The sequence below is a fragment of the Actinocorallia longicatena genome, from assembly GCF_039534125.1.
Lineage (GTDB): Bacteria > Actinomycetota > Actinomycetes > Streptosporangiales > Streptosporangiaceae > Actinocorallia > Actinocorallia longicatena.
Genome location: NZ_BAAAUV010000039.1, coordinates 1 through 56,222 on the forward strand (window position 1 = coordinate 1; position 56,222 = coordinate 56,222).

The 56,222-nt window shown below is 65.9% G+C and carries 43 protein-coding genes, 1 tRNA gene and 1 pseudogene; 28 read left to right on the top strand and 17 right to left on the bottom strand.

The window, feature by feature from the left end; translation table 11 throughout:
• Positions 1-77: 77 nt before the first annotated feature.
• From ABD785_RS37830 to ABD785_RS37840, 3 genes are all read left to right on the top strand, one after another.
• Positions 78-153: transfer RNA gene (locus tag ABD785_RS37830), tRNA-Glu, on the top strand.
• A 262-nt stretch (positions 154-415) separates the two neighbouring features.
• The gene (locus ABD785_RS37835; RefSeq protein ID WP_344838674.1) at positions 416-610 is read left to right on the top strand and encodes a hypothetical protein; all 195 of its coding nucleotides are present in this window, start codon (positions 416-418) and stop codon (positions 608-610) included.
• A gap of 259 nt (positions 611-869) precedes the next feature.
• A complete protein-coding gene (locus ABD785_RS37840; RefSeq protein ID WP_344838675.1) occupies positions 870-1,064 on the top strand; it encodes a hypothetical protein in 195 nt (64 codons plus the stop codon).
• On the opposite strand, the pseudogene ABD785_RS41410 reads toward ABD785_RS37840, so the two are convergent.
• The 3 genes and pseudogenes from ABD785_RS41410 to ABD785_RS37850 all read right to left on the bottom strand — a co-directional run.
• Positions 989-1,990, bottom strand: a pseudogene (locus tag ABD785_RS41410) (recombinase family protein); the annotation flags it as partial. The gene ABD785_RS37840 and the pseudogene ABD785_RS41410 overlap by 76 nt on opposite strands.
• A gap of 524 nt (positions 1,991-2,514) precedes the next feature.
• Entirely contained in the window at positions 2,515-3,387 is an 873-nt protein-coding gene (locus ABD785_RS37845; RefSeq protein ID WP_344838677.1) for a TRM11 family SAM-dependent methyltransferase, read from the bottom strand.
• Positions 3,384-4,283 (bottom strand): hypothetical protein, encoded by a 900-nt coding sequence (locus ABD785_RS37850; protein ID WP_344838678.1) that lies wholly within the window; start codon positions 4,281-4,283, stop codon positions 3,384-3,386. Before ABD785_RS37850 ends, ABD785_RS37845 begins: the two co-directional genes overlap by 4 nt.
• A gap of 581 nt (positions 4,284-4,864) precedes the next feature.
• Here ABD785_RS37850 and ABD785_RS37855 point away from each other — a divergent pair.
• The 8 genes from ABD785_RS37855 (at position 4,865) to ABD785_RS37890 (ending at position 15,691) form a co-directional block, all read left to right on the top strand.
• A complete protein-coding gene (locus tag ABD785_RS37855; RefSeq protein ID WP_344838680.1) occupies positions 4,865-5,683 on the top strand; it encodes a hypothetical protein in 819 nt (272 codons plus the stop codon).
• A gap of 225 nt (positions 5,684-5,908) precedes the next feature.
• Positions 5,909-6,385: a pilin gene (locus ABD785_RS37860; protein WP_344838681.1), complete on the top strand. Its 477-nt coding sequence runs from the start codon at positions 5,909-5,911 to the stop codon at positions 6,383-6,385.
• A 38-nt stretch (positions 6,386-6,423) separates the two neighbouring features.
• Entirely contained in the window at positions 6,424-8,352 is a 1,929-nt protein-coding gene (locus ABD785_RS37865) for a TrbL/VirB6 family protein (RefSeq protein ID WP_344838683.1), read from the top strand.
• Complete coding sequence (locus ABD785_RS37870) at positions 8,353-9,303, top strand: PrgI family protein (protein ID WP_344838684.1); 951 nt, start codon at positions 8,353-8,355, stop codon at positions 9,301-9,303. It begins immediately after the preceding gene.
• On the top strand, positions 9,300-11,057 hold the full coding sequence (locus ABD785_RS37875; protein ID WP_344838686.1) for a VirB4 family type IV secretion system protein: 1,758 nt from the start codon (positions 9,300-9,302) through the stop codon (positions 11,055-11,057). Before ABD785_RS37870 ends, ABD785_RS37875 begins: the two co-directional genes overlap by 4 nt.
• Positions 11,054-13,735 (top strand): DUF8128 domain-containing protein, encoded by a 2,682-nt coding sequence (locus tag ABD785_RS37880; RefSeq protein ID WP_344838687.1) that lies wholly within the window; start codon positions 11,054-11,056, stop codon positions 13,733-13,735. The genes ABD785_RS37875 and ABD785_RS37880 overlap by 4 nt, the downstream gene beginning before the upstream one ends.
• A gap of 71 nt (positions 13,736-13,806) precedes the next feature.
• The gene (locus ABD785_RS37885; RefSeq protein WP_344838689.1) at positions 13,807-14,667 is read left to right on the top strand and encodes a replication-relaxation family protein; all 861 of its coding nucleotides are present in this window, start codon (positions 13,807-13,809) and stop codon (positions 14,665-14,667) included.
• A 1-nt stretch (position 14,668) separates the two neighbouring features.
• Positions 14,669-15,691: a C40 family peptidase gene (locus ABD785_RS37890; protein WP_344838691.1), complete on the top strand. Its 1,023-nt coding sequence runs from the start codon at positions 14,669-14,671 to the stop codon at positions 15,689-15,691.
• Between the two features lie 252 nt (positions 15,692-15,943).
• Here ABD785_RS37890 and ABD785_RS37895 read toward each other — a convergent pair whose 3' ends face one another.
• The 5 genes from ABD785_RS37895 to ABD785_RS37915 form a co-directional block, all read right to left on the bottom strand.
• Positions 15,944-16,324 (bottom strand): hypothetical protein, encoded by a 381-nt coding sequence (locus ABD785_RS37895; RefSeq protein ID WP_344838692.1) that lies wholly within the window; start codon positions 16,322-16,324, stop codon positions 15,944-15,946.
• Between the two features lie 288 nt (positions 16,325-16,612).
• Positions 16,613-17,161, bottom strand: coding sequence for a hypothetical protein (locus ABD785_RS37900; protein WP_344838694.1), 549 nt, complete (start codon positions 17,159-17,161; stop codon positions 16,613-16,615).
• 93 nt (positions 17,162-17,254) lie between these two features.
• Complete coding sequence (locus tag ABD785_RS37905) at positions 17,255-17,755, bottom strand: hypothetical protein (RefSeq protein WP_344838696.1); 501 nt, start codon at positions 17,753-17,755, stop codon at positions 17,255-17,257.
• A 134-nt stretch (positions 17,756-17,889) separates the two neighbouring features.
• Positions 17,890-19,095, bottom strand: coding sequence for a hypothetical protein (locus ABD785_RS37910; RefSeq protein ID WP_344838699.1), 1,206 nt, complete (start codon positions 19,093-19,095; stop codon positions 17,890-17,892).
• Between the two features lie 762 nt (positions 19,096-19,857).
• Complete coding sequence (locus ABD785_RS37915; protein ID WP_344838702.1) at positions 19,858-21,333, bottom strand: AfsR/SARP family transcriptional regulator; 1,476 nt, start codon at positions 21,331-21,333, stop codon at positions 19,858-19,860.
• A 124-nt stretch (positions 21,334-21,457) separates the two neighbouring features.
• Here ABD785_RS37915 and ABD785_RS37920 point away from each other — a divergent pair, with 124 nt between their 5' ends.
• Positions 21,458-21,886 carry a hypothetical protein gene (locus tag ABD785_RS37920; protein WP_344838704.1) on the top strand — a complete coding sequence of 143 codons (429 nt, stop codon included), beginning with the start codon at positions 21,458-21,460 and terminating at the stop codon, positions 21,884-21,886.
• Positions 21,887-22,418: 532 nt separating this feature from the next.
• On the opposite strand, the gene ABD785_RS37925 is transcribed toward ABD785_RS37920, so the two are convergent.
• From ABD785_RS37925 to ABD785_RS37945, 5 genes are all read right to left on the bottom strand, one after another.
• A complete protein-coding gene (locus tag ABD785_RS37925; RefSeq protein ID WP_344838706.1) occupies positions 22,419-22,802 on the bottom strand; it encodes a hypothetical protein in 384 nt (127 codons plus the stop codon).
• Between the two features lie 224 nt (positions 22,803-23,026).
• The gene (locus tag ABD785_RS37930) at positions 23,027-23,554 is read right to left on the bottom strand and encodes an ATP-binding protein (protein WP_344838708.1); all 528 of its coding nucleotides are present in this window, start codon (positions 23,552-23,554) and stop codon (positions 23,027-23,029) included.
• A gap of 358 nt (positions 23,555-23,912) precedes the next feature.
• Positions 23,913-24,209: a hypothetical protein gene (locus ABD785_RS37935; protein ID WP_344838710.1), complete on the bottom strand. Its 297-nt coding sequence runs from the start codon at positions 24,207-24,209 to the stop codon at positions 23,913-23,915.
• Between the two features lie 390 nt (positions 24,210-24,599).
• Positions 24,600-25,922: an SAM-dependent methyltransferase gene (locus tag ABD785_RS37940; protein WP_344838712.1), complete on the bottom strand. Its 1,323-nt coding sequence runs from the start codon at positions 25,920-25,922 to the stop codon at positions 24,600-24,602.
• Between the two features lie 653 nt (positions 25,923-26,575).
• On the bottom strand, positions 26,576-26,938 hold the full coding sequence (locus tag ABD785_RS37945) for a hypothetical protein (RefSeq protein ID WP_344838714.1): 363 nt from the start codon (positions 26,936-26,938) through the stop codon (positions 26,576-26,578).
• Between the two features lie 139 nt (positions 26,939-27,077).
• Between ABD785_RS37945 and ABD785_RS37950 the strand changes: the two genes are divergently transcribed.
• The gene (locus tag ABD785_RS37950; protein ID WP_344838716.1) at positions 27,078-28,406 is read left to right on the top strand and encodes an NsdA family TPR-like regulatory protein; all 1,329 of its coding nucleotides are present in this window, start codon (positions 27,078-27,080) and stop codon (positions 28,404-28,406) included.
• On the opposite strand, the gene cutA is transcribed toward ABD785_RS37950, so the two are convergent.
• On the bottom strand, positions 28,369-28,704 hold the full coding sequence (gene cutA, locus ABD785_RS37955; protein WP_344838719.1) for a divalent-cation tolerance protein CutA: 336 nt from the start codon (positions 28,702-28,704) through the stop codon (positions 28,369-28,371). The two genes, ABD785_RS37950 and cutA, sit on opposite strands and share 38 nt — an antisense overlap.
• Positions 28,705-28,926: 222 nt before the next feature.
• On the opposite strand from cutA, the gene ABD785_RS37960 reads away from it, so the two are divergent.
• From ABD785_RS37960 to ABD785_RS38000, 9 genes are all read left to right on the top strand, one after another.
• Complete coding sequence (locus tag ABD785_RS37960; protein WP_486303555.1) at positions 28,927-30,180, top strand: NsdA family TPR-like regulatory protein; 1,254 nt, start codon at positions 28,927-28,929, stop codon at positions 30,178-30,180.
• Positions 30,177-30,896: a 2'-5' RNA ligase family protein gene (locus ABD785_RS37965; protein WP_344838723.1), complete on the top strand. Its 720-nt coding sequence runs from the start codon at positions 30,177-30,179 to the stop codon at positions 30,894-30,896. Before ABD785_RS37960 ends, ABD785_RS37965 begins: the two co-directional genes overlap by 4 nt.
• A gap of 224 nt (positions 30,897-31,120) precedes the next feature.
• Positions 31,121-32,341: a methyltransferase, FxLD system gene (gene fxlM, locus ABD785_RS37970; RefSeq protein WP_344838726.1), complete on the top strand. Its 1,221-nt coding sequence runs from the start codon at positions 31,121-31,123 to the stop codon at positions 32,339-32,341.
• Positions 32,338-32,496 carry a hypothetical protein gene (locus ABD785_RS37975; RefSeq protein ID WP_344838729.1) on the top strand — a complete coding sequence of 53 codons (159 nt, stop codon included), beginning with the start codon at positions 32,338-32,340 and terminating at the stop codon, positions 32,494-32,496. Before fxlM ends, ABD785_RS37975 begins: the two co-directional genes overlap by 4 nt.
• Positions 32,497-32,518: 22 nt before the next feature.
• On the top strand, positions 32,519-35,395 hold the full coding sequence (locus ABD785_RS37980; protein ID WP_344838732.1) for a lantibiotic dehydratase: 2,877 nt from the start codon (positions 32,519-32,521) through the stop codon (positions 35,393-35,395).
• The gene (locus tag ABD785_RS37985; RefSeq protein ID WP_344838735.1) at positions 35,392-36,600 is read left to right on the top strand and encodes a lanthionine synthetase LanC family protein; all 1,209 of its coding nucleotides are present in this window, start codon (positions 35,392-35,394) and stop codon (positions 36,598-36,600) included. The genes ABD785_RS37980 and ABD785_RS37985 overlap by 4 nt, the downstream gene beginning before the upstream one ends.
• 38 nt (positions 36,601-36,638) lie before the next feature.
• Complete coding sequence (locus tag ABD785_RS37990) at positions 36,639-37,364, top strand: RibD family protein (protein ID WP_344838737.1); 726 nt, start codon at positions 36,639-36,641, stop codon at positions 37,362-37,364.
• 292 nt (positions 37,365-37,656) lie between these two features.
• A complete protein-coding gene (locus ABD785_RS37995; RefSeq protein WP_344838740.1) occupies positions 37,657-38,157 on the top strand; it encodes an NUDIX hydrolase in 501 nt (166 codons plus the stop codon).
• 46 nt (positions 38,158-38,203) lie between these two features.
• Positions 38,204-39,046, top strand: a complete 843-nt coding sequence (locus ABD785_RS38000; RefSeq protein ID WP_344838743.1) for a restriction system modified-DNA reader domain-containing protein — start codon at positions 38,204-38,206, stop codon at positions 39,044-39,046.
• A 37-nt stretch (positions 39,047-39,083) separates the two neighbouring features.
• Here the strand turns inward: ABD785_RS38000 and ABD785_RS38005 are convergent, their stop codons facing one another.
• Both ABD785_RS38005 and ABD785_RS38010 read right to left on the bottom strand, forming a co-directional pair.
• Positions 39,084-40,529 carry a recombinase family protein gene (locus ABD785_RS38005; RefSeq protein ID WP_344838745.1) on the bottom strand — a complete coding sequence of 482 codons (1,446 nt, stop codon included), beginning with the start codon at positions 40,527-40,529 and terminating at the stop codon, positions 39,084-39,086.
• Between the two features lie 375 nt (positions 40,530-40,904).
• Positions 40,905-41,429, bottom strand: a complete 525-nt coding sequence (locus ABD785_RS38010; protein WP_344838748.1) for a hypothetical protein — start codon at positions 41,427-41,429, stop codon at positions 40,905-40,907.
• Between the two features lie 95 nt (positions 41,430-41,524).
• Here ABD785_RS38010 and ABD785_RS38015 point away from each other — a divergent pair, with 95 nt between their 5' ends.
• The 6 genes from ABD785_RS38015 (at position 41,525) to ABD785_RS38040 (ending at position 53,686) form a co-directional block, all read left to right on the top strand.
• The gene (locus ABD785_RS38015; RefSeq protein ID WP_344838751.1) at positions 41,525-42,118 is read left to right on the top strand and encodes a hypothetical protein; all 594 of its coding nucleotides are present in this window, start codon (positions 41,525-41,527) and stop codon (positions 42,116-42,118) included.
• 572 nt (positions 42,119-42,690) lie between these two features.
• Positions 42,691-44,271, top strand: a complete 1,581-nt coding sequence (locus ABD785_RS38020) for an N-6 DNA methylase (protein WP_344838754.1) — start codon at positions 42,691-42,693, stop codon at positions 44,269-44,271.
• Between the two features lie 85 nt (positions 44,272-44,356).
• The gene (locus tag ABD785_RS38025; protein ID WP_344838757.1) at positions 44,357-45,448 is read left to right on the top strand and encodes a restriction endonuclease subunit S; all 1,092 of its coding nucleotides are present in this window, start codon (positions 44,357-44,359) and stop codon (positions 45,446-45,448) included.
• Between the two features lie 502 nt (positions 45,449-45,950).
• The gene (locus ABD785_RS38030; protein ID WP_344838760.1) at positions 45,951-49,025 is read left to right on the top strand and encodes a type I restriction endonuclease subunit R; all 3,075 of its coding nucleotides are present in this window, start codon (positions 45,951-45,953) and stop codon (positions 49,023-49,025) included.
• 409 nt (positions 49,026-49,434) lie between these two features.
• Positions 49,435-49,830 carry a CU044_2847 family protein gene (locus tag ABD785_RS38035; protein ID WP_344838762.1) on the top strand — a complete coding sequence of 132 codons (396 nt, stop codon included), beginning with the start codon at positions 49,435-49,437 and terminating at the stop codon, positions 49,828-49,830.
• Positions 49,811-53,686, top strand: a complete 3,876-nt coding sequence (locus ABD785_RS38040; protein ID WP_344838764.1) for an nSTAND1 domain-containing NTPase — start codon at positions 49,811-49,813, stop codon at positions 53,684-53,686. The genes ABD785_RS38035 and ABD785_RS38040 overlap by 20 nt, the downstream gene beginning before the upstream one ends.
• Positions 53,687-53,950: 264 nt before the next feature.
• Here ABD785_RS38040 and ABD785_RS38045 read toward each other — a convergent pair whose 3' ends face one another.
• Positions 53,951-55,564, bottom strand: coding sequence for an endonuclease NucS domain-containing protein (locus ABD785_RS38045; RefSeq protein WP_344838767.1), 1,614 nt, complete (start codon positions 55,562-55,564; stop codon positions 53,951-53,953).
• Positions 55,565-56,222 lie beyond the last annotated feature (658 nt).

The window sequence follows — 56,222 nt, forward strand, 5'->3', positions numbered from 1 at the left end:
CCACCACCCCACCCCCCTGACCCGAAACCGATTACGCCCCACCCCCCGCCGTCCCCTACACTGGACCCGCAAGCCCAGCCCTCATCGTCTAGTGGCCTAGGACGCCGCCCTTTCAAGGCGGTAGCACGGGTTCGAATCCCGTTGGGGGTACCACACAGACCCGTGCATGATCGTGATCATGTGCGGGTTTTGGGGTTTCTAGGGCTGCTTGGGCCGCTTCCTGTTGAGTGGCGATGATCTCGGTTGTGCTGGTGATTTGGACCGTCACGAGGTTGGTGACGTGGTCGTAGCGCATCTCCAGCCGGAAAGCGTTGAACAGCTTCCGCAGCAGCTCTTCGGGCAGCTTCTCCAGGTCGATCCGGCCCAGAGGTAGCTGATCGAGGAGACCGGCGCACTGCACGGCTGGCGGGCCGCTGTGCTTCAGCTCGGCCAGACTGGTCGTCTTGGCGTCGATCTCGGCTTTGAGCTGGGCGGCGCGGGCCTTGACGTCGTTGGTGAACTCGGCGTCGGGGCTCGTCGTTTCGAGGCTGCCCAGGAGGTTCGTCCGGCGGGTCCTGAGTTCGGCCATCGCTTTCTCTGCGGCTTTGATCGCGGCATCCCTCTCGACTAGGGCGTTGGCTTCGGCGTCGCTGATGGTCTGCGCGAGCTCCAGCCGCCGGTGCCGTCCGAAGACCTGGTTGTTGAAGAAGTCAGTCAGCCCCGGAAAGACGTAGTCCTCACGCAGCCAGACGCTCTGGGGATGGCCGGGGTCGATGTACTCCTTGCCCGGCTTGCAGAGGTAGTAGGTCGTGCCTCGATTGTCCTTGCCCCACATCCGCCGGTCACAGGAGGCGTGGGTGATGTAGGACCGCAGCAGGTAGGAGCGCTTGGTGTCGGCGCATGCGGTGTTGGGTCCGGCCTTTCGCCTGACCCTCTCGGCCCGGCGGGTCACCTCCTGGGCGGCGAGGAACATCTCCAGTGAGACGAGCCGGGGATGGACGGGCTTGCTCGACCAGTACCAGGCTTCGGGCGGGTTGCAGCGGCCGGTCGCCGAGGTCGTCGCCCGCCGGTTCCACACCTGGTAACCGGTGTACTTGGGGTTGGTGAGGATTGCTCGCACCGAGGAGTACGTCCATTTGCCCAGGGCCCGGGACGGGTCGACCGGCTGCGGCGGTGGGTAGGCGATCAGGTCGCGGTTCAGCTCGTCAGCGATGTCCTGGATGCCGATCAGTCTTTCGACACGCCAGTCGAAGATCGCCGTCACGACCTTGTGGCGATCAGGGTCAGGGACGCATACGTGCTTGGTCGCACCTTGGGCTCGGCGGGCGGGGACCGGATGAGGAACCTTCTGGCCAAGGTATCCATACGGCGGTCGGCCGATGTTGAAGCCCTGCTCGATGTGCTGCTGGAGGCCTCCCCAGGACATCTCCAGCAGCTGCAGGACGTACCACTCGGCGACGCCCTGCTTCACTCGGCGGGTGAGGATCTGCGAGGACCGCTTGCCGTTGAGGACGATCGGTTCGTCAGCCGCCAGGAGCAGCACCCCGGCTTCCTCGAGCCGCGCTTCGATCATCGTGCCGATGTAGGACCGGCGGGCAACGCGGCCGATCTCTTCACAGATCACGACGTCGAAGCGTCGGCTCGGGCTCGCGGCCTCTTCCAGCAGATCCTGGATGCCGCCGTCACGCGGGACAGGGATGGAGAACCGCTCGTGTCCTCGGCCCTTCCCGCGTGCGGCGAGGTCTTTGCGCCCGGACTCGATGTCGTAGAAGTGGGCGACGAAGGTCGAGTGCTCCGGCAGCGCCGCGTGGCACGAGGCGAGCTGCCGGGGCAGGGACAGAGTGGGGTCCTGCTGGTCCTCGGTCGAGGTCCGGCCCAAGAACGCGACCTTCAAGGGGCCGTCTTGGAGGAAGTAGCCGCCGCCCAGCCCTGTCATGTGGGGCCGTTTGGTCGACCGCTTCAGTCCGAGGTCGTCGAGGGAGAACGGGGCGCTTCCTGCTGTACTGACCATCGCAGAACCTCCTGGATCGTTCGTGCCTGTTCTCGCCGCACCAGCGCGGCGAGGTCGGCCTTGGGCGTCACGACTTGGAAGACCAGGCCGGGAGCGTCCTCCGACCGCTCCCGGCCCTCTCGGTCAGTCACTGTCGTTCGAAGCCGGATGGTTTCCCGGCCGCCGCCGGGGCTGGTTGCAGGGGCCGTTCCCCCGACCGTCCCGGCGGCCCCCACATGACCGCTCGACTCGTTCGGCAAGGTCAAGCCACGTCCGCCGGCCGGTCCTCGGCCGTCCGACAACGACCGGAGAACCGGCCTTCTCGACGTGGCCGACCGCGGCGCGAAGGTGCCAAGCCTCATCGCACCGATAGGCGCGCAACCTCTCCCCGGGCGCCGCGATCCGCACCGCGCGGCGGGCCTCCCGGCGGTTGAGGTAGCGGGCTCGGCCGCACCGGCCGCAGGTGCCGAGCTGAAGCCAGGCCAGCACTTCGGTAGCCCGGTCTGCGTTCGGCTCGTGGTGGGCTCGGCTGTAGGTGCGGCGTCTCATCGGCCGACCTCCTTCAGGTCGGCGGCGGTCTGGAAGATGAGCAGGTCTTCATGGGCGGTCGCGCACGCTGGGAGGCCCTTGGCGCGGGCGCGTTTGGTCTCGATCCGCTGGAAGAACGAGGTGCGGTTGACCAGCTCCCCGTCTCGCACCCCGCACAGCAGAGCGGCGAGCCGGTTGGTCAGCACGAGTCCGGCTTCGTGGGCGGTGTCGATGACGAGGCCGGGAAGGTCGATGAGCTCGCCCTTCACCCGGATCGGGCGGATCGTCACCGCGACCACTCCGAACGGACGGAGGAGGGAAGCCGACCCCGAGAGGATTTGCCCGAAGCCGCCCAGGAGCTCGGCGCGCGGCCGGTGTGCGAGGTTCCGCTTGTCGGTGGAGTAGCGGTGGTTCTCCTTCGTGACGCCGGCATCCCCCGTGAGGCCGAAGGACTTCACATGCCCGTGTGTAGATGCGCCATACGGCGGACTTGTGAGCACGAGGGAGACCTCTCCCCGGTAGCTGGCCAGGGTGGAGGCGATGTTGCGGGAATCCCCGCACATGACGCGAGCCTCCCCCTTCGCGCCGCGGGCGCGAGCGTGAGCGAGGTTGTCAGCGGCCATGCGAGCGAAGTCCGGCTCGTACTCCATCCCGACCGCGCTGCGGCCGAGATGAAGCGACTCCACGAGCGTGGTCCCGATCCCACACATCGGATCGAGAACCAGCTCACCCGGCTTGGTGAATGAGCCGATAACTTCGGCGGCCAGGTCGGGAAGCATCTTGGCGGGGTGCTTCATCGACTCCTCGGTGTACCGGCCGGCCCTTTGCGTACGGGAAGGCCTTTGCCCGATGGTCAGGACGGAGGGAAGGAAGAGCTTCTTGGCGTTCATCGGGCATCGCCCTTCTGTCCGCCGACGGTGGCGGGCTTGGTGAACAGGCACACATCGGCGTGCACGGACACGGCGGCGGGGATGCTGCCGTTCCTGGTGTCGCGCAGGTGCGCGAAGTCCTCGGCCGCGAACTGGACGGCGAGCCCGTCGCCCTCGATCGGGACCCGCAGGGCGATGACGTGCTGGGAGTAGGTGAACCCCAACGCTGCGGCGTGCCGGACGATCCGAGGCGCAGGATCGACGAGACGGCCGTCGGCTCCGTGCCGGGCGGTGGTGATGACCGCCAAGACCCCGCCCGGCCGCAGCACCTGCCACGACGCGGTGATCATCGAACCGAGACGTTCCTCAGTGACGCCCCAGAAATCAGCGCGGCAGGCCGGGCATGCCTGGTCGGTCCAGATCGGAACCCGGCCGCCCTTCTCGAACGGTGGAGGTTCGGCGATCACGAGCCCGACCGTGCCCTTGAGGTCGGCGAGGGCCCGGTTCATCTGGTCGGGGCGGCATGCCCGCAAGGACAGTTCGTGCAGGTCTTCGGCCGGAAGGAGTTCGCCGATCCGTTTGCCGATGTGCTGGGCGAGCGGGAAGTGCGGCAGGCACCCGACCGCGCGCCGGTCGGCCTCCCACGCCGACACCAGCACCGCCTCACTGGAGGGGTAGGCCTCCACCACGACGTCACCGGGACGAGTGCAGTACGCGATCAGGTGCCGGGCCAGCTCCCAACCGGGAGCGGTGCGGTGCCGGACGCAGGTGAGCGGGGCCTTCTTGCTGGTGGTGTCGTTGCCAATCTCCTTGGTGGTGGTGTCGGAGCAGAGCCATACGGTGAGCGGCACCAGGTTGGTGGCTGCTTTCTCGAAGTGGCCTGAGTTGTTGTTCGCCTGGTTGGGCGTGTTGTTCATCGTTGGGTTGACCCGAGACGGGAACCCGATCCCCTTGCAACCGGGAAACCCCTCCACCAGCCTCCGATTCGGCGGGCAACCGTGGTCAACACTCGGCAAACCCGCCGGGGAACCCCGATCTACGCAGGTCAGCGGCATGGGGAAGGCGAATGACGAGGTGGTGTAACCACTGGCGGAGTCGTCCAGGAAAGGGAACCCGCTCTGGTAGAGCGCGCCGCAACCGGCCTGCGATCGAACTCTCCGGGCGAATCAGGCTTGCCGGTGTTAGCGGTGGATTCCCGGCGGTCGTAGTTGGGCGGTGTGCGTGTCGGCGCACTTGACCAAGTCCTTGCCGATTTTCTCGGTTACCCCGTCTCGCCTGGGCTGACGTCGTGGATGCCTCGTTGAGGGAAGGCGGGCTTCCTCGGCGGCTCGCACGTGGTTTCACAGGCGCGGGAAGTCCGCTGCGAACAGTGGTCTAGCGGCCTTCCCCATCGGGGCATGCGGAGCGTTGGGGCCTTCCCGTCTGCTTCCGGGAAGGCCACTTGAGGTGGTGGATCTGTTGTGGCGACCGATCCGGCTACGACCTCACGGAGGCCGCCATGACCCGCCCCACCACCCGCACTCAGCCCGTCGCCTCGACCGGGTTCGAGCGGCGCGGACGGACCAACGTCCTGGACACCCTCGCCGACAGCTTCACACTCCTGACCACCGGCCCCGCCCCGCTCGCCCTCAACGGCAAGGAGATCGGGCGCGGGCTGCCCGCTCGGCTGCTGCCCCTCGATGAGGTCCGCGGGCTGCTCCTCGCATCGGCCGGCGACGCCAAGGCCCATTACGAGCTGCGCGATGCCGTCTGGGCGGAGCTCGTTCGCCGCTCCAGGACCGAAGGCCCGGCATGGGTGGTGGGCTGCTGCGGTGTCGCCCTTCCCGGTCTGCTGGCGATCACCAACCGGATCGGTAAGAGCCTTCCTCACGCCCAGGCCGAAGATGTCGCCTCCGAGCTCCTGACCGCGTTCCTGGCCGCGTTGCAGACCGTCGACCTCGACCGGAGAGGCATCGCTTCCCGGCTGATGTGGGCTGCGCGCCGCGCCGCGACCCGGGCTCGCTACCGCGACCTGCGCGAGACGCCGCTCGACCCGCACGACATCACTCCCGAGCAGACCGTAAGCGCCCTGCCCGCCCAGGCCCCAGCCTCGGACCACGACGAGACCGCAACCGACCTCATCGGCCGCGCCGTCGAGCAACGAGTCATCACCCGCGAGCAAGCCGACCTGATCATCGTCACCCGGATCGGTGGGACCAAGGTCTCCGACCTCGCCCGCAGCCTGGAAATCCCTGCTCACCGGCTGTATGAGCGGCGTGAGCGGGCGGAGAAGCGACTGGTCGCGGCGGTGCTCGATGGTCAGGTTTCCGCAAAGTAATGAGCGCTCGACCCTGAATCCCGGCCTCGAAGGCGGGGTTTCCCAGTGTCGAGCCATTGATGACAACCCGCCAAGGGGTGGCCGGGGCGGACGGAGAGCCCGGTCCCCACCTGCACCCATCCGGAACTGGATTCCTTCGAGGAGGACACCCAGCCCCCGGCCACCCCGGCGGAACGTCACCAGCTCGGCAGCAACCATCCACCCGCATCTCGGGGAGCTGCCGCAATGCCCACCACATCTCACACCACCACCAACGCCACCCACAGCAACGAGGCCACCGCCTCACCGGCGAGTGCCGGCAGCCGGACAAAGCCGCATGCTCGCCCCATCCAGGAGTTCACCGGCCTGTGCCGGACGATCTCACCGCTCCGCCTCGCCGGTGTCGTCCTGTTCGGCATGACCGGCCTCACCATCGCGGTTCTCGCTGCCGCGTCGGTCGCTCATGCCGGGCAGGACCCGAACGCGCCTGTTGCCACTCTCACCCAAGTCATCGACAACTTCCGGAACGTCCTGGTCGGGATGCTGGTGAGTCTCGCGACGCTGTTCGCCACCGTCGGCGGAGTGCGGCTCATGCTCGCCGGAGGCGACCCCGGCGAGGTCGAGGGCGGCCGCAAGTGCCTCAAGTACGCCGGACTCGGCTACGCCGTCGCGGCTCTGGCTCCGATCCTGGTGGCGATCCTCAAGCAGATCGTCACCGTCTGATGAGGGTTCCACCCAGGTGGGAAGGCTGGGGGAAGGCGGTGGGAGTCGCCGCGGTAGCGGTCCTGTTCCTGCTCCTTTCCCCGGCCCTCCCGGCCACCGGCCACGCCCCTGCCCACCCTGGCCGCGTCACAGGTCTGCCGGTCGCCAGGGCGCTACCGCGTTGCCCGCTTCCCTACGAGCTGGCCCGGCTCGCCACCGGTCGCACCCCGAAGCCGAGCCCGACTTGTATCCCGGCCAAGAAGGGGAAGGGCGGCGCGGCCGGGCCGCGCGGTCCGCAGGCTCCCGCGCCGTCCAAGCCCGACCCGCGCCCCGCGCCTGCTCCGCCGCCGGTGTCTCCCTCGCCGAGGGGGAACCTGCCCACGGTTCCCGTTCAGCCGTCGTTGCCGGTGCCGCCGCTCGGCCCGGCCATCCCCGGCACCGACGGGAGTTGCCCGAACTGGGATGTCACCTGTCAGGCCAAGTCCAGCATCAGCGGCTGGTTCTCCGACCTGCTCAAGGACGCCTCTAAGGGCGTGTTTGACCTGCTCGGCTCAACTCTGTTCGGCACGCCCGAACTGGACTCCGAGCCGATGGCGACGGTCCGGGAGATCTGGGAGCTGTGCCGGGCCATCGCGGTCGCCTGCTTCGTGCTCCTGGTGACCGTCGCGGGCATGCAGCTCATGGCAGGCGGTTCCCTCCCGACCGAGATCACGCCACGCGAGATGCTGCCCAGGCTGGCGTGGGCGTTCATCATCCTCAACTGCTCACAGATCGTCTGCGGGTATGCGATCGCCTTCGCCAACGCGCTCGCAAGGGCGTTCTTGGACTTCGGCCCGTCCACCGTTGATCCGGCCAAGGCGTTCGCTCACCTCTACTCGCTGTACCTGCTGAACCTGGCCTCGGGCGGGATCTTCTTCACCCTCCTAGGCCTAGCAGTCGTGGTCGTCGCACTGTGCGTCGCGGTCACCTACGTGATTCGCCTCGCCCTCACGATGGCGCTGGTCGCGGCTGCTCCGTTGGCGTTGATGTTCCACGGCCTCAAGCACACCGAGGGACTGGCGTTCTTCTGGTGGCGCTCCCTGGTCGGAGTGCTGTCCATCCAGGTCGCCCAGTCGCTCGTCTTCGTCATCGCGCTGCGGACGCTCGTCCCTTCGACCGATGACGACGAGCCTTTGTGGCTGGCAGCGGTGCCGGGCAAGCGGGACCTGCTCGACCTGCTGCTGTTGCTCGTCCTGCTGTTCATCATGACCAAGATCCCCGGCTGGGTCGCCCGCTCCATCTGGAAACAGGCCGCACCCTCCGCCCTGATGAACCTCGCCAAATCCTTCATCCTCTACCGCGGCGCCGGACTCCTGATCTCCAAAGTCGGCAAGGGCGCCAAGGCCGCCGCATCCGCCGGCGGGCGGAGAAGCCCCGGCCCCGGTGGGCGGGGAAGGCCCGGCCAGCCGACCGGCCACCAGCAGCCCGGCAGGCCCGGCCAGAGACGGCAGCCCGGCCAGAGGCGACCACCGCACCACCGCCAGCGTCCGCCCGGCCAGCGTCGCCCAGGCCGCCAGCACCGGCCGCCCAGCGAGGACACCGGGGCCGCCTACCGGATGCCGCGCCCCGAGCGCACCGAGTACCCCGGCCGCCCGCAGCCCCGCCCAACCGTCACCGAGCCACCCGCCCGGCCCGGTTCCCGTTCTCACACACCCGGAGGCCGTCCCGTGCAGCCCGGACTGTTCCCCATCAAGCCCGCCAAGGGCACCGGCAAGCAGCTCTCCCTGCCCATCGACGCCAAGCGCCTCCCACCCAAGCCCATCCCACCCGAGCCACCACGCAGGCCCACCCCGCGCTCGGGCCAGCTCCAGATTCCCGGAATGCCGAAACGGCCCCGCCCGCCGCGCCGCCCCGAACAGCTCTCCCTGTGGGTCGACAAACCCGCACCCAAGCGGCCCGCACGCCAGAAGCCAGTACCTCAGAAGCCTGCGCCGAAGAAGGGCAAATAGATGTCACGCACGCCTGAAGAGCCGCTGTCGGCCGCGATCCCGGCCGACGTCGACCGGCCCGACAAGGTCGCCTACGGGATGACCTCCCACCAGCTCGCCCTCCTAGCCGCTGCGGGGTTCCTCGCCCTGCTGTTCTGGGCAACGGCCGGGACCGTCCTGCCGTTGCCGGTGACCGTCGCCCTCATCACACCTGTGGTTGTGGCGGGCCTGGTCCTGGCCTTCGCCCGGCGGGACGGGATGACGCTGGACCGCTACGGGCTGGCCGCCTTCCTGCATCTGCGGATCTCCCGTGAACGTGTCTCGGGATCGGCGACGCCGCCGCCGGTCTGGTGCCGGATGCGCGGGCGCCTTCCCGCACCGCTGCGCCTTCCTGTCCTGGCCGTGCGGGAAGACGGCGTGCTCGAACTCGCCGAGGGCGGAACCGCAGTCATCGTCAAAGCCGGAACGCTTCCCTTCGCGCTGCGCTCCCACGGGGAGCAGGCCGCCCTCGTCGGCGTTTTCGGCCGGTGGCTCAACTCACTCGAGGCACCCGCGCAGATCCTCGTCCAGGCCCGGCCGGTCGACCTGTCCTGGCTCGCCGAGAACCTGACCGAGACGGCTGCGGCGTTGCCGCATCCCGATCTGGAAGACGCCGCCCTCGACCATGCGGCGTTCCTGTCAGAGCTGAGCGCTACCCGGGTGCTGCTGGAACGCGAGGTCTATCTCATCCTCCGCGACAGCACCGCGACCGGCCGCCGGGCCAAATCCCGCGAGATCAGCGCCGCCGTGGTCCTTCGCCAGGCCCAGGACGCCGCCCAGGCTCTGGCGGTCCTCGGCGTCACCGCCACCGTGCTCGACGTCGACTCCGCCTCGCGCGTCCTGGCCGATGCCCTGTCGCCAGGCGAAGACCGGCTGAGCGGTCTCGCCGACCCTGACCAGATCATCACCGGATTTTTGGAGGAGGAACGATGAAGATCCGCGTCAAGAACGAGCACGCCGCGGGGCGAAGCCGAGATCGCCGAGACGTGGCGGCACCTACCGCGCTCAAAGTGAACACCGCCTCCCTGGAACTACCTGCGGGAGTGTGCGCCTCCTTCGCCGTGGCCGGCTACCCCGCAGAAGTCGGCGCGGGCTGGCTGTCGCCTCTCACCACCTACGCCGGACGGCTCGACGTGTCCTTGCACGTCGAGCCCATCCCGCCTCGGATCGCCGCCCAACGCCTGAAGGCCCAGCGCGCCAAGCTGGAGGCCGGAAGCCGCGCCGACGCGGCGGCGGGCAAGCTCGCCGACTTCGATGCCGAAACCGCAGCCCAGGACGCCGCCGACCTCGCCGCCTCCATCGCCCGAGGACACGGACGCCTGTTCCGGGTCGGCCTCTACCTCACCGTGCACGCCGGCACTCTTGGCGAGCTGGAAGCCGAGATCGAAAGGGTCAAGACCCTCGCCGCCTCCATGCTGCTCGACGCGGAACCGACCACGTTCCGGGCGCTGCAAGGTTGGGTAGCGACCCTTCCCTTGGCATCCGATCCGGTCAGGCTCACGCGGGCGTTCGATACGACCGCGCTCGCGGCGGCCTTCCCTTTCACTTCCCCCGACCTGGACGCCCAGCTCGACGCTGCGCCCGTCCTGCTTGGGCTGAATGTCTACTCCTCGGGGGTGGTGCTGTGGGACCGGTTCGCCCAGGACAACCACAACAGCGTCACGCTCGCCCGATCGGGTGCGGGGAAGTCGTACTTCACCAAGCTGGAGATCTCCCGGCTACTGCAGCACGGCGTGCAGGTCGCGGTGGTCGACCCCGAAGACGAGTACCGCGCCCTGACCGCAGCGGTGGGCGGACGGCGCATCCCGCTCGGATCGCCCGGGGTGTTCTTCAACCCCTTCGACCTCGACCCCGACGGGCCGCCTGACGCATTGACGCGGCGGGCACTGTTCTTCCAGACGCTCGCCGCGACCATGTTCTCCGAGAAGCTCGAACCGGTCACCCGCTCGGTTCTCGACCGGGCCGTAATCGCCACCTATGCGCGAGCAGGGATCACCTCCGACCCGCGCACCTGGACGATGCCGGCCCCTCTCCTGGCCGACCTCCAGACCACCCTGACCGAGGCGGAAGGGCCGGAGGCAGCCGGATTGGTCGCCAGGTTGGAGCCGTTCGTCACCGGTTCCTACGCCGGGCTCTTCGCTGGCCCCACCTCCAGTGCCTCTTCCGGGCATCTGACCGTCTTCTCCCTGCGGGACCTCTCCGACGAAGTCAAACCGGTCGGGATGCTCCTGGCCCTGGACGCGATTTGGCGTCAGGTCGTCAGCCACGAACGCAGGCGGCGGCTCGTGGTCGTCGACGAGGCATGGACGCTCATGCAGCACGGCGAGGGCGCGCGCTTCCTGTACCGGCTGGCCAAGTCCGCCCGCAAGCACTGGGCCGGGGTCGCCGTCGTCACCCAGGACGCCGCCGACCTTCTCTCCTCCGATCTCGGGCGGGCGGTCGTTGCGAACTCCGCGACCCAGTTCCTGCTCCGGCAGGCGCCGCAGGTGATCGAGGAGATCGCCGCATCTTTCGACCTTACCGACGGAGAACGCGCCTTCCTCCTCACCGCCGCCCAAGGAGAAGGCCTCGTCTGCGGCGCCGCTCAAGGCGGGACCGGCACCACCCGGACCGCGTTCGCCTCGATCGCGAGCAGCCGCGAGCACGCCACCGCCACCACGAGCCCAGCCGAAGGAGAAGCCCTGTGACCTGGCCTTCCTTCCCCTTCGCCTTCCCTTACCTGCCTGCCTTCCCCTTCGCTTCGGCGGTGCATTCCCTGGCCCTCCCTGTTCAGAAAGCCGACCTGATGCACCACGCGGCCTCCTTCCCGCTGCCTTCCACGTCCGTCCTCGCAGAGAAAGCTGACACCCTGAACCACAACCCGCTCGACCCGATCATGCCGACCGTCACCCCGCTCGTGGTCCCCGAGTACACGCCCCACCTGCCCACCGTCACTCCCATTCCCGCCCCCCACCTGCCAGCCTTCCCTCTCGACAAGATCCTCGGCGGACCGCAGGCCGTCCTCGATCTACTCACCGGATTCGCGCCCGGCACTGTCGGGACGCTGCTGCTCGCGGCTGGAGCGGTGGCCGGTGGGCGGTCGGTGCTGTGGTGGTGGCGCAACAACCGGCTCACCCTCGGCTCCCACGTCATCGAGATCTCCGTCCCGCCGCACGTCGAACCCGCCAGCGCCGCCGCCTGGTGGTCCCACCTCGCCGGGCTCCTCCACCCCTGGTGGAAGCGTTGGCTGTTCGGGCAGCCGCATCTGGCGTGGGAGTACCTCGCGGGCGAGGACGGGGTGAAGGTCCAGGTGTGGGTTCCCGGAACCATCTCCCACATCCAAGTCGTGAAGACCATCCGTTCCGCCTGGCCCGGTTCCACGGTCACCGCCCGACCCGCGACTCCGCCCATTCCGGGAGCCATCCCTGCAGCGGGAGGCCGCATGGTCCTGGCCCGGCCCGACCACTACCCGCTGCTGTCCGAGCACAAGAACGACCCGCTCCGGGCGCTGCTCGGCGCGGTCGAGGAACTCGGGTCCGGTGAGCACGCCGCCGTGCAGATCCTTGTCCGCCCCGTCACCGGCCGCCGCCTGCAGCGCGCCCACCGAGCCGCCGCCGCACTACGCGGAGCAGGTTCGGCCGCGCCGCAAGCCGTCCTGTTCGACCTCATCACCCCGGGCAGCGACAAGCAGCGCCACAGCCTGGCCGCCTTCTATCCCGAGCGGGCCGAACAGATCCGCAACGTGCTCACCAAGGCGGCCCGGCCGCGGTTCGAGGTCCAAGTCGTGTACGCCGCGGCGACTTCTCACCGCGTCGGGCCGGCCGCGCGAGGCTGGCTGAAGACCACCTGCCACGAGATCGCCTCCACCTTCGCCCTCTACTCCCACAGTGGGCAGTTCCTGCGGCGTCGTCTCCTCCTCAACCCGGCCGCCCAGCTCACCGGCCGAAAGCTTGCGCGCGGCTACCTGCTGTCGGTGGACGAACTCGCCGCCCTCGCCCACCTTCCCTACGACCTCGGCGCACCCGGAGTAGCAAGGTCCGGAGCCCGACCCGTCGCACCGACCCTCGCCGTCCCCACCGCCTACGACAAGGGAGTACGTGTCCTCGGCGACGCCGACGCCGGAAAGGAGCGGACGGTGGCCGCCTCCGTCGTGGGCGGACGCCAGCACACCCACCTGCTCGGGCAGACCGGTGTCGGCAAGTCGACGCTGATCGTCCAGCAGGTCCTCGCGGACGCCCGCGCCGGACGGGGAGCCTTGGTCATCGACCCCAAGGGCGACCTGATCAACGACATCCTCGACCGGCTGCCCGAGCGGGCGATCGGCCGGACGGTGGTGTTCGACCCGGCCGAGGACGGGACACCGTCGATCAACGTGCTCATCGGACCGGATCGGGCCTTCGCAGTGGACGCGATCGTGACGACCTTCCACCGCTGTTTCTCCTCCGCCTGGGGCCCACGCCTGGACGACCTCATGCGGACCGCGTGCCTGACCCTCGCCAAGGTCTACGGCGATGGCGCCAGCCTCGCCGACCTACCCGCCCTCCTCACCGATGACGGCTACCGCGCCCAGACCGTCGCGAGGCTGAAGGGCAAAAACGCCGACCCACTCCTCAAGGGATTCTGGGCGTCCTACGACACCCTCACCCCGGCCGGTCAGGCCGCACTGATCAGCCCCGTCATGAACAAACTCCGCGCGGTCCTACTCCGCCCATTCATCCGTGAAGCCCTATGCGGCCGGGCCTCCACCGTCGATATCGGGAAGATCCTCAACAGCGGAGGGCTAATTCTCGCGCGGGCCCCGAAGGGAACCCTCGGGGAAGACGCCTCACGTCTGTTCGGGTCACTGCTGCTCGCCCACACCTGGCAGGCCATGACCCCACGCGCCAACCTGCCCGAGAACTCCCGCCGCGACGTTGCCGCCTACGTCGACGAAGCCCACAACTTCCTCAACCTGCCCGGGTCGGTCTCCGACATCCTCGCCGAGGCCCGCGGCTACCGGTTCTCCCTCACCCTCGCCCACCAACACCTCACCCAGCTCCCACCCGACCTGCGCGAAGCGGTATCAGCGGACGCCCGCAACAAGATCTACTTCGCGGCATCGCCCGAGGACGCTGCGAGCCTGGTCCGGCACGTCGGACCCCAACTCACCCCACACGACCTTTCCCACCTAGGGGCGTTCCAGGCCGTGGGAAGGCTGATGAACGGCGGAGCACCCACGCCCGCCTTCACCTTCCGAACCCGGCCCCTCCCTGACCCCATCGAAGGGCGGCAGGAAGAGATCCGGGTGGCCTCCCTCGACCAGTTCGCGCCTGCTCCTGCCGATGAGGTCCCCGACATCCAGCCGAGCGCGGTCAACGGCGCGACCCTCGAAGGGGGCCAGGCATGAGCACTCCCTCGATCCGCCGACCCGCGGCGGCAAGGCCCAAGGCTTCCGCAGACCACACGACACGGCTGCTGATGCTTCTCAACCATCGAGACCGCCGCATCCTTGATCTGGTGTGGGAGCACCGCGTCCTGACGACCTTCCAGATCGGCGCGGTGTTCTTCACCAGCCCGAAGACCACCCGCAAAGTCCTCGCCCGCCTGCACCACGCCGGAGCGCTGGAGCGGTTCCAGCCACGCTCAGACGACCGAGGCTCGATCCCCATCCGCTGGACCCTCGCCCCCGCCGGGGCCTACGCCGTCGCCGCCATGCGCGGACAGACCGTCAAAGAGCTGCGCTACCGGCGCGACCACCTCCACCAGTTCGTCCTGTCACAGAAACTGAACCATCACCTCGGCGTCGCCGACTTCTTCACCAGCCTCCACGCCCACGCCCGCCTCCACGAAGACCGGAACGTCGAGCAGTGGTGGTCGGAACGGGCCTGCTTCACCGAATGGGGCGACCTCGCCCAACCCGACGCCTTCGGCCGCTGGACCGAGCCCGTGAACGGCGCACCCACCGCGCTGGAGTTCTTCCTCGAACACGACACCGGAACCGAGACCCTCGCCCGCGTCGCCGCGAAACTGCCCGGATACGCCAAGGTCATGACCCGGCACCGCATCCGGGTCCCCATCCTGTTCTGGCTCCCCAACCCCACCCGCGAAGCCAACCTCCGCGCGCTGCTCGGCACCCCTGCCGTACCTATCGCAACCGCCGTCAACACGATGGGGACCGCCCCCGGCGGACCGGTACCCGGTGACCGTACAGCGAACGGACCGGCTGGGCCCGTGTGGCTACCGGCCGGGACCACCGGTCCCCGCCGCACCCTGATCGGGCTCCGCACCGCCTGGGACGCCCACAACCGGCCCCGGCCCATCACCCCGCCGGGGGTATAGCGTGCCGCTCCTCGCAGCAGCGGGCAGTGCCGCCTTCGTGGTCCTGGTGGTCATGATCGGAACCCTGGGCGCCTTCATACCCGCCTTCCGCTCTGGTCCCGGCCCCGCCATGGACGCCGGACTCCTGGGCTGCCCGCCCGCCCTCACCCGGGCGGGCGGGAGCAGCAACGGGAAGGACGTCTCCGACATCCCGCCCACTTACCTGGCGCTCTACCAGGCAGCCGGGGCCAAGTACGGGGTGGCCTGGAGCGTGCTCGCGGGCATCGGGAAAGCCGAATCCGACCACGGCCGAGGCCCCGGCTCCGGCATCCGCTCAGGCACCAACTACGCCGGAGCCGCCGGACCCATGCAGTTCCTCCTCTCCACCTGGAAGGGATACGCCACCGACGGAGACGACAACGGCACCAAGAACGTCTACGACCCGCGCGACGCCATCCCCGCCGCCGCCCTCTACCTACGCCGCAACGGCGCACCCGCCCACATAGAGAAAGCGGTCTCCGCCTACAACCACTCCCCGGCCTACGTGAGGCAGGTACTCGCCACCGCGGCCAGCTACGCCAAGCAAGGCCCCGTGCCTTCCTGCGAGATGCCGTTCGCCGGTCCGGCGTCCGGGCGGGCAGCAGTCGCGGTGAAGGCCGCGCTGCGCTGGCTCGGCACCCCCTACTCCTGGGGCGGCGGCTCCCTGACCGGACCCTCACGCGGATTCGGACGCGGAGCCGGAACGATCGGCTTCGACTGCTCCTCACTGGTCCGCTACGCCTGGCACCAAGCCGGGATAACCCTGCCTCGCGTCGCAGCCGACCAATGGCAGACACTCCGCCCCGTGCCTCGCAACCAGATCACAGCGGGAGACCTGGTGTTCTTCAAAGGCGCACTCGGCACCATGAGCAAACCCGGACACGTCGGCATGATCCTCGACAACCGGCGCATGATCGAGGCCCCGCACACAGGAGCGCAGGTCCGGATCCGTGAGTGGACGATCCGGGGAGATGTGGTCGGCTTTGGTCGACCGGGGGCTAGGTGAGGATCCATCGCCCGTGGGACGGGGCGAGGAGGCCAAGGCACACTCTGCGGTCCGCGCCCACAATGGGGTCCTGCGTCTGGTCGCCGATCCCGGGGGACGGCCTTGATAGGTGTTGCGGTTGACCGGCCTCGACCAAGCCATTCCTGTCAGCGACGCCCTCGCACACGCCCGCCCTCATCCCCGAACAGCGCTGGGTGGCGGGAAAGGAGGCGAGCCCTCGCCGGTCGGCGAGGGCTCATAGGGCGGATGACGTCACGGTGGAGCCGGAGTCAGGACCTCGGCGAGATGATCGTAGGCGTCAGCCTGGCGCTGGTTGCGGTGATCGAAGGAGCACGCCTTCCCGGCCGGAATCGAGGGGGAAGGCTCGACCGCCGCCGGCCCTTGGGCGGAGGAGGCGGCCCTTTCCGGTTCGCACACGCACTCGCGAAGGCACCTGCGCAGCATCGCCGCATCGGCGAGGGCCTGGCCGAGCAGGCCGGGTGAGGCCAGCAATGGCCCGGCCGCCTCGACCACCCGCCGGGCCGCCTCCTCCAACGCACAGGTAGCAGCGTTGAAGGCGGCCGAGTCGGCACCGGCCGTGTCCAACGCGGCCTGCGCGTCCGTCAGTGCGCGAAGCGCCGCCGTCAGGGACACCCCGGCCACCGGGACCGGCGGGGACGTCCCCGCCGGGCGGCCGGTCGCCGGAACGCCTGGGGATGGGTGGGGGCCACTCACCGTGCATCCCGGTAGACGGCGGCGTGGACCCCGGCTCGGCGTACGTGACTGGGGATGTTGCGAGGGTGGCAGGGGCCGGGACGGTAACGGCGACGGCCGGTCCGCGCCCACTGCTCGGCCGCCCGCCGGAAACGACTCACGTTCATGATCGTCTTCTTTCGTCGGTGAAGGCGACCTGGCGCGGTCCGGCCGCCGGGGATAAGTGGGCTAGCGGGGGGCTTGGGGGTCGCCGCCGGTGGCCGTCTCGGGCGTACGGAGGTCGGCTAGTGGTTCGAGGTTGCGCACGGCGAGCATGTCGACGTTGTCGCACACGGCGTCCAACGTGCACCACAGGGTGTTGGGGTAGACGGCGAGGCCCTCGGCCAGCACGTAAGCGGTGGCGAGGTCAATCAGCAGGGCCATCGCCCTGGACGCCTGGCCGTGTGGGCACATGGCGTAGGCGTCCAGAAGGGCGGCGACGTCGACCGACCGGGAAGGCCCGATCGGCCGCGTGTAGGGCCGCGTGGCCATGTCAGTGCCGAGGCGGCCGGTGAAGTCGATGCCCTTCGGGCGCTCGCCCTCGATCGTCGCGCGAACAATACGGCCGAGGTCGGCGGCAATCGCGAGATTCGCCTCGTCGAACGAGACACCCGGCTCACGGACGCACACGATGGCGTAGCCGAGGTCGCACATGAAGGAGAACGCCTTTGATCGCAGGTCAGGGTGTTCGAGGTAGGTGTCCGCGAACACCTCGGTGACGTCATGCGAAACAGTCATGATCATCTTTCGGTTGGTGGCCGTGCGGCCGGTATCGGTTGGGTGGTGGGGCGGCCGGGCGCGGACCGGCCGCCGGGGCGCCTATACGGGGTGTCAGGCCCGTACGGGGGTCATGGCGTGCAGGGCGGCGTCGCATTCAGGGGCGGCCGGTGCGGCGGCGTCAGGGCACGTCAGGGGCCGGGCGGGGATGCCCGGCCGGAACCCGGCGGGACGGATGGGGGCCTGGGGTCGCCATGCGGGTAGGAGGGCGGCGGCGTCGCGGTAGAACACGCTCGTTCCGGCGTGCTCGCCGTAGGCGAAGCCCTGATCGAACGGGCACGCACGGCGGGGAGCCGGGCCGGTGAGGTAGCGGTGGGCGTTGTTCAGGGCGGCGGTCAGCGCGCATTGCGGGGTGTGCCCGATGTCCTCGACCTCGTGGCGGACATCCCACCACCACCGCACGAGGGCGCGGGCCGGGGCGAGCCGGTCGAGCTCCTTGATCATGTAGCCGTCTTCATCCGTTTCGCGCATGGCGGTCTCGAGGTTCGCCTCGATCGTTCCGCGCGCATCGAGGGCGTCTTCGTGGGCGTTGCGGATGTCCGTTGCGGTCAGCACGGGGCCTCCTAGGGCGGGTGCGTTGGGCGGTGGTGGAGGCCGGGCGCGGACCGGCAGAACGGGCGGCGGCCGGGTGGCCGGGGCTAACGCGGCCGGTAGGCGGGACCGGGGGCCGGTCCCGCCTACCGGGGTTTTCAGGCGGCGTCCGCCGGGGCGGCGGGGGCATCCGGGGTCTTGTCGGTGGGGGCGTCCGCCGGGGCGGGGGCCTCACCGGCCGGGGCCTGTCCGGCGAGGGCGGCGTCCTCAGGGGACGTGGGGACCTTGGCGGCGGTGGTGGTGTACCGCATGGGGGCCTCGGTGGTCAGCATGGCGTCACCCTGGGCCGCCATGGTGGCGAGGGCGTTGGAGATCGCACCGGACGACTTCCCGAGGACCTTGCCGATCTCACCGGCGGTGAAGTCCTTGCCGGGGTGGGCATCCAGGTGCGCCTTCACCAGCGGCCGCAGTGCGGTCGGGGACTTACGCTGACCACCGTTGCCGTTGCCGCCCGACCGGGTCTGGACCGGGACGGGCGCGGGAGTGGGGGCGACGATCCCGGCCGCCTCCCACGCCTCCTCGGCCGCGTTGAACGCCGCCCGCAATGCGGGGGCGACCGCGTCCTCGTCGTCGCCGTTGACCGCCGTCAGAGCCGCGATCGTCGCGGACAGAAGGTCCGTCAGTCCCTGACGGGTGGCCTCGGTCAGCTGACGCCGCTCGAGATCCGCCAGGATTTCGGCGCGGCGCGCGTTCTCCTCGGCGATCAGCTGGGCGATCTCGTCGTTAGCGGACGCGCGCCGCACCGGCTCGGCGGTCAGCGACGCGACCGCCGCCGTCAGCATCTCCTCGGTCAGCTCGGGCACCACCGCGACCACCGGGACCGCCGCCTCGTTCGTGTCGCCCTCACCGGCCGGGCCGCCCTCTCCACCCTCACCACCCTCACCGGCGGCACCGGCGGGCGGGGTGGGCTGGTCCGCCGGGGCGGCGGTACCGACGGGGGTCTCGTCCGCCGGGGCCGGTTCGGTCGACGGGGCGGGGGCCTCATCGGTGAGGGCGTCCGGGGTAGCGACGAGGGTCTCGTCGGCGGTGTCAGCGGCCGGGGCGTCTTCGACGGTCACGGCGGTGTAGGTGACGCCGTCCGCGCCCTTGGCGACGGTTTCGGCGACCGCCCACCCGGCCCCCACGAACGTGGTCAGCTCGTCGCGGGCGGCGGCGCGGGTGGCACCGGCGGCCGGGGCGATCGTGGACACCCGACCGCCGGGGTGGGCGGTCAGCGCGTCCCACACCGCCCCCGTGGGGCGGGGGGTGGCGGGGGCCGGGGCGGTGGTTGCGGGGGCGGCCGGGGCGGTGGTGGTGGTCGTCATTTCGGGGGCTCCTTCGCGCCATTCCGGCGGCCGGTCCATTCGTCCCGCCGCCGCGTTATTTGGTTACACATTGATTATCCCCCACCACACCCCGAATATGCTGCGCCAATCCCATTTATTGGATTGCTATAACGACTGGAGAGGCTTACCTCATAAAAGTCATGGAAATTGAATTGGCGCCATATCGCGCGCATTGCTTGACTTCAGCGTGGGCGCGGTTACAGGCGTGGGGAAAATGGCGGGGTCGAGAATGCGAAACGCACCGTCGAAGGTGGCGGTGCGCGTTTCGGAGGCCGGGGCTTCCGGCCGGGGCTCGGGGATGATCTTCCCCGGTGGTCGTCGCGGAGGCTTGCGGCGAGAGGGGGACCTCGCGCCGGGTGAAGGGACGACGCGGCTCGGGCGGCTGGCCCGGGGATGCCTTGGTGGGTGGCTTGGGGTGGAAGGAGAGAGGAGGAAGGGAGAGAGGAGGGGTGGATGTTGAGGGTCAGAGATGGAGGTTGAAGGGGTTGAGTTGAGGATGTCGGCGGAGCCGCACACACTAGGAGTCACCTTTAGTAGGTGAGTCGGGGTGTGGATCCGCCTTCCCTTAGTGTTCTGACCTGGGGCTCCTTAACCCCCCGGGGGGTAGCGCCTAAGCGCTCCACGAAGACGCGACGAAGGCTCTACGAAGGCTCGGTCAGATTCTGGATACCCCTGCCCGAGATTCGATTGTCAGCCTCGCTCGGAATTCGGGCGAGGCCGACAATCAGGCAGCCTGAACGCTCACACGGCCGTGGTGAGTTGCTGGTAGGTCTGGGTGGTGTGGATGTTGGGGCGTTTGCCAGCGGCCTTGAGGGCGTCGACGAGCTGGGCGTAGCAGGACTCCACTGCTCCGGGACGGCCGAGTTCGGCGTAGCGGCGCATGCGTTCCTTGCACACGTTCTCGCTCGTCGGCACGATGTCGGCAGCCTCCTCCAGGAGCTGCACCGCCTCGGCGGGGTCGTCCTCCAGGTTCGCGAGGGTGGTGAGGGCTTCGGCGGCCTGGCGGGAGTAGGCGCGAGCACGGTCGGCTGCCCACAGCCGGGAGGCGTTCACCCCCTGCAGGAATGGCCCCTCATACAGCCTGACGGCCCGGGCCAGCAGCTTTCTCTGTTCGGCCGACGCCGCGGTACTCGCCGCTGTGAGCAGGTCGCGGAACTCCCACACATCACAGGTGAGCAGGTCGGCGTTCAACCGGTAGCCGGTCCCCCGAGCGCACTCCAGAGGGTCGGCGTAGGCCTTCCCGAGCGCCTCTTTGACCTTGGCGCGGATGTCCTTCTTCACGGTCTTGCCCCGCTCCGCGGACTGATCGCCGTTCGGCCAGATCTTGGTCTCGCTGCCCTCCAGCGGCAACCAGATCCCGCGGTTCTCCGCCAGCAGCCCGAGCAGCGCTTCGGTGTCCCCAAACTCCGAGACAACCAGAGAACGCTCTCCGCCGCACTGGATGGAGCATTCACCGAACAGCCGCACCATGACGGCCTTCCCACTGCCTTCCCTTTCGCCTTCCCTCTGGGATTCGTCTTCGCTGGCGGCCTGGCGCTCGTCGTCCCGGCCCTCGACGTCGGCCGCCTTAACAACCTGACCCGTAGCGCGAGGGGTGATGAGGGAAGTGATGCGGTCGGCGGCGTCGTCGAGCAGCGCGGCGCGTACTCCGACGAGCCCGGCCGCGTGCCGCCCGGTCGCGTCCACCACGATCCCGGCCGAGTCCACCGCCAAAGTCGTACCGTGCGGCCAATCGCCCAGGACCAGGGCGCCCACCGCCCGCTCGGCACCGACGCGAAGGTCCGCGCGCAGCCGGGCAGCCTCTCCTTCCCCTGACAGAACGCACAGGAGAGGAAGGGCCGCAGCTCGTTCGGTGGTGGTCTCGTCCAGCAGGCCGGAGCGGGTGACCATCTCCCCGCCCAGGAAGGTCAGCGCCTCGCCAGAAGTGCCGGCGGCGTGCAGCAGGTCCGGCTTGTCGGCCAAGAGCGCCGCGGCGCCCGCCTCGCCGAGCAGGCGGGCCAAGTCACCGCGGGTGGACACCATCTGAAGCCGCCCTTGCTTCACCTCTGCCAAGGCCGCGACGAGCAGGGCTCGCTCGGCCCGCTCGCCACCCCGGCCGATCAGCCGCAAACCGCCGGTGCCGGTGAGGTCGACCCGGACCGGAAGCCCGTCACGGTGCCCGAGCGTCACCCACACCGGCCCCAGCCGGTCGGTCTCATCAACCACCGCAAGCGGCATGGTGGGGGCATCAGCAACCGGCTCAACGGGAACCACGGGTGCCTGGGCTGGGGATGAGGACGGGGCGCGGTGCAAGCGACGTCGCAGTCCAGCAGTCCCGGCCGGGACGAAGCCCATGCGGAGCGTGGCCAACGCGCCCAGGGCCACCAATAGGAGCACAAGCATCGACGACGTGACGGTCCTCCAATCGAGACCAGTCTCTGGGGCGGTCACCATCGCGCTCCCGGTCTTCACCGGCACCGGCCTGGAAGCCGCTGAGGTAGGCCTCACGACCGGTGACTTCACCGGCGCAGATGGCGAAGCCGCCTTCGCTGCCTTGATCACCTTGGTTGCCTCGGTTGCCTTGGCTTTGACTGGCGTGTCCCTGACCTCGGCCGAAGGAACCTGCACGGATGCTGGTGCGGTGCGCGGCTTCCTCACCGTGGGTTTGCGGGGCGTCTTCTTCGCCGGAGCCTTCCGGGGCGCGGATTGGCTACCCGTCGCGATGCCGGTGCTCGCCTTGACGGGCGCCGACTGCCTGATGTTCGAGACACTGCTGCCCGGCGCGTTCTGAGGGTTGCGCAGCGACTTCTTCAACGGCCTCGACCAGTCCATCGGCCGGTGTTGCGACGCCGAATCCAGCCATTCCTCCACCACGTTCCGGCACACCGTGTCGGTGTCGAACACCTTTGCCGCCGTGCCCTCCAACTGCACGCAATCAGCCGCCCGCGCCGCAGCCGGAACGAACAATGCTCCGCACACTGCACCCGCCAGCGTCAGGCCCGCGATCCAAGAAACCCCCCGCACCGCTGCCCCTTCACTGCCCCTGAAGCCCGTCATGAAATAGCCCCCGCACATGACTCGCCGTACCTTGCCGATCAGCGCTGAGAATCTCGCGCTGACACCCACCCTCCCGATAATGATCATGGCAACCGAGCCCGACACACACAGTCAGTGATCATGGTTCGACCAAAGCACCGACCGTGATCACGCCCCGCGAGGAAGATCAAAGATGCCCGGCTTGTGCTCACAATCCGTCAACAGCAAAAGGGGCTCCGCCAGCCCGCCGACATGCGGCGAGATGAGCGGAGCCCCACGGATGAGGGTCAGGAAACACGGCCGGTCATGATGGCCGTGTAGCTCGTCGCGCGGAAGAAGATCCGGGCGGCTTCCACGGTCGCGGCGCTCATGGCCAATTCGAAGGCCGACCCCGCCTGGTCGACCGGCCCGTCGACGATGTCGCGCACCGCCAGCGAACGGGCTTCCCGGACCGCGTCCTGCGCTGTCAGCTTCTCGATCGAGGTGAGCTCCACGGTCATCTGCCACCACCGCGAGACCGCCTGCGCCACCGCGACCGCCTCCAGCGCGTCCCCGGAGATGGCCCGCTGATCCATCTCGACGATCAGGGCCCCCTCGACGTCATGCTGCTTGCACGCCGCCTCCTCCGCCCGCTCCCGGACGAGCTGCTCGAATGACTTGCCCACGTTCATGTGAACTCCGTTGCTTCGCTGCTGAGGCCGGGGCCGGGCGCGGACCGGCCGCCGGGAAGTTCTGCTGTGTAACGAGGGCCGTCCTCACCCGGGTGAGTGAGAACGCCCTGGCTGCGCCACCCGCCCGTCCTCACCTCTCGGTCTGCAAGACAGGCGGCACGGCAGCTGGCATGCGCTTACGCTGGCGTCGAGGGCCAGCCCGGTAGGAACGGGCTGGTCCTCACTCAGCAGGCGAACACCGGCACCGACGGCCTGACCCTCGCGGCTGCATCGGCCTTCATGTCGAGGTCCGCCCAGACCGTCCGACCGTTCCGGCTTCCGTGGATGCCGAGGGCGATCGCCAGGGTTTCCACGAGCTGCAGGCCCCGGCCGCTCTCGGCGAGGGTGGCGAGCTTGGCGGGGTCGTCGAGGTCTGCGGCAGTCAGGTCCTGACGCGGCTTGATGACCGGGAAGGCGTCGCTGCCCAGGTCGGTGACCGCGATCCAGGCGGTCTCGGTGTCGACCTTCAGATCGAGGCCGAACCAGCCGCCCGGCCTTCCCGACAAGGTGTGCCGGACCGCGTTCGCGGCCAGCTCGGTGACGATGAGCTTCACATCGGTCTCCCGTCCCGTTCCGGCGAACAGGCTGTAGGCGTGGTCACGGGCCAGCTCGACCGCCTCGGGCCGACCGCTGAACGTTCGCGACCACTTCGACGGACCAGCTTGCGCCAGCCATGCCGCCGAGGACTTGTAGCCCCACTTCTGGGTTCCCATCGGTGTACCTCCCTTCCCGATGCACGGGCCACCGTGATCACGGCAATTGGATCCCGCGCGCCGGGACCGTCATTGACGAACACCTCAAAACCCAAGGTCAAGCCCACCCTTCAGGCCCCAATCTGATGACTGAAGGCTGGCGATGCATCGTCGCGAAGGCTCTCTATCTGTGTGGCTATCTGGCTGCCGTACACCGAAACGTCAGCTCGACTGGCTTCTCGCACCCGTTGCGGTGGAGAGGGAGAAAGGCCCCGCTGACCAGGCCTTTGGTGGCTCTGGCAAGCGGGGTCCACACGGGTGTTTTGGCCGTATCCTCTTCGGAGGAGGGCCAGCCTGTGTACAGCAGGCTGGGCCTCCGCTAAGCGGTGACGACCTCGGGGAATGGGTCGGTCGGGCAGGTCACCTCCAAATCCGCCCACACGGTGTGCCCGATGTGGGGGCTTCCGCAGGCGCCGGTGGTGACGGCGAGGGTCGCCACGATACTCAGGCCACGTCCACCGAGGGTGAGGCCCTCCAGGCCGGGAATGTCGATGTCTTCGAGGTCTCCGTCGGGATCGGCGATCAGCGGCGGCCTCCCGGCTTCGGGAACGGTGGCGGTGTCGTCGGGCGGGGGGGTTGCCGATGAGCCATCCGGCTCCGCCGAGGTCGGCGACACCGACGCGGACCAGGGTGCCGAAGACGATCTCGATGCCGAACCATCCGCCCTCGTGGCCGGAGCGGGTGTAGAGGATGGCGTTGTTCACCAGCTCGTCCACGATCAGGGCGGCGTCGTGCTCGCGGCCGGTCCCGGTGAACAGATCGCTCACGACCTGGCGGGCCTGCGCGACGTGTTCGGGCTTGCCGTCGAAGGCGTGCCGCATCACTCCGTCGGGCGCGGCGGCCAGCCACGCCCTTCGGTGCGGCATCCCCCAGGGCTTCTCGATCGGGGTTGGTGTGGTGGTCATGTCGGGTGGTCCTCCTGCGGTGTGGTCACCGCCGCCGTTCGGCGGCGGAGTATCGGGAGCCCGGAGGGTGGGCTGGGGCGGGAAGGTGAAGGTCGTGCCGGTCATGTCGTGGTCCTTCCGGTGGCCGGGGTGCTGGCGGGCGGGTTGGCTCCTCGGCGGAGTCCGTCCATGAGGTAGGTCAGGCGCTCGCGGCGGGTGCGGGTGGGTGCGGCTTTGAACGCGACCCCGGCCAGCACGGGCGGGGCATCCGGGTTCGGCCTGCCAACAGCCCTGCCCGGCGGATACCAGCGGTCCAAGTCGGTGAGGCCGCCCGGGATGTCGAAGCCGTCCAGGAGCCGACAGATCTGCTCCCGTGTCCGCAACCGCACCGGAACGCAGTGGCGGCTGTAGAGGTCCGCGGCCTCCAGGAGCGCCTTCTCCCACTGGTAGGCCTCGGTTCCGGGGATCAGCGTGACCAGGCTGGCGGTGCGTTCGGGATGGGTGAACGCTAGGTAAGAGCCGAGGGGGAGAGCGTCTCTGAGGCGGGCGAGGGCATTGGCGGCTCGCCGGTCGTGGGTGAAGCGGTGGGCGAGGCCCACCGCGAGGACCCCGACCGGCCGGCCCTCGGCGAGCAGGCCCTGCACCGGTTCGCAGTCCAGCAGCCTCTGGATATCGGCGAGGCCGGTGCGCACCACCCGGGTCTCCGCTGACCCGCGCGCCAGGAGGGCCCGGACATGGGCGAAGGCCAAAGGGTCGTCCTCTGCGTACACCGCACGCACATCCGGGGTCTCCACCAGCAGCTCGTGCACGCGCCGAGCACGGGGGTAGCCGCCGCCCAGGTGCAGGAAGCTCCGCACGCCCCGCTCGGCCATGTGCGCCAGGGCACGGGAGGTGAACTGGTCCTGGGATCGGACCGCGCTACTTACCCATGGCGCCACCTCCGCCAGCGCGGCGGCGAGGTCGCGGTCGGCTTTCAGGTGGTTGCGGCCGCCCGCGAGGGCATCGCTCACCCCGGCCGAGCTGGCCCGCCATTCGTCGATCTCCTCGACAGGGACCGCCTGCGACACCAAACGCCTTCGCTCAGCGAGCACCGCACGGATACGCGCCTGGATCAGCCGGGCCGACGGCTTGCCGTACCCCTCACACAGACGCAGCAGGTCCATCACGTCGTCTTCGCAGTACAGGTAGTGGGAGCGGCTGTCCAGACGAAGGAACCGCACCCAGCCGAACAGCGACCACCGGCGGACCGCCTCGATCGAGACCCCCAGCAGGTCCGCGGCCTCGTTCGGGTTGAGGTGACGGCCATGATGGAACCAGGTCAGCTCATCGCCCGCCAGCTGCCTTTCTCCCAGCTCGGCGACCCTGCGGGCCTCGGCAGCACATTCATCGAGCATGAACACCAGACGTTCTCCTTCGTGGTCGGTGCGGGGAAGGGTGAGTCTCATCGGCTCCCCTGCCGCTTGGCCCGGTTGTTGCGACGCGGCTGCTGGCTCGCCGAGGACAGACCCACCCGACAGGCCTGAGGCTCGGCCCCAGCCGTCTCCATACCGCTCATACCGTCATCTCCGTTCCCGCCTCGGCTGCAGCCGGGACGCTCGCACTTCATGCCTGTGAACCCCTTCCAGGTGGGCCGCCTCTTGGATGTCCCACAGCCAGTAACGGGCCAGGGCGGCCGGGACCGGCAATGAATCCCCGCCTCCCGACGCAAGGTCAAGTCGGCCGATTCAGTTGCTCCTCGCCGCGTGAAGCCGGCGCTGCTGGTGGGGTGAGGAGTCCGCAGGCCAGCCGTGGTAGAAGGAGCCCGATTCGGGTTGGTGCTCGTCATGACTCGGACCCCAGATATCGGCTGATCTCGATGACGGCAGCTTCCAGATCGCTCACCACCGCGATGGGTGATGCCAAGAGGTGAAGAACCACCAGCTCGAGCCCTGCCCGTCCCGCCGACCACAGGTGATCAAATCGCGGGCTTTCGGCGAGGCGGCCCGGCGGACCAGTACCGCGCCGGGATCGACCAGAAAGGCGGCGGACAGAGCTGCCTCCTCGTTCAACCGCCAGGCCAGCGCACGCAACCGTCCAAGGACAAAATTGGACGTTGGTGTCATACAGGAGCGGTTCCACTGGCATGTGGGATGTCGGGAAGCGGCGAATCCATCACTCGTCCGTAGGCAGCCGCCAGATAGGCGGCTTTCCTCTCAGCGGGGAGGGACTCCCATTGATCAATGCCATCACCTAGTGAGAGCAGGTGAGCAACGTCCTTCAGCCGCGGCAGCAGGGCGACGAAGGCGCGTTTTACCGTCTTCGGCCAGCCGGCCGGAATGAGAAGAGCCAGTTCCTCTCGGGGGACGCCTTCAGCGGCCATGATCCGGACCATGTTGAGCAGGGCGACCTGTGCGAGCGGAACGGCTTGCTCCAACCGCTGTCCGAGGTCCCCGGAGTTCGCGGGGTCCGTTTCACGTTCCATGAGTGTCCTGCCCCAAGTCTTCCGTGCAAGTACCGATCCGGTCACCGACAGCGAACACCTGCGAAAACGGGTTTGTCAGGAGGAGACTGGAGGAGGTTGCAGGAGAACCCCCAGCTACCGGCCACAAGGCGGACCCAAAATGAGCGACGATGGCATCAGGCCCGAATGGGCGGAAGACATCCGCGCCAAGCGGCTCCGCCGGTGCTGGACCCAGAACGACCTAGCGAAACAGCTCGAGCTCGCGGCAGACGCCCGGACCTGCGCCGGGCTCCCCGGCCGTAGCTCGATCATCCGCGAGATCCGCTTCCACGAAGCGGGCGCTCACCGGCCCGGACCGGTATACGCCGAGCTCTACCGACGTGTCTGGGCTCTGCACCCCGAGCCGACGACGCAGCAGGAACCCGAGCCGATCAGCGATCCGCTGGTCCTGGCTTGGACGGTAGGAAGGCTCGGCCAGCGCATGGATCGACGAACCCTCTTGCAACTCGCCGCGACCACCACAGCGGGCGTCGCCCTCGACCCCGCCCAGCGCCTCATGCTCGCTCTCGCAGGAGATCACCGCCCAGACGACGCCACCATCACCTACCTCGAAGACCGCACCAAGGGCTTCCACCGGCTCGAAGAGCACGTCCCCGGCAAGACCCTTTACCCCGCTCTCGTCACCCACCTGAACGAGGTCAGCGCCCTCCTGGAAGCAGGGCCATCCGAGCCACACCGGCGGCGCCTTGCGATCGTCGCTGGAGAGAGCGCCGTCCTGGCGGCCTGGTTCGCATGGGAAGCGGGGGACGGCTTGAGCGCAGCCACTCATGCCCGCCTCGCTGGCTTCGCCTCCAACCGAGCCGAGGATCCTCCGATAGCCGCCTGCATGGGGGGCTACCGCACCTACATGACCGGAGGCGATCGCAAGCGAAGCGTCCGCCTGGCCGCACACGCCCTGGACCAGATTGGCGACAGCGATCCTGCCACCCGAGCATGGCTGCTGGGGCGCCACGCCGAAGAGGCGGCGCTCCTCGGAGATCAGGCCGGCGCCCTGAACTCCATCCGAGAGGCAGAAGACGTATATGCGGGTGCTGAGATCACCGTCCGGCCCTGGACCTGCTTCCTCGACCCCGGCCGCTTCGCCTCGATGAGTCTCGCGGTCTATTCACGACTTCGCCGCCCTGATGATGCGGCTAGAGCGATGGATGAGATCGAACTCCACCTCGGGCCCGGAACAGAGATCAAGAAGCTCTGTGTCGTCCAAGCCGAGATGGCCCTCACCCAATATCGCCTCGGCGAAGTGTCCGAAGCGGTGAATCTCGCCCGGTCCGCACTCGACGCCACTACCGCTATGGCACACCCTCTGGGATGGGACCGGCTCGACACCGTCACCGCGGAGTTCGCAGGCTCCCGCGACCAGACCGTCCGCGAATTCCGCGCTGAGTACGCCGCTAGCCGACCGACCGCGAAGCAGCCGTCTCTTCCGTGATCCAAGCCAGATAGTCGCCGAGACCGCCCTCGATCGGCACCGCAACGATCTCCGGGGTCTCGTAAGAGTGCACCCCCCGCACCACCTCGATCAACTCTTCCAACCGATCCGAGGTGGTCTTCATGAGGAGCAAGAACTCCTCATCCCGGTGGATCTCCCCCTTCCACCAGTAGGTGGAAACGATCGGCCCGCTGATCTGGGCTCCCGCCGCCACGCGGCCCTCGACCACGGCATTGACGATCTGCTCAGCCTCGGCGCTGTTCGCAGCGGTCACATGGACTTCGAGATGGCGGCTCATACCTCGAGCGTACGCCTGCGAAACTCGACGCCATCTCTAAGCGTCAGTGCAGGGCAATCTGATCCGCAAGCAATTGAAGGGCTGCGAAACGAGAGTTTCACAGGGAGACTGAGGGCGATCGCAGGATGCGTGCAGACACCAAAGCTGAGGTGATTCCTGGTTATGAGCAGCAGGGAGGCGCGACCTGACTGGGCCGAGGCCATACGCGCTCGGCGGCTTCGTATGTGCTGGACACAGAACGAGCTGGCCCGACGCCTGGAGCTCGCCGCCGACGCAGCCACCCGCAAACACCTCCCCGCTCGCAGCTCGATCATTCGCGAGATTCGCTTCCACGAGAGCGGACGCCATCAACCAGGTTCGATTTATACCGAGTTGTATCGGCGGGTCTGGGCTCTCGCTGATGCCTCACCGACCGCAGCAGCAATCGCAGGGATAGACGGGTCTCTAAGGACGGCCGACGGGCTCGAGGATCCAACGAGCATCGTGGCACAGGCTCGGTCCCTCATCGCGTCCAATGTTGATCAAGCCGTCTTGGCGACGGCCTCGAGCTCTATCAGGCACGTGGTCGACACGTACGAGGGTCAAGGCCCCTGGCCTCTGGTGGGCGACATGCGCGGGTTGAGGTCGACCCTCTATTCGCTGCTCCGGGGACGGCAGTCACTCTCCCAGCGACGCGAGCTGTTCGTCCTGGCCGGTCGGGTCTCCGGGCTGCTGTCCTACATGGCTGTGAACATGGGCCGTCCCGTGCTGGCCGACTCCTACGCAACCGAGGCAGCGATGCTGGCAGGTGAGGCGGACGATGCTGAACTCCAGATGTGGGTCCTGGGCACCCGCTCGTTCGGCCTGTACTACCAGGGCCGATACGACGAGGCGGACTCAGCCGCTGCCGCTGGTGTGGCGATCGATCCGTCGAGTCCGCAGGCAATCAGGCTGTTGATCAATGGTCGGGCCCGTGCTCTGGCCAGAATCGAGACGCGCAAGGGAGAAGCCGAGCGGATGATCGGTGAGGCGTTGGCGCTGTCCGACCGGACCGAGGGCCTGCCGAGCGGCATGTCCTCGTGTATCGCCTTCGGTCCCTACAGCCCGGCGCGGACGACGGCGAACGCGGTCACCGCGTTCCTGTCCCTGGGAAAGTCGGCACAGGTCCTCCATTACGCTGATCAGGTAGACGAGCTGGTCGAAGGCTCGGATTCACGGTGGAGCAAGGCATTGGTACGTCTGGACGTCGCTAGCGCCCTCCTCGCCCAGCCCTCCCCCGAGGTTGAGCGTGCGATGACGCTCGGCCGGGAGGCCCTGGAAGTGACGGCGGAAGCACCGATTCGTTCCGTGAGCCAGCGAGCCCGGGAACTCGCCAACCACGCCGGCCGCTGGGCGAAGCACCAAGAGGCCGCCGCCTATCGTCAGCGCCTCCTTGACTGGCACGCTGAACCGCTCGCTCACGCAGTTATCGAAGAAGATCCGGGGATTCGAGGATGACGTCCGTCCTGTCCGCTGACGAGAGTTCATTCCCTCCTGCCCCGCCATCCGATCTGGACGGCGCCGAGGCGATCATCGCGAACGACTGGGCGGCATTCGAGCATCTCGAACGCATGCATGACCACTGGGACCGGGACCGCTGGACCGAGCGCTACCGCGCCTACTACTGGATGCTCACCTTCCCCGACGCCCCCCACCTGGTGAAGCTCGCCCGCCAGTGCCAGGAGGCGCTTGCTCCTCTGGGCATGGACAACGTCCCCGACGACGGGCTCCACATCACCATGACGAAGATCGGCGAAGCCGCCGACATCGACCGGGATGCCGTCGAACGCCTCGCCTCCGCGACGCTCGGCACCCTCCCGCCCCCGTTCGTCATCCACGCTCACCCGCTCGTGGCCTCGCGCGGCGCGGCCCGCTTCACCGTGACGCCCTGGACCCCGCTCGTCCGCCTGCACCAGGCCATCACCACCGCCAATACCGCCGCCCGGCTTCCCGGCGGTCGCCCCACCTCCCGGTTCCGACCTCACCTGGGCATCGCCTACAACAACCGCGAACGTTCCGCCGCCGAGCTGGCGCCGCTCCTGGCCCCTCTGCGCTCGCTACCTTCGGTCGCCCTCCGCGTGGCCTCGATCGACGTGGTCGAACTACGCCGTGAGGACACCGCTTACCGGTGGGACGTCATCCGCACGGTTCCCCTCTCCTCCTCCGGCAAATGATCACCTCCTCTGATCTCCTCTAGCCTGCCCTGGCTCGGCCGAGTTCGCTGAGGAGGCGATCGCCCAGCGGCCGAAAGGAGAGCCGGTATGGCCATGTTCGACGGCATGCCCCGTCACACGGCGGCACGGTCTCACGAAGGATGGCCTCGCGAACGAGTTCACGGACCCACAGGAGTCGCAAGGGTCCGGGCGTGTCCACCTATCGAGATCTAGGGTTCAACAGCATGGGTACCGAGAAGGACACCGCCTCAGATTCCGCAGCGCTGCGTGCCGCAATGGTCGAACGGCTGCGCCAACGGGGAGTACTGCACGACCCGCAGGTGGAGGCCGCCATGTTGGCCGTCCCGCGGCACCAGTTCCTCCCGGAAGTCTCCATCGAGCGCGCCTACAGCGGCGAGTCGGTGGTGACGCATCGGGACGAGAAAGGGGCCGCCACGAGCTCTGCCTCGGAGTCAGCGATCATTGCGACGATGCTCGAAATGCTTCAGCTCCGCCCGGGCCAGCACGTCCTCGAGATCGGCGCGGGCACCGGATACAACGCCGCTCTGCTCTCCCACCTGGTTGGGCCGGAAGGCCGTGTGACAACCGTGGACATCGACCCGGACGTCACCGCCGAGGCAGCCCGGCATCTGCGGGAGTCCGGCTACACGTCGGTCGAGGTGGTGACCGGAGACGGGGAAGTAGGCCACGCTGCTACCGCTCCGTTCGACCGCATCGTGGCCACCGCTGGAGCCTGGGATGTGCCTGCGGCATGGAAGGAGCAGCTCGCCCCCGATGGCCTGATCGTGGTCCCGCTGCGACTGCGCGGCCTCACCCGTGCCGTCGCGCTCCGCAGGGAGGGCGAGATCTGGCGGAGCACCGGGATGACCGAGTGCGGGTTCATGCCGATGCGTGGAGCTGGCGCGGGTACGGGCGTCGAGCAGCAGACGCGGCTGACCGGCGATGCGGGGGTCTGGATCCGCACGGATGAAGGGCTTCACGCTCACCCAGAACGGCTCGGCGCCGCCCTGGCGACTTCACCGGTGGTGGAGTGGACCGGCGTCGTGACGCGGACCGTCGATGATCTCGACCTGTGGCTGTCGGCTCAGCCCGGCTTCAGCAGGCTGATCGTCAGCCGGGAAGCGGTCGAGGGCGGCTTGGTCGATCCGATCTATCCGTGGGGCAGCATGGCGGTCATCACCGATGACAGCCTCGCCTACGTGCTGCAACGACCTGCCGGCGTCAACGCCGATGGGAAGCCCACGATCGAGCTGGGGATCGCGGCCTACGGCCCGAGAGACCGGGAGCTCACCGACCAGGTCACTGAACGGATCGGAGCGTGGAAGAAGGAGCGCACGGCGCTCGGCCACGTATGGATCGAACTGCACGCGGCTGAAGGCCCTGTCCCTGACGGCCTGCTGATCATTCCCAAACGAGACTCACGAGTGGTGGTGCGCGCACGATGACGACCGGAACCGACACCTCGATCACCCCCGAAATGCTCGACGACCTGTTCGACCTCAGCCCGCAGCTGGAACCGGCCGAAAGGCTCCCGGCAGGCATGGGCGGGTCCGACGAGTGCACCAGCGATGGCTGCACCGCCAGCTGCGTGGGCTGCTGATAGCCCAGCACAAGGACTGAGAGTGTTCGCGGTAGCAGCGCTCCCCGTTCTCGCCAGGATCCCGCTGCTTCCCGCCGCACCTGAAGACGGGAAGCAGTCGGGAGACCTGCTGGAGGAGTGCTTGTTTCTCGCTTCTCGAGCCGCCTACGCCGCGGCGGACGGTGAGCATCGCAGGGTGACCGAGCGAGGCTACGACCTCCGGGCCCGTTGGCGGCCGACGCCCTTCGGTGTCTTCGCCGGCGTCACATGGGCGTTCCTCGACCCCACCGGCCGGACGGAACTCGCCCTCCGACGGCAGCACCAAGCCCGAAGTCTGCCCAGCGGCGCCTGGCTGTCGGAGATCGCTTCCATCGTGGTCAGCGACCCATCCGTCCTCGATGGTCTGACCCTCTTCGGCACCGGCCTGGCCGTTCGGCGGGGAGACCGTCTGGAGGCTGAGGTTTCCGCCCGGCCAGGCGGCATCATCCAGCGGAGCACCATCAGGGCGACCTCCGTCACGAACACGATCCTGAGCCTGTCCGCTCGCGGAGTCTCCTTCCGCGACCTTCACAACGAGCTCTGCACCCGCTGGCCGACTGCCCCGCCGGAAAGATTCGCCACGGTCATTGAAACGATGATCCGGACGGGATTCCTGGTGACAGATCTCCTGCCCGCTCGGCCGTCCGACGATCCGCTCCGACACCTATCCGACCGCATCCCCCAAGAGCACGAGCTTCGTGAGCCGCTGCTGCGACTGCGGAGTCTGCTCACCCAAGCCGATCGCCTACCGCCCGGCCGGCCCGCACGCCTCGCCGCGCTAATGTCCGCGCAGCGCACCGCCGACGCGCTCACCATGCAGGAAAGCCCGTTGTCGGTCGACACGACGGCCGACGCGACCATCATCCTGCCAACGGTCCTAGGCGCTGAGGCTGCTGCCGCAGCCGCTGCTCTGTGGACGGTTGGACGCGACCTGGACCCGCTCGCGCAGTTCCATCGCCGATTCCTCGAACGGTACGGCAGGCATCGGGATGTCCCGCTCCTGGAGTTGCTCGACCCGGCAACAGGCTTGGGCTTCGACTCCAATCCCAAAGAGGACAAAGATCAGCCGTCAACGCGGAGAGCCGCTCTGGCCGCCCTCTACCACCAAGCCGTCGCAGCCGGAGCCCTGGAAGTACAGCTCACCGAATCCGACTTGGACGCGCTGCGCGGGCCGTCCGAGGAGGGCCCGCCGCGAACCTGCGAGATCTATGTACAGGTCATCGCCGACAGCCGGGACGATCTCGCGGCCGGGCAGTTGCGCCTGGCCGTCGGACCCAGCAGCGGAACGCGAGCCGCCGGATCAAGCCTCGGCCGGCTCCTCCCCGCGCTGCCCAAGATGACGACGCCACGGACCGACGAGGATTCTGACGCACTGGTCGCCGAGTTGCTCGTGGCACCCCGGGCAACGCCAGCACTGTTCCTCGCGCCACCGACCGGCCTGGCGCCAGCCGCCATCGCCGTCGGCGTGCCCGTCAACCACGACCACCTCACGCTGGATGATCTCGTAGTCGGCTCCAACGGACACCACATCATCATCTGGTCACTCAGCCGGAACCAGCGGGTGATTCCCGTCCTGTTCTCGAAGATCGCACCCGCGCTGCTCACTCCCGTGGCCTACTTCCTACATCTAGCCGGACTCGCCGGAACCCGAACCTGGAAAGGCTGGTCCTGGGAACACCTGGCCGACATGCCCTTCCAGCCGCGAGTCCGCTACGGACGCACGATCCTGGCCCCTGCCCGATGGGCGCTTCCCCCCGCTGTCCGAAAGGCCTCAACCGACCGCACGACCTGGGATCGCCATCTCGACCACTGGGTCCAGACAGCAACGCCGCCCCCTCCCTCTGTGATCGTCACCGATGACCTCGACCGGCGGCTCCCGCTCGACCTCAGCCGCGGCGATGACCGAGAACTCCTGCGCCGCTATGTCCGCGCAGGCCTGACCACCGTCGCCGAGACTCCCGGAGGGGCCGGCGCGGTCCAGGAGGTCGTGACCGGACCCCACGGCCGCCACGTCCTCGAACTCGTCATCCCCCTCACCAACAGCACCCGAAGCCTGCGCACACAGCCGCGACCAAGCGTCATCAAGACTCCATGCAGAGTCCGGATGCCCGGCCACGGCCGATACCTACCGGGTACCGACTGGCTCTCCCTGTCCATCCCAGGACCCGAGCACTACCTCGATGACTTGCTGATCTCGCTCGCCGCCATCATCGGCAAGCACCACACCGACCCATGGTTCTGGCTGAGGTACTCCAGCCCTCAACACGGCCCCCATCTCCGCGCCCGCTTCCACGGCAAGCCCGCCGACCTGTCGGGCCGACTCCTTCCCGTGCTAGCCGACTGGGCGGACACCACAGCGGGCCTCGCTACCGGCTTCACCATCGAGACCTACGAGCAAGAAATCGAGCGCTATGGGGGCGACGACGCCTCCATCTCCGCCGCCGAACACGTCTTCGCCACCGACAGCGCGTTCGCCGTATACGCGCTCTCCAAAAGCAGCCACCCCAACGAGAGGCTCGGCCTTGCCGCCCTGTCCGCGGCAACGATCGCAAGCCTGGTCGCCGACGACGGCCTCGCAGCCCTGTCCAGGCCCCGCCTCGACCGGACTGAACGCCAACGCGCTGCGACGCTCAGGCCCCGCACCCGCGCTCTCTACGGCTCCATGCGCAACGGCTCCAAAGCCGTCTCCCTACTCGAACACCCCACCTGGACGGCCAGAACAGACGCGCTCCTCGCCTACCGCGACACCCTCAACCCCGACCGCCGCACCGACTGCGCGTCGAGCATGATCCACATGCACTGCAACCGCCTCCTCAGCAGTACAACGCTCGAGCCCATCTCCCGTGCTCTCGCCGTCGACCTCCTCCACTGGCGACCATGAACAACCGCGCCAGCGAACACGCCCTCCGCATCGCCGACGTCCTGATCCCCGTCGAGGCCGTCACCACTGCCCTGCCCGCCCGCTCCCGCACGTCGCTCGCTCACGGCCTGGCGGGCACCGCACTCCTTCACGCCCGCCTAGCTGCGGCCGACCGCCGCTTCGCGAACGCAGCCGCCGCTCACTGGAAGGCCGCCGCCGACCTGATCCGGCAACGGCCGACGCCTGGATGCGGCATTTACGGAGACCGAGGCGGCCTTGCCGCCTCTCTGATCATCGGAACAGCACTACTCCCCGACCCCAGCCCCCACAAGGACGCCGCCCGCCGCGCCTCCGCCTGGCTCTCAGCCCAAGCCACCGATCTCGCCTCCCGTCCCAAGCCGGGCTGGGCAGGATACGACGTCATCAACGGACTCGCGGGCATCGGCCGCGTCCTCCTCACCGCCCACGCCTGCGGCCACTACGACAGCGAGCCAGCCCTCCGCGAAGTCCTCCACGCCCTCACCCGCCTGCTAACACCCACCGACGACCCGCGCCCCGGCTGGTGGCTCCCCGCCGACCAACACCCCACAACTGTCCGCATCCACCACAGCGGCGCCGCCACCACCGGCCTCGCCCACGGCGTCGCCGGGCCCCTGGCCCTGCTCGCCATCGCCCACAGCAACGGACACACCGTCCACGGCCAAACCGACGCCATCCACCACGCCGCCCACTGGCTCCTCCGCTGGCGCACACCAGGAACCCACTCCTGGCCACCCCACATCACCGGTCACCAGCTCGACCACCCAGAAACCGCACCAACCCCAGGACGCACCGACGCCTGGTGCTACGGCACCCCCGGCATCGCCCTCGCCCACGCCCACGCAGGCGCGGCCCTCGGCGACGCATCGCTCACCGCCATCGCTCGCGCCGCCATGACATCGCTCAACGAGAGGCCTACCGCCTCCTGGGACACCGAAGGCCCGACCCTCTGCCACGGCACCGCAGGCATCCTCCAAGCCGCCGCCATCTTGCACCCCTCCACAGCGTGCACCGCTGTCGACCAGATCGTCGACGCCCTCGACAACAGCACGGAGCCCAACCCCGGCTCGCCTCGCCCTGGGCTCCTCACCGGGGCTGCTGGAATCGCTCTCGCCCTCGCCGACCACGCCCGACTGCCGGTCAATCCAAGCCCAGCAAGATGGGACAACATCACCCTAGGCGCCTGATCCCAGCAGAGGGATCGAACGCTTCGACCGCATGCTCTATGCAATTCACGACCGAAGACCCTGGAGACAAGTTGCCCGAACGCCCTTACGTCCTGCTCTCCGTAGCCGCTTCTGTCGACGGCTACATCGACGACGCCACAGATAACCGACTCCTGTTGTCCAACGACGAAGACTTCGACCGCGTCGACTCCGAACGCGCCCAGGTCGACGCCATCCTCGTCGGTGCCAACACCATCCGCGAGGACAACCCCCGCCTCCTCGTCCGCTCCGAAGAACGCCGCGCAGCACGAACTGCCCGCGGCCTGCCTGAGAGCCCCATCAAGGTCACCCTCACCGGCTGCGGCGACCTGGACCCTGACGCAAAGTTCTTCACTACTGGCGACAACCAGAAGATCGTCTACAGCGCCAGCTCCGGCGTCGACAAGAGCCGCGAACGCCTCGGAGACATCGCCACCGTGGTGGATGCGGGAGACCCGCTCGACCTGGGCACAGTCCTCGCGGACCTGGCCAGCAGGGGCGTGCAGAAGCTGATGGTCGAAGGCGGCGGAACCATCCACACCCAGTTCCTGGCCGCCGGCGTGGTCGACGAGATCCAGCTCGTCATCGCGCCCTTCTTCGTCGGCAACCCCGCCGCACCGCGATTCGTCGGCAACGGCGACTTCCCCCACGGTCCCAGCAACCGGATGCAGCTCGCCGAAACCCGCCAGATCGGCGACGTCATCCTCGCCCGCTACCTCCTGAAAGCGAAGAACGAGAAAACCTGAGTTCTCGCTGCGGGAGGCAATGTCCCTTTTGCTGCGGGTTCACAATCCTTAGCGCAGACGAAGAACGGAAACAGCCAGCTGATCGTGGGGCCTTCCCCGCCACAGGCCACGCCGCCGTTGCCGTCTCCACGCTCGACAGACCAGCCCGCTAGTAACGGGTCTAACGTGACGCCACTGGTGTCCGAGGCCATGGCGACCAGGACCCCGCCCGACGGAGGCCAGCTCGCCCTCGTAACGAACAAGCATCCCGGCCTTCGCCTAGCCATCGCCGACCCGCTGCTGGAAGGACGTCATGCCCGAGAAGGTCGTCAAGGACAAGGTGCTCTGCTACGTCGTACGCGATGGCAGGCTCCTGGTCTTCCGTCACACCGACTACTCCTACGAGGAGGTCGGAATCCAGGTGCCGGCCGGAAGTATCAAGGAGGGCGAGACTCCAGAAGAAGCCGCGCTCCGAGAAGCCCGCGAGGAGACCGGCCTGTCCGATTTCAAGATCGTGCGAAAGCTCGGGGAGACGACCTACGACATCTCTCCGTACCGCTACGAGGTCCAGAATCGGCACGTCTTCCACCTGGAGCTCTCCGAAGAGGCCCCCGAACGGTGGTCGAGCCAGGAGGACCACGACGGCGAGCAGGAACCGACGCACTTCGAGTGCTTCTGGGTTCCGCTGGAGGCAGCGCACATCCTTCAGTCCGGCCAGGGCGCCCTTCTGGGAGCCCTCGGAGATCGATTCCTCCAGCTCCACCGAGCAGGGGCGAGTAACGACCTAGATACTCTCACCCAACCTCAGGCGTGACTCTCCGTTGACCCGGGGAGAAACGAACCTTGAGAGTCAAGGAGTGATGTTGAAGCCCGTAAACAAGGATCATCTGTCCGCAAACGTAGTTATCCCGGAGACGCCGGAAGAGCCCATCGAGCTTTACATCGACCACGCAGCGCTTTGCGTCGCGGTTGTAGAGCGAGAAGGAGTCAGGCAGCTCGCTCCGGACTGGGACGTGCCCGGCGCCTACATCCTCCTGGATCGACCTGGAGCAATCGGCACCTGGGGCAGCTACGTCGGTAAAGCCCCCGCCGGAATCAGGTCCCGCCTGCTGAACCACGTCAACGACAAGGACCACTGGTCCCGCGCCGTCCTCATCCGCCGCGACACCAAGTACGGCTTCCACTCCGCCCAGGTCGGCTGGCTCGAAGGCCGCCTCTACGACCTGCTGCATGCCGCCGAGCTAGCCCAGCTCCACAACAAGAATCGCCCCGAAGACATGACACTCCCACCGCACGACCGGCAGATGCTCGAGTCCTGCGTTATGCCGATCGTCCGCGTACTTCGCCTCCTGGGCTACGACCCAGCCACCCCAGGCGAGACCCCATCCGTCAAGGTCAAAACCACCCGGATGACGGGCTCGACCAAACAAAAGGTCTACGGAACCGTGGGCGATCTCCTCGCGGCCGGCCTCCTCGATGCCGAAACAAAGATCGTCTCCACCAACGGGGCATGGCCGGCCGAGGCCTTGGTCCTCGCCAGCGGCATGATCGAGTACGACGGGCGCGCTTACAGCGCACCGTCAGCGGCCGCATCACAGATCACCGGCGGATCAGTCAACGGATGGGCATTCTGGGCCATCGAGACGGACACCGGCCGAGTCACCCTGAGCACACTTCGCGCCCGCCTTCCCCAGAACGCCTGATCCACGAACAGAAGCAACCATGAACTGATGGATATCCTCACGGATTCCGAACCACCTCATTCGGACCTGGAATCGTGCCGCGCACAACAAGGCTGTGGTTCAGCTGATGGAAGCGCACATCGAGTCGAAAGCTGTCGAATAGGGCGCGCTGGAGCTTCGCAGGAAGGCCTGCGACCCTCAGATCCTGCCGCGTTGCAGGAAGCCGGAGCGGCAGGAGCTGCTGTTCAAACATCCTGTAGACAGCGGGGAGCAGCCATTCTTCTCTAACCCAGACTGACTTCGGATGACCTTCTGGGAGCAGTGCCGTGCCTGGCAGGTCGGGCAGGCAGGCGTAGTAAGGCGTTCCGCGACGGGACTTTCCGAACATGGGGCGGCCGCATATGTCGCAGTGGATGTACGACCTCAGCAGGTAGGTGTGGCGGGACCTTGCTGTCTCCGTAGGAGTTCCTCTCTCTCGAAGAGTGGCGCGCCCCTTCCAGCCTGCCGCTCTGAAGAGCTCCATCGTGACGAGCGGTTCGTGAGTCGGTTGCGAAGACCAGATCCACTCGCTCGGTGGGTTGGGCTTCGCACCGCGCTTCGTAGCGCGACGGTTCCAAACCATGAAACCCGTGTACTTCGGGTTCCCAACGATCTCCCGCACGGCCGACCCGCTCCAACGGCCAACAGCATTGAGCGGGTTGACCGGCCGCGGCGGCGGATGGGCTTGAAGGTCCGCGTTGAGCTCATCAGCGATAGCCCCGTACCCCAGACGTCGGAAAGCCCGGAGTACGAAAATGCGCCTGACAGTCGACGCCTCCGTTGCTTCAGGTACCAGACGTGTCTTCGTACGTCCTTCGGCTCTGCGGGCCGGCACCGGATGAGGGATCTTGTCTGCGCGATATCCGTAGCAGGGCTTACCGACGTTCCAGCCCTGCTCGGTGTGCTCACACAGCCCGTCCCAGGACAGTTCCATCAGCTGGAGGACGTACCACTCGGAGATGGCCTGCTTAATCCGCCGGGTGAGTAGCGGGGTCGCGCGCTTGCGCGAACGCCCAGATAGTGGCCGGCCCAAGGCAGGCATCGGCTCATCCGCCGCCAGGAGCACTACGCCCGCCTGCTCCAACTCATGCTCGACCTTCACACCGAAGTACGTCCTTCGAGCGACACGATCTACCGACTCACACACGACCGCCACGAAACGGCGGTCGGGACGCTCAGCCTCAGCCAAGAGATCCTTTATGCCACCGTCCCGCGGGATCAGCGCCTCCAAGCCCGCCTGAACATGGCCCTGACCACGCGCATTCAGATCCAGAAGGCCCGACTCAACGTCATAGAAGTGAGCGACGATCACACAGTTCGCAGGTAGAGCTTCGCGGCTGTTCCGAAGCTGACGTGGCAATGACAGCGTCGGGTCCTGCTGGTCATCTGTAGACGTCCGTCCCAGCCACGCGACCGGGAGAGAGGTCTCCGCATCCGTGACCACCTCCCCTTCCGTCAAGATCATCTTTTAATGATCGCCTACCCAGACCAGAATCTCCGCGACCACGGCGTTCTGCCACGCCGAAAGCTCGTCCGCGCAGCCGCCTCCAACCACCACTAGCTCGACACGTTCCCCAAAGGTATCCATCGGTTCCCCGCCAACTCCGTGATCATGGATGCGTCAGGCTCCCACACGAAACCCAACGTGACACACGTTGATCATGACGCCAACGGTCGCCAGATTGCCGAGTGAAAGTACTCATCCTGATCAACGCGTCACGTGATGGCAGGAACCTGCCGCTGTGCACCTTTGCAGCACAGACGTCCCTCCCGGGAAATCGCCGACCGAGCGGGCGTGACCGCTCACGCCGGGAGCCGACACGAAGAGGGACGGCCGCTGTCACCGATGATGCACAACCATCTCGCGAATGGGCGGGGCCGCGGCAACCTTCTCGCAGACGGCCAACAGTTCCGGATGCCGATTGAGCCGGATATAGCCCTGTGGCGGATGGAACCTCCCGAGTGCCTGGCGCAAGTCGTCTGCGGACAGGCCGCGGTACTCCGTAACGCAGAGGATGGGAATCGCGAAAGCACGATCCAAGTCCTTCACGTACTCCAGCACACTCGCACCGTTACCCGCCCGCGCCGCTTCGGCGATCTCGGCGATTAGCTTGGGCGCATCGACTACAGCAGGCCCCAGGTCGATCACGGCCGCCAGCCGCGAGACCGGAGCATTGAGGTAGACGAACCAGCGAGTAGGCCGCCCTTCTAGGAAGCGCCGCCGAAACTCATGCGTCTTCAAACCCTGCCAGATCAGATCGAAGTACTCAGCGTGCAGAGCCATCAGGATGGGCTCAGGACCTGGCTCCTGATCGACCTCCCTAATCAACCCGTCTACCAAGTGTGGCCTGCTCGTCGCGGTCATGGACTCATCTTGCCCGCCCATGTCTCACCCGCACCCGCCGTTTCCAACCACGAGCCCCTCCTCAATCCGGGGTCCAGCTCGCCTAAGATCGGACGATGGAGGCTTTCGAATCCTTCGTTGCCCTGTCACTAGAACATGAAGGCTTCGTCGTCTCCGAGGCCGTCAAGTTCCCCGTTAGGCGACAGACACGCAAGCGGGCTTACCGCGAGATCCAAACCCACGGCTACGAGGTCGATCTCGTAGCCGCAAGGGGCGATCGTCTCGTGCTCGCAACGGTGAAGTCCTATTTTGGCTCCCGTGGCGTTGCTGCGGAACACGTCATTGGAGAAACCGCCAACGAGAGCGCCCGAAATCAGTACGTTCTCCTGAACAACCCGGAAGTCCAGAGTGCGGTCCTCACAGGGGCTGGGGAGCGATACGGCTATCCGGTCTCCCGGATTCAGCTTCATCTCTACGTCGGAAAGTTCGCAGGCCAACAGGCCAGTCAGCAACAAGGACGTCACGAGACCCGAATTCGCCAATGGTGTAGCGCCCAGAATGTTGGCGCTGGACCGATCAAGGTCTATGGGGTCCTCGACGTCGTCGAGCATGTCCGACTGATCGCCAGCCGCAGCCAGTACCGTGACAACCCTGTACTCGTCACCCTGAAAGTCCTGGAAGCCGCCGGCCTTCTGCCGCATCTAGAATGAGCCCTCGACCATGATCACCTACTGGCTGGCCGTCGCCGCCCCGTTTGAACAGGGGAGGGATACCTGAGCTACACCGTTCGTTGACGTCCGGTTTAGTAGGGCGCCGGGGCCGGGGCGGCTCACCCGCTCTCGCCGACTACTACGCCCGACCCACCCGTCCCCAAAGCCCACCAGCTCGCCCAAGCTCTTCCATGTCTCCCGAGCACGGCAAGAAAGTCGAGGACGAGCCCCGGTCGATGCCGGTGCGTTCAGCGACTTCGACGGCCATGCACTGCCACCTAGAGCGCGGCCTCTGCCTCTTGGACACCGACACCGGCCTGAGGGACGACCCGCGACGAAGGGGGTGCTCCTCGTCCGACTGAATCAGGTAGCACCTTCGAGGCGCGAAACCTGATTAGTTCATCCAGCATGGGATAACTTTGATGGGCCACCCACCCCGGAGCACGAACTCTCACGCGTTCGTTCTGTGAGCAGACCTAGCTTAATGCCGGGCATGTCGGAAGCTGAGTGGCGAGCAGTAGCGCGTCAATATTTACATAGCCACCCATTAACGAGCAAGGACGTCCCATCTGATGACTGTGACCCAGCAGGAGATCGAGAATCGGTTGTGGGATGCCGCCGATGAACTGCGTGTGGCGCTGCCCGAAGCGCAGTACGCCTCCGTGGTCTTCCCATTGATGTTCTGGAAGTACTTGTCGGACACCTGGGACCATCAACACGAGGAGTTCCTGGCTGATAATGAGGGACTGAACGGCCTATCTGCCGAGGAGGCCCACGAGATCGAGTACCGCGACTACCAGTCGTTCGAGATCCCGTTCATCCGCCCTGGCACCGTCCAGCAGCGCCGTGCTTCCTGGTCGTCCATACTCGCCACTATCGCTCAGCCGGGCCTCGGCCAGCGGGTCCGCGCCTCACTTTTGGCCATCGAGACGGCCAACCCTGACAAGTTTTCCCGCCTATTCGGATCCATGACTTGGACCTCCGAAGAAGTACTGCCAGGGGAGGTATTGGCGGCGGTCATGCAGGCGATGGATCGAACCCCGAAGATGCACGAAGGCAATATGTCTCACGATGTCCTCGGTGGGGCATACGAGTATTTGTTGAAGCGGTTCTCCGACGGGTCTGGTACTCGAGCTGGACAGTTCTTTACCCCGCGTGAGGTCGTAGAACTGATCGTCGAGATCGTGGATCCGAAGGGCTTCGAGTCAGTGTACGACCCGACTTGCGGCTCGGGCGGCATGCTCATCGCTTCCGCCAATCTCCTGAAATCCCACGGAGGGCGTGGCTACACACTCAAGCTGTACGGACAGGAAGCCGTACTGGACACCGCGGGTGTAGCTCGCATGAACCTTTTCATGCACAACCTCACCCAGTTCCAGATCGAGGTCGGCGACACACTCAAAGACCCTCGCTTTAAGAAGCCGGATGGGTCCGTTGCGCAATTCGACGTGATCCTCGCCAATCCGCCTTACAGTCTGAAGTGGAAGCCATGGGCCAGTGACCCGCGCGCCCTCGGGGGGATCGCCCCGCAATCGACAGCGGACTGGGCTTTCGTACAGCACATGATCGCTAGCATGGATCCGAAGAAGGGCCGCGCTGGCGTCGTCCTGCCCCACGGCGTCCTCTTCCGCGCCGGCCAGGAAGCAGCCATCCGCCAGCGAGTTTTGGACCAAGACCTCTTGGAGGCCGTAATCGGCCTACCAGAGAATCTCTTCTATTCGACGAGCATACCTACTTGCGTCCTCGTGTTCCGTGCCCCCGGCACCAAAGTAGCGGAACGCCGGGACGGGGTTCTGTTCATCGACGCCTCTAAACGGTTCACCAAGGCCAAGAACCGTAATATCATGACCGATGCGGACATCGCAGATGTAGTGAGCTCATACCACTCCACATTCAATGCCGATGGCAGCCCAGTTCACCCCGATGGTAGCGGTGGCCTCGTCGCTCGTTTCGTCTCCCTGAATGAGATCAGGTCCAAGGGCAACGACTATGACCTAAGCGTCAGCCGGTACATCAAACAGGCTGCAACCGAGGCCGAAGACCTCGGCACCTTGATCGACGCCTACAACCTCGCGCGCGCTGAGCGCCAGATTACCGAGGAACGAATGCGTAAAGTCCTCTCCGCCGCTGGGATCGAGGGCTTCGATGAGTGATCAATGGGTCGAAATGAGGCTCGGGGACGCCTGCCGATCAATTAGGAGAGGCAGGGCACCGAAGTATGTTGATGAGGGACTTCTGGTGCTGAATCAGAAGTGCGTACGGCAAGAAAATCGGATCGAACTTTCACTAGCGCGTCGAACCGACCCCTCACGGGCGCTGCCCGAACACGCTCAGCTCCGGATCGGAGATGTGCTCATTAACTCCACCGGACGCGGCACGCTTGGGCGGGCTGCAGAGATCCGCGAACTACCCGAGTCAGCAACCGCCGATACTCACGTCACCATCGTGCGCCCCGACCCGGAGCGGTTCGCATCGGGGTTCGCAGGTCTGGCGCTATCAACCCGCAAGACAGACTTCGAATCCCTGCAGACGGGAAGCACCAACCAGACCGAGCTATCTGCCATTAGCATCGCGTCGGTATCGATCACCCTTCCACCGATTCCAACTCAGGAAAGAATCGTCGAAGTCATCGGCGCGATAGACGATCACATCACTATGCTCGACGCCGAGATAAGCGCGCTAGATGCTTTGTTTAAGGGAAGAAGGGAAGAGCTGTTCGCGCGCTACTCAACAACGGGAACCACACTGCCAATCGGCGAGATACTGCAAGAAGTCAAGCGCCCGATTACCACCACCCCTGAAGCCGAATACTTGCAGATCGGGATCAGGTCCCACGGGCGCGGGCTGTTTACCAAGGAAGCCGTGACCGGAGAGTCACTTGGGTCCAAGAAGGTGTACTGGGTCGAGCCCGGTGACCTGGTCATCAACATCGTTTTCGCCTGGGAGGGTGCAGTCGCCGTTGTGCCTCCGGAAGTTAAGGGATACTGCGGATCCCACAGGTTCCCGGCCTACCAGCGGGTTGACGGCGGGGACATCGAATTCTTCAGACTGTTCTTTTCCAGCAAGGCAGGCACGCAGCTCCTAGCTAACTGCTCCCCGGGTGGAGCGGGACGCAATCGAACGCTAAACCGTCGACGCCTAATGCAGTCGCCAGTCGGCATGCCTTCGGCTCAGGAGCAGGAGCGGGCAATCTATGAGTTGCAGACTCAGGAAGCGTCCATCGGCGCCCTGCGCACCGAGACCAACCGGCTGCGTGGTATGCGTGCATCTCTGCTATCCGGTCTGTTGGACCGCAGCATCACGTTGGCTGACGCAGAGCGAGAAGCTTAGCAGTCCGAGAGGTATCGATATCTACTCACAGTAGCCGGCCCTTCGCACAGACAGCCAAAGATCTCCGTGGGAGATGGGTCGTCCAGTCAATCCCAGGCATCACCGAGGCCAGCTCGGTGTCGCTCAGAGGTCAGTGACGTCTATGGCCCGATCCGCGGCGACGCTGCTCAGAGCCACTTACTGCATCAACGTCCGTACTAGCAGGAAGGGCGCAGATGGTGGCAGGTACACCGCAGCCGAAGCGTCTGAGGGTGCTAACCGGTCGGGCTTGCGTCATCGCGACAAGGCGACTCTAAGTGGCCGAGCTTAGAATGCCATACCGGCAAACCTGGCGTTTCGGTCGCATCATCGTCGATCGTTACATAGGGTGCCATCACGAAGGTGTTCCTGCATGGCTTCACTCAACCCGATATTGGACATCCTTTTTGCATGCCCGCAGACGCCCCCTAAGTGCGTGATCAATATGAAATCGCTCTAGTCTGCCAAGTTGGAGGTCTGAGCAGTGGCGAAGGGAATTCGGGAGCGCGAGTTCCAAAACCTGATGATCCAGTGGTCTCTCCCAATGGGCTGGGCCTACACAGCGGGCAGGTCGTTGCCGCGTAAGACAACGCAGACAGTGGTCGTCAGCGCGATACGAGATGCTCTTCTCCGTTTCAACCCTGGGGTGATCGACGGCTTCGACGTGGATGCGGTTGTCGAGGAGATCGTCTCCACGGTCAACGCCGTGGAAGGCGGGCTAGTGCGGGCCAACGAGCAAGTGCTGCGCTTGCTTCGCGGACATCAAGAGTTTCGTGACACCGATGGTGCATGGCACGCCCTGAAGATCATTGACTTCGATCACTCGACGGCCAACACATTGGTTGTGTCAGACGAGGTGACCATCACCGTCCCCGGCAAAACTTCCCGCCGGCTCGACCTCGTCTACTGGGTCAACGGCTTGCCCCTCGTGGTGGTCGAGGTAAAGTCCCCGACCACAAAGTCCAGTTGGGCGGACGCCGCCCGGGAGATCAATGATGTATACGTCTCCGAGTATCCGTGGTTCTTCACCGCCAACGTCTTCGCTGTTGCTTCCGACGGACTGAAGCTTCGATTCGGTGCCGCAGGTGCGCCCACAAATCTGTGGCAGCCGTTCCGGTCAACTGCGGACGACGAGAACCTCTCCGGCCAGGCTGACGTGCACCGATCCGTTGAACTGCTGCTCAACCCTGCCACCATCCTGGACATGCTCCTGAACTTCGCCCTCTTTGACACCTCCGGGGGCGGGGTAGACATGAAGTACCTACCCCGCTACCCACAGCTGGAGGCCGCGCACCTGATCCACAAGCGCGTCTTGGCTGGCGGGTCAAAGGGCCTCGTTTGGCACCACCAGGGATCCGGGAAGACGCTACTGATGGTTTTCACAGCTTCGCTGCTGCTGGCCGACACCCGCACTGAGTCGCCCACGATCGTCCTGCTCTCCGACCGGACCCAGCTCGTCCGACAAACCTCCGGGGTGTTCACATCCGCAATGGGAGACGCCTACTTCCACCAGCCTGACACCAGCCAGGAGCTGCGTTCCCTGTTGGCCAACGACGTACGTGGGGTCATCTCCACGACCGTCCACAAGTTTGCCGACGCCGGCGCGAATCTGTCGACCCGGAGCAACATCATCGTGATGGTCGACGAGGCACACCGTACGCAGTCCGCCAAGGCGAAGTCGCTGGCCGGAAAGATGCGCGCAGCGTTGCCAAACGCAAAGGTCTTCGGCATGACCGGCACGCCCGTCAGGAACCTCGCCACCGACACCTTCTCGCTCTTCGGCGATCAGGCGGACCCGGGCAGGGTGCTGCACCGGTACTCGGTATCCCGGTCCCTCCTGGACGAGGCGACCGTCCCGGTCATGCTGGACCCGCGCCCTGTCTCCTTCGAGATCAATGCGGAGAGGTTGCAGGCTGAGTTTGACCAGTTTGCCGACGACTTCGATCTCGACGATCCCGACCGTGAGCTCTTGTCTCGTAAGTTTGGGCGCCTCACCTCGGTGTTCACCAACCCGGACCGGATCCAGGCGGTCTGTCAGGACATCGTGACTCACTACCTGGCCGGTGCCTACCGCAATGGCCTTAAGGCCCAGATCGTTGCCTACAACCGTGAGCTGGCCGTAGCGTACACAAACAAGATCAACGATCTGCTGTCAGGTTTTGAGGCGTTGCAGGTACTCGCCGAAGTCGGGAAGCATGACGGCATTAGCGCCGAGGTGAATATCTCCGTCTCGGACACCAAGGTCGAAGACCCTGCCATGCGGCCCTACCGGCTATCAGCTGTCCAGGAGGAGGAGCAGAAGCGGCGGTTCCTAACCCCGGACAACCCAATGTGCTTCCTGGTGGTCACCGCGAAGCTAATGACAGGATTTGACGCCCCCAACGAAGGAGTCCTCTACCTGGATAAGCCGTTGAAGGCCCACACCTTGTTTCAGACCATCACCCGCCCGAACCGCACCTGGGTATCGCCCAACGGGTTCGTCAAGACCTCCGGCGTGGTCGTGGACTACATCGGCCTAGCCGAAGAGGTCCAGCGGGCCGTCGTCGATCCGACCTCACCGGAGACCGGAAAGGGCGGAGGGTTCGTCACTGACCTATCTGAGCTGGTCACAGAGTTCCGTACCGCCTTCGCATGCATTGAAGACCTCCTCGTCGATGTGGACGGCTTGGACCTCACGGTCCACGGATACGAGTCCGTGCGAGCCATCAACGTCTTCCTGGACGCCAATGCTGGCGCCGCCGAGGTATTTATCAAGGACTACCGGCTACTGGCTCGTCTGTACCCGCTCATTCACTCCGACAAGCGGGTCGCCAAGTACCGGGACGGCTTCGCCCTTTTCGGATCTGTATACACGACCCTGTTCAAGAAGTCCTCCGACGAGGAAAGGAAGGAACGGCTGAGCGAGTTGGGGCCGATGGTCCTGGAGATCATTAATGCTCACGTCCACTCCTTCTCTGTGGTAACTTCCCAGGAGACTCCCCTCATTCTGGACGCGCAGGGAATCTCCGTGCTCAAGGAATTGCTATCCCTTGTCCGCCCCAAGTCCGAAAATGATTCCAGTGACGAAAATACACCATCTGCAGCAGAAATCCTTGATCAGATTAAAGCCGCCCTCGAAAAAGGCGTCGAACCGGGGTCCGTGAAATACACTGCCCTCGCAGAGCGGATCAAGCAGCTACGGGACCGGATCATTCAAAACGCCCAAGACGCTCTGGATTTCTTGTCCGAGGCGCTTCGAATCGCCCGAGTCATCGTGAACGCCGAGAAACACCCCGACGAAACCGTCATCGTGCTGGACGACGACCGCGTGGGTGTCCTGTCACGGATCATCCATGACCATGCACCGTCCGGGCTCACCATCACTGAGAGGAACCTGGCCGAGGAGATCGACCAGGTGGTCACTCGCGCTCTAGCCCGAACGTGGGACAACGCTGACGCTCGCAACCGAGGCGTCCGCCGCGCCACCGCCGCGGTCTACCGCCGATACACGCTGAAGCCGGTAGGTGAACCATACGACTCCACCGTCGCCTACATCGAGGCCCACTACCTAGTGGACTGACGAACGCAAGCCCGACTGGGGCGTCTATCCCCCGAAACAACACCATCCGATCGTTCAGGCAGGCAGGCTTGCAAGATCCCTAGAGACCGTCGCGAACCGTCTCACTCCCGTGGAGATCCTGGGCCTTTAGGCCACCTGAGACTGTCGCTGGAGCCAGGGAGCGCCCTAACGCTAAAATAGCCTTGGCGCTAGCCGATCAAACCGGAAGACCCGTCCCAAGCCAACACGGGCGGGAGCTAGCTGCTGGTCCGCGTACCGGCGTCTACTTTTGGCTCAACGGTTGCAACGCCGGATGGACCGGCGACTCAGACTTGTAAGAGCCGTTGGCGGATCTGCTGTTTTTGTGGCGATATTTATCGGTGTGGGCTAATTTTTAGCTAGCGGTTCTGTCGAGAGAAGACGGGTAGTCATGGCGTCGGTTCTGATGAGGGTGCCGTTGGGCGACGGCTCCGGGGAGTTCATGGTCGCCGAGGTAGATGCGCAAGAGCTTGACAGCGTTGAGCTCGTCGCCCATGACAGCGACGGCCGGATCGTGCAGGCCGCTCACAGCTTGGCCGAGGCTTTCAACCGGATCGAGCCAGCGCTTGGAATGATTGTGACCCGGCTAAGAGACGCGGCTCGTGCGCCGGATGAAATCAGCGTGGGGTTCGGGCTGAAGCTCGGCGGAGAGACGGGGCTAATCTTCGCCAAAGGCAAGGCCGAGACATCGTTCACGGTCACAGTGACTTGGACGAAGCAACCGGACGAGACGCTCTCTACAGCCGCGACCGGCGGAGACGAGGAAGATGAACCGGACCCGTCCTGAGAACTGCATCGTCCAAATACTCGGACCCGGAGACCAGCCAGTCGGGTTGGGGTTCATTGCCGGAGACCGACATCTTGTCACATGCGCCCACGTCGTCAATGCGGCCCTTGCCGGGCGGGGAAAACGAGAAGCGTCGTCACCAGGTTCACCGTGGGTGGTCGTAAGGTTCCCATTCGCCGGCCAAACAGGAGAGGTCGTCGAGCGGCGGGCTCGCCTGGAGACATGGCTCCCAATCGAGGGGGTCGCCTTTGAAATGCGAGACCTTGCGGGACTGTTGCTAAACGAAAGCCTCCCGATAGGCGCAGTCCCGGCAACGCTGGCGACCCAACGAGGCGACGGCGCAGGACAGCGAGTCCAACTCTGGGGACCTATCCCGGCCGGACGGACACACCGCGAGGGCCATGTGACGGGGGTGCTTCTTGGCCGTATTGACAGGGCACGCCTTCAGGTCGACCAAGAGCTGTCTGGCGTATTCCGTGCCCGCGCGGGCTTCAGCGGGGGGCCGGTCTGGGACCAGATGTCCGGCCAGATCGTCGGAGTCGTACAAGCCGTCCCGACAGACGAAGACGCTGTCGACGTTTATGTCATTGACGGCGACCTTCTTGTCGAGGCATGGCCGGACGTTCTCTATCGCCCGCCCCCGTGCCCATACAAGGGGTTGGCCGCGTTTACTCCAGATGACTCCGCCGTGTTCTTCGGTCGAGAAGCTCTCACCCAGCAGTTGGTGGAAGCCTCTCGGGAACAGCCCTTGATCACTGTATATGGGCAATCTGGATCGGGAAAGTCATCGGTGGTTGCTGCAGGACTGGTCCCAGCTCTCCGCCGCGAAGGCAGCTTGGCCGTAGCTGTCTTCAGGCCCGGCGCCTACCCTCTGCTCAACTTGGCCAGCGCGCTAGTGGGTCTCTGTCAGCCCGGGTCTACATCGCCAACCGATCTTGATTATTGGATCAGCAAGCTCCGGGCTGAGGGCTTGGCTGGAACTCGGGAGATGATCGAGGCGGCGACCGGGGCTTCCAGGATGCTGATCGTCGCGGACCAGTTCGAGCAAATCTTCACTGAATGCGCGTCCATCGAAAGACGTGAAGAAATCCTCGAACTCCTGCGAACGCTCGTGGTCGATGAACCCACAGGGCTCCAGGCTGCAATAAGCGTGCGACGGGACTTCTTCGGCGAGCTCACCGAGGCTCCCGAACCCCTTGGCTCCTATATTCAGCACAAAGCTCACAAAATATGCGCAATGACCCCCGAAGAGCTCACTTCAGCGATTACCGGCCCAGCTCGAGTTGCAGGGGGACCGCACCCAGTCGAGTTTGCACCCGGACTGGTCGAGCTGATCCTCAAGGAGTTCCGCGGTCGGCCGACTGAGCTTCCCCTATTGGAGTTCACGCTCACCCGACTGTGGGAACGCCAGACCAGCCGCACCCTCACCTTGCAGACGTATCTCGATCTCGGTGGCGTTACAACGGCTCTCTCGAGTTACGCCGACGCAGTCATAGACACGCTCAGTCCGGCCAGGCAGCAAGCCGCACGGAGGATTTTTACCGAGCTCGTCCAAGCCAACCGCACTGACATCGCCCGTCAAGCCCGCCGAACAGACCTTCGCCCCGCAGACTGGTCCACCGTCGAGCTCCTCCGCGACCACCGACTCTTGGTCATCAACAACGCAGCCGGCGGCGAGGACACTCAAGTCGTCGAACTCGCCCACGAAGCGTTGCTTCGCACCTGGCACCGACTGCATGACTGGCTCAACGACAGTAGAGAGTTTCGGGAATGGAAGAATCGCACCATCAGTGCCCGCGACCTATGGCAGCAGTACGACCATGACCCAGCGCTTCTTCTTCCCCGCCCCCTCCTTCTCCAAGCCAAAAAAATGGTCGATCTCTGCCCTGATGACGTCATCGGCCTAAATGCCTTTCTCGATGCCAGCCACCACCGCGCGTACGCCGAACGACACCAAGAAGATTTTTCACAGCGACGGACTACCGCCCTATACCTCGCTGAGCGAAGTGCCCGTGCACTCAACGATTACCCCTTGGACCCTACTCCCGCGCTCGTCCTCGCTTTCGAGTCGATCCAGCACCTTCGCACCTGGCAAGGTAGCCAAGCCCTACTAAAGGCAACGCTCCACACAAATCGCCTGCGCCTAACTATCACCCATGATGGCGAGGTAACCGCGGTCGGCTTTAGCACAGATGGCATTTATCTCGCTACGGGCAGCACCGACGGCACCGCACGCATCTGGGAGCTAGCCAATGGCACCGAAACCATCCGCCTCACCCACGATGGCGACGTAACCGCAGTGGCCTATAACCACAGTGGCTCCGAACTTGCTACGACCAGCGCCGACGGCTACATACGCATCTGGGACCTCGCCACTGGCACCGAGACCACCCGCCTCACGCTAGACAGCACAGCAACTGCGATCGCCTTCAGCCCAGACGGCACTCAACTAGCCATTGCCGGCCACGACTGCGCACGCATCTGGGACCTCGCCGCTGACACCGAGACCACCCGCCTCACGCTAGACAGCACAGCAACTGCGATCGCCTTCAGCCCAGACGGCGCCCAACTAGCCGCTATCAACGCAGTCGGCACCGTAGAGACTTGGGACCTCGTCACCAGTACAGAGACCGCGCGCTTCGCGCCTCTCCGCGTCACCCGCCATGGCGCTGTGCATGCAGTCGCTTACAGCCCAGACCGAACCCAACTCGCCATCGGCAGCGCCGATGGAACCGCAGGCATCTGGGACCTTGCCACCGGCGCCGAAAGCACCTGCCTTACGCATGACGGCCCCGTATACGCAGTTGCCTACAGTCCAGACGGTACTCACCTCGCGAGCGGCAGCGCCGACCGCCGAGTACGCGTTTGGGAACTGATTATTAGCGCTGAAGTAAAGCGTCTTATCCACAGTGACGCCGTTCACTCGGTGGCCTACAGTCCAAGCGGCGCTCACCTCGCCACTGCCAGTGCCAGCGGGTTCACATGCATCTGGGACCTTGCGACCAGCAACGAAACCGTCTACATCACTCATAGTGATGTAGTGTACGCAGTTTCCTACAGTCCAGACGGCACCCAGCTCGCTACCGGGAGTGCCGACGGGATCGCACGTATCTGGGACCTTGCCCTCGGTGCCGAACCCGTTCGGCTTAACCACGGTGATGTCGTTTACGCAGTTTCCTACAGTCCAGACGGCACCCAGCTCGCCACTGGGAGTGCCGACGGAATCGCACGTATCTGGGACCTTGCCCTCGGCACCGAAACCACACGCCTCGCACACGATGGAGAGGTAACTGCAGTTGCCTTCAGCCCAGATGGCATCCATCTTGCCACTGCCAGCTTTGACGGCACCGCACGTATCTGGGACCTTGCCCTCGGCACCGAAATTGGTCGCCTCGCACACGACGACGAGGTAACTGCAGTCGCCTTCAGCCCAGATGGCACTCGCCTCGCCACCGCTAGCACAGCTGGTACGGCCCAGCTCTGGGACCTCGCCACTAGGACCGAAACCACACGACTCACCCACGATGCCCCCGTAACCTCAGTGGCCTATAACCACAATGGCTCCGAACTCGCTACGACCAGCGCCGATGGCTACACACGTATCTGGGATCTCACCACCAGCACCGAAACCGCACGCCTTGCACACGATGGAACCGTTTACGCCGCCACATACAGTCCAGACAGCGCCTACCTCGCTACCGCTGGCAGCGATAACACCGCGCGCATCTGGGATTCGTCCGGTGAGAGAGTCGAGAAATCAGGTCTCGCATCTCTCCAACGAAACCTAAGTCCGGAGGAATGGAGCCGATTCCTCCCCGACATAGAATTTAGAAGGCTCAGAACAGACCTCTCTTAGATGCGGATAGGAAGAGGATCTAGAGCAGTACACCCCGAGATCGTGCTTTGTGTGCGAATTATGGAACTACTACTGCGCGAAACGCGAGCTCGCTGACTCTTCAAATTAAGACCTTAATCTCATTTTTCCGATAAAAGGAAAAGAGTCGCACATATCCTCAAGTAGGAATGAGAACGCATCGATGGATCTTTCCTCTATGGGTTACCTATGAAGCAATGCGACAATTTCCGGCAATCGACGGATTTCCCGGCCGCGCAGACCCTATTAGGTGCCGAAAAGTAGCCGATAAGGCAAGACTGTAAGGTAAAGATCCTCTGCATAGCGCTCAATAAAATCAAAAAGGCTATGTAGGCCGCCCGCGTTTTCCACGGTTTCAGCGTCCAAACCCGATGGCAGGAACGTGCTTTCGTAAACACTTTTATACCGGCCCGAACCGTCGGGAGCCAAAATTTGAATGTCAATCACGTACCACAGACCCAACAATGACAAGAATCGCTGATCTGCTTGCCTAATTACATCCCCGTACTGGTAACTTAGCCATGTCGAGGGTTCCGGGTAGACAGTTTCCGCTTCCCGCTGCACGGCCACCGGATTTCCGTCCCACTGCAGACTGCCATGAAGGACCGAAATTTCGGCCTTCTCATCGCGCGGTCGCGCTACTGCGACGAGCATTGGTACAAGCTCAGCCAGGCGCTCGGGCATCGCCTTGGTCCGGTACTCACGAATATTATGCGGCAAGCCATGGATCAGCGCACCAAGGAGATCGCATGGATTATAGATATGAATTTCAACGTCGTACTCTCCAGGCCCCTGCTCGACGGCTTCCAACCATCCAGCCATCAGTTCGGTCCACTGTTGATTGCCGACCAGGCAGTTCATGACATCCTGTTTGAGCAGGTTCCATCGGGATGCGACAGATGCGCTTGCGCTGGCGTGGAACAGAGTTCGAGCCTCCCCATCGTTGCCACGCAGCGCCGCAATAAAGTCACTGTCCTCATATAGGCCGCCCGAGAATGCTCCAGTGGATCGAACCTGACCGATCGCCCAGCGAGAGTCCTGCACAAGCTTATTAAAAATATCCGGACCCCCACTTTCAAGATCGCCCCCGCGGACCTGACTCGTTACATGGCAAAGCGCGTCATATTCATCAGGATGTCGCCAATCCTCGCGCTCATCAGCAAGCAAGACCGGATGATTACATGCCTGATGACAACGCGGCCGGCCGAGCTGCGGGTCGATGCGCCCTAGAGCTAGGTATAGCCCATATGGATAACGCACGGTTTCCGAAGGGACCTGATACGTGACGTCGACACCCACGAGGTCGGCTATGTGAGCTTGAGCCGCGCTTTTGCAAACTCTTTCCCAGCAGCGATCTCGGTCTTGGGCCTGGCCAAATAGGTACAGAATGTGAATCGAGGTCAGCCGCTGGTCGAGGGGCTCCGGAAGCCACTTCACCCGCTGAGCCGAGAGAGGAACCCCGGTGATCTCATCAATGCTGAGGCTATAGCCGCGCAGATCATGCCGCCAGTCGCGAGCAATATTGCTGAGAGGTGCCAGCAATTCCCGCCACTGAGACTCGAGTGCAACCACGATTGTACGGACTCGGTCCGCGGGAAGACCTCTATTCCGGCGCAGCAGCTCTGCGTACTTGGTGATCTCGTTCGCTGCCTCCCTGGCGGTCTTATCCGCTCGTTTGAGTTCGATGACCACCCACATTTGGTGCTGGTCCCGAGCCAGGATGTCTATGCGGCCGCCCGTACCTACCGCGTTCGGCAACACGTACTCTTCCGCTACCAGTCGCAGGCCTGGCTCGAGCGTCTCCAAACGCTGGGCCAGGTGAGCTCGGATCTGGGCTTCCTTGGGGGGAACACTCGGCATCCACAGCCTCCACGTTGCTCCTACTTACATCACCGTAAAGGACCCCACTGACATTTCTCCAGCCAGGTGGGCGGACGATCAGCTTTGCTGAGACAGGGGGCGATAGTTGGCCCCTGGACGCGGTAGGTGGCCCGGCCAAATTTCTGCGGCGGGAGTCGGGGTACCGGGCAGGGCCCGCAGCTTGATGGTCACCGGTGACGTCATCCGGCTGAGCGCGGATGCGGCACCAGCACGGCTGCAGGGGCCCACCAGGAGAGCATCACCTAGCGCCTCAGGAGGGTGAGCAGGACTCGACGCAGACGCCTGTTCGGCTCCGGTCTCCGCTGCCGGGGGATGAGTACTGGACGTCTAGGCATCGCGCTCTCCGAACTAGCCCTGGCCCTGTACCTGGAGTGCCAGTGCCGCCAGCGCGAGCCACACCATCGACTCGCTGCCCGGCGAAGACGATCCTCCGGTTCTCCCTCGCCGCCGACCTGCAGGCGTGAATATTACTCGGTGTGAACGACTCGAGTCTCTGGTGCACCTTGCCCGGCACGCGGATCATGACGTCCGGCGGCTGGAGTGGGCCGCCCCGGCGAAGTTGGAGGCTAGATCGCGTGGTTCTCGCTCGCCAGGCCGGTGCCGGCGGCTGATCGATGGAACGTCTCCTCGTACTCGG

Bases quoted from the DNA above. Each gene is read 5' to 3' on its own strand.
- ABD785_RS37950 (WP_344838716.1), top strand. From the start codon at position 27,078: ATGAGCGACGATGGCATCAGGCCCGAATGGGCGGAAGACATCCGCGCC.
- ABD785_RS38045 (WP_344838767.1), bottom strand. From the start codon at position 55,564: ATGCCGAGTGTTCCCCCCAAGGAAGCCCAGATCCGAGCTCACCTGGCC.
- ABD785_RS37910 (WP_344838699.1), bottom strand. From the start codon at position 19,095: ATGACGACCACCACCACCGCCCCGGCCGCCCCCGCAACCACCGCCCCG.
- ABD785_RS38015 (WP_344838751.1), top strand. From the start codon at position 41,525: ATGGAGGCTTTCGAATCCTTCGTTGCCCTGTCACTAGAACATGAAGGC.
- ABD785_RS37925 (WP_344838706.1), bottom strand. From the start codon at position 22,802: ATGAACGTGGGCAAGTCATTCGAGCAGCTCGTCCGGGAGCGGGCGGAG.
- ABD785_RS38010 (WP_344838748.1), bottom strand. From the start codon at position 41,429: ATGACCGCGACGAGCAGGCCACACTTGGTAGACGGGTTGATTAGGGAG.
- ABD785_RS37870 (WP_344838684.1), top strand. From the start codon at position 8,353: ATGTCACGCACGCCTGAAGAGCCGCTGTCGGCCGCGATCCCGGCCGAC.
- ABD785_RS37995 (WP_344838740.1), top strand. From the start codon at position 37,657: ATGCCCGAGAAGGTCGTCAAGGACAAGGTGCTCTGCTACGTCGTACGC.
- ABD785_RS37855 (WP_344838680.1), top strand. From the start codon at position 4,865: ATGACCCGCCCCACCACCCGCACTCAGCCCGTCGCCTCGACCGGGTTC.
- ABD785_RS37850 (WP_344838678.1), bottom strand. From the start codon at position 4,283: ATGAACAACACGCCCAACCAGGCGAACAACAACTCAGGCCACTTCGAG.
- ABD785_RS38000 (WP_344838743.1), top strand. From the start codon at position 38,204: ATGTTGAAGCCCGTAAACAAGGATCATCTGTCCGCAAACGTAGTTATC.
- ABD785_RS38005 (WP_344838745.1), bottom strand. From the start codon at position 40,529: ATGATCTTGACGGAAGGGGAGGTGGTCACGGATGCGGAGACCTCTCTC.
- ABD785_RS37900 (WP_344838694.1), bottom strand. From the start codon at position 17,161: ATGACTGTTTCGCATGACGTCACCGAGGTGTTCGCGGACACCTACCTC.
- ABD785_RS37960 (WP_486303555.1), top strand. From the start codon at position 28,927: ATGTGCTGGACACAGAACGAGCTGGCCCGACGCCTGGAGCTCGCCGCC.
- ABD785_RS37985 (WP_344838735.1), top strand. From the start codon at position 35,392: ATGAACAACCGCGCCAGCGAACACGCCCTCCGCATCGCCGACGTCCTG.
- ABD785_RS38040 (WP_344838764.1), top strand. From the start codon at position 49,811: ATGAACCGGACCCGTCCTGAGAACTGCATCGTCCAAATACTCGGACCC.
- ABD785_RS37965 (WP_344838723.1), top strand. From the start codon at position 30,177: ATGACGTCCGTCCTGTCCGCTGACGAGAGTTCATTCCCTCCTGCCCCG.
- ABD785_RS38020 (WP_344838754.1), top strand. From the start codon at position 42,691: ATGACTGTGACCCAGCAGGAGATCGAGAATCGGTTGTGGGATGCCGCC.
- ABD785_RS38035 (WP_344838762.1), top strand. From the start codon at position 49,435: ATGGCGTCGGTTCTGATGAGGGTGCCGTTGGGCGACGGCTCCGGGGAG.
- ABD785_RS37885 (WP_344838689.1), top strand. From the start codon at position 13,807: ATGCTTCTCAACCATCGAGACCGCCGCATCCTTGATCTGGTGTGGGAG.
- ABD785_RS37990 (WP_344838737.1), top strand. From the start codon at position 36,639: ATGCAATTCACGACCGAAGACCCTGGAGACAAGTTGCCCGAACGCCCT.
- ABD785_RS37930 (WP_344838708.1), bottom strand. From the start codon at position 23,554: ATGGGAACCCAGAAGTGGGGCTACAAGTCCTCGGCGGCATGGCTGGCG.
- ABD785_RS37845 (WP_344838677.1), bottom strand. From the start codon at position 3,387: ATGAACGCCAAGAAGCTCTTCCTTCCCTCCGTCCTGACCATCGGGCAA.
- ABD785_RS37945 (WP_344838714.1), bottom strand. From the start codon at position 26,938: ATGGAACGTGAAACGGACCCCGCGAACTCCGGGGACCTCGGACAGCGG.
- fxlM (WP_344838726.1), top strand. From the start codon at position 31,121: ATGGGTACCGAGAAGGACACCGCCTCAGATTCCGCAGCGCTGCGTGCC.
- ABD785_RS37975 (WP_344838729.1), top strand. From the start codon at position 32,338: ATGACGACCGGAACCGACACCTCGATCACCCCCGAAATGCTCGACGAC.
- ABD785_RS37915 (WP_344838702.1), bottom strand. From the start codon at position 21,333: ATGCCGCTTGCGGTGGTTGATGAGACCGACCGGCTGGGGCCGGTGTGG.
- ABD785_RS37875 (WP_344838686.1), top strand. From the start codon at position 9,300: ATGAAGATCCGCGTCAAGAACGAGCACGCCGCGGGGCGAAGCCGAGAT.
- cutA (WP_344838719.1), bottom strand. From the start codon at position 28,704: ATGAGCCGCCATCTCGAAGTCCATGTGACCGCTGCGAACAGCGCCGAG.
- ABD785_RS37940 (WP_344838712.1), bottom strand. From the start codon at position 25,922: ATGAGACTCACCCTTCCCCGCACCGACCACGAAGGAGAACGTCTGGTG.
- ABD785_RS37860 (WP_344838681.1), top strand. From the start codon at position 5,909: ATGCCCACCACATCTCACACCACCACCAACGCCACCCACAGCAACGAG.